This window comes from Actinocorallia longicatena, from assembly GCF_039534125.1.
In the GTDB taxonomy this organism is placed as follows: domain Bacteria; phylum Actinomycetota; class Actinomycetes; order Streptosporangiales; family Streptosporangiaceae; genus Actinocorallia; species Actinocorallia longicatena.
Genome location: NZ_BAAAUV010000028.1, coordinates 1 through 57,061, shown reverse-complemented (window position 1 = coordinate 57,061; position 57,061 = coordinate 1). Strand labels below are relative to the sequence as shown.

Annotated in this window: 50 protein-coding genes (1 of these 50 cut by a window edge); 28 read left to right on the top strand and 22 right to left on the bottom strand. The window is 71.4% G+C overall.

Annotation, left to right across the window (positions count from 1 at the left end; all coding sequences use genetic code 11):
* On the bottom strand, nt 1-2,744 hold the 5' portion of the coding sequence (locus ABD785_RS34565) for an FtsK/SpoIIIE domain-containing protein (RefSeq protein WP_344836982.1). It extends 1,525 nt beyond the left edge of the window; only the first 2,744 of its 4,269 coding nucleotides appear in the window; its start codon is at nt 2,742-2,744; its stop codon lies off the left edge, out of view.
* Nucleotides 2,745-3,204: 460 nt separating this feature from the next.
* On the opposite strand from ABD785_RS34565, the gene ABD785_RS34560 reads away from it, so the two are divergent.
* The 10 genes from ABD785_RS34560 (at nt 3,205) to ABD785_RS34515 (ending at nt 12,991) form a co-directional block, all read left to right on the top strand.
* Nucleotides 3,205-3,954, top strand: a complete 750-nt coding sequence (locus ABD785_RS34560; protein WP_344836980.1) for a hypothetical protein — start codon at nt 3,205-3,207, stop codon at nt 3,952-3,954.
* Nucleotides 3,955-3,958: 4 nt separating this feature from the next.
* Nucleotides 3,959-4,933 (top strand): MinD/ParA family ATP-binding protein, encoded by a 975-nt coding sequence (locus ABD785_RS34555; protein ID WP_344836978.1) that lies wholly within the window; start codon nt 3,959-3,961, stop codon nt 4,931-4,933.
* On the top strand, nt 4,934-6,235 hold the full coding sequence (locus ABD785_RS34550; RefSeq protein ID WP_344836975.1) for a TadA family conjugal transfer-associated ATPase: 1,302 nt from the start codon (nt 4,934-4,936) through the stop codon (nt 6,233-6,235).
* Nucleotides 6,232-7,152, top strand: a complete 921-nt coding sequence (locus ABD785_RS34545; protein ID WP_344836973.1) for a type II secretion system F family protein — start codon at nt 6,232-6,234, stop codon at nt 7,150-7,152. Before ABD785_RS34550 ends, ABD785_RS34545 begins: the two co-directional genes overlap by 4 nt.
* Nucleotides 7,153-7,213: 61 nt before the next feature.
* Nucleotides 7,214-8,134 (top strand): type II secretion system F family protein, encoded by a 921-nt coding sequence (locus ABD785_RS34540; RefSeq protein ID WP_344836971.1) that lies wholly within the window; start codon nt 7,214-7,216, stop codon nt 8,132-8,134.
* Nucleotides 8,135-8,144: 10 nt separating this feature from the next.
* The gene (locus tag ABD785_RS34535) at nt 8,145-8,387 is read left to right on the top strand and encodes a hypothetical protein (RefSeq protein ID WP_344836969.1); all 243 of its coding nucleotides are present in this window, start codon (nt 8,145-8,147) and stop codon (nt 8,385-8,387) included.
* 3 nt (nt 8,388-8,390) lie between these two features.
* Complete coding sequence (locus ABD785_RS34530; RefSeq protein WP_344836967.1) at nt 8,391-8,858, top strand: TadE family protein; 468 nt, start codon at nt 8,391-8,393, stop codon at nt 8,856-8,858.
* Nucleotides 8,855-9,301, top strand: coding sequence for a TadE/TadG family type IV pilus assembly protein (locus ABD785_RS34525; RefSeq protein WP_344836966.1), 447 nt, complete (start codon nt 8,855-8,857; stop codon nt 9,299-9,301). The genes ABD785_RS34530 and ABD785_RS34525 overlap by 4 nt, the downstream gene beginning before the upstream one ends.
* Nucleotides 9,298-9,762, top strand: a complete 465-nt coding sequence (locus ABD785_RS34520; protein ID WP_344836964.1) for a Tad domain-containing protein — start codon at nt 9,298-9,300, stop codon at nt 9,760-9,762. Before ABD785_RS34525 ends, ABD785_RS34520 begins: the two co-directional genes overlap by 4 nt.
* A gap of 4 nt (nt 9,763-9,766) precedes the next feature.
* Nucleotides 9,767-12,991, top strand: coding sequence for a hypothetical protein (locus ABD785_RS34515; protein ID WP_344836962.1), 3,225 nt, complete (start codon nt 9,767-9,769; stop codon nt 12,989-12,991).
* An 8-nt stretch (nt 12,992-12,999) separates the two neighbouring features.
* On the opposite strand, the gene ABD785_RS34510 is transcribed toward ABD785_RS34515, so the two are convergent.
* The 4 genes from ABD785_RS34510 to ABD785_RS34495 all read right to left on the bottom strand — a co-directional run bounded on the left by ABD785_RS34510 (nt 13,000) and on the right by ABD785_RS34495 (nt 17,140).
* Nucleotides 13,000-14,151 (bottom strand): WD40 repeat domain-containing protein, encoded by a 1,152-nt coding sequence (locus ABD785_RS34510; RefSeq protein WP_344836959.1) that lies wholly within the window; start codon nt 14,149-14,151, stop codon nt 13,000-13,002.
* 55 nt (nt 14,152-14,206) lie between these two features.
* On the bottom strand, nt 14,207-15,208 hold the full coding sequence (locus tag ABD785_RS34505; protein ID WP_344836957.1) for an NYN domain-containing protein: 1,002 nt from the start codon (nt 15,206-15,208) through the stop codon (nt 14,207-14,209).
* Nucleotides 15,209-15,313: 105 nt separating this feature from the next.
* A complete protein-coding gene (locus ABD785_RS34500; RefSeq protein WP_344836955.1) occupies nt 15,314-15,523 on the bottom strand; it encodes an acyl-CoA carboxylase subunit epsilon in 210 nt (69 codons plus the stop codon).
* A 12-nt stretch (nt 15,524-15,535) separates the two neighbouring features.
* Nucleotides 15,536-17,140: an acyl-CoA carboxylase subunit beta gene (locus ABD785_RS34495; RefSeq protein ID WP_425547861.1), complete on the bottom strand. Its 1,605-nt coding sequence runs from the start codon at nt 17,138-17,140 to the stop codon at nt 15,536-15,538.
* A gap of 87 nt (nt 17,141-17,227) precedes the next feature.
* Between ABD785_RS34495 and ABD785_RS34490 the strand changes: the two genes are divergently transcribed.
* Nucleotides 17,228-19,849: a phosphoenolpyruvate carboxylase gene (locus ABD785_RS34490; protein WP_425547860.1), complete on the top strand. Its 2,622-nt coding sequence runs from the start codon at nt 17,228-17,230 to the stop codon at nt 19,847-19,849.
* Nucleotides 19,849-20,292, top strand: a complete 444-nt coding sequence (locus ABD785_RS34485) for a GNAT family N-acetyltransferase (RefSeq protein ID WP_344836947.1) — start codon at nt 19,849-19,851, stop codon at nt 20,290-20,292. Before ABD785_RS34490 ends, ABD785_RS34485 begins: the two co-directional genes overlap by 1 nt.
* A 21-nt stretch (nt 20,293-20,313) precedes the next feature.
* On the opposite strand, the gene ABD785_RS34480 is transcribed toward ABD785_RS34485, so the two are convergent.
* The 8 genes from ABD785_RS34480 to ABD785_RS34445 form a co-directional block, all read right to left on the bottom strand.
* Entirely contained in the window at nt 20,314-21,525 is a 1,212-nt protein-coding gene (locus tag ABD785_RS34480) for an acetyl-CoA C-acyltransferase (RefSeq protein ID WP_344836944.1), read from the bottom strand.
* 48 nt (nt 21,526-21,573) lie between these two features.
* A complete protein-coding gene (locus tag ABD785_RS34475) occupies nt 21,574-22,485 on the bottom strand; it encodes an NUDIX hydrolase (RefSeq protein ID WP_344836941.1) in 912 nt (303 codons plus the stop codon).
* A complete protein-coding gene (locus ABD785_RS34470) occupies nt 22,475-24,553 on the bottom strand; it encodes an RNA degradosome polyphosphate kinase (RefSeq protein WP_344836938.1) in 2,079 nt (692 codons plus the stop codon). Before ABD785_RS34470 ends, ABD785_RS34475 begins: the two co-directional genes overlap by 11 nt.
* 83 nt (nt 24,554-24,636) lie before the next feature.
* A complete protein-coding gene (locus tag ABD785_RS34465; RefSeq protein ID WP_344836935.1) occupies nt 24,637-25,647 on the bottom strand; it encodes an adenylate/guanylate cyclase domain-containing protein in 1,011 nt (336 codons plus the stop codon).
* A 50-nt stretch (nt 25,648-25,697) separates the two neighbouring features.
* Entirely contained in the window at nt 25,698-26,597 is a 900-nt protein-coding gene (locus ABD785_RS34460) for a biotin--[acetyl-CoA-carboxylase] ligase (protein ID WP_344836932.1), read from the bottom strand.
* Between the two features lie 57 nt (nt 26,598-26,654).
* On the bottom strand, nt 26,655-28,112 hold the full coding sequence (locus tag ABD785_RS34455) for a CYTH and CHAD domain-containing protein (RefSeq protein ID WP_344836929.1): 1,458 nt from the start codon (nt 28,110-28,112) through the stop codon (nt 26,655-26,657).
* A gap of 58 nt (nt 28,113-28,170) precedes the next feature.
* Nucleotides 28,171-28,653: a bacterioferritin gene (bfr, locus tag ABD785_RS34450; protein ID WP_344836926.1), complete on the bottom strand. Its 483-nt coding sequence runs from the start codon at nt 28,651-28,653 to the stop codon at nt 28,171-28,173.
* A gap of 72 nt (nt 28,654-28,725) precedes the next feature.
* A complete protein-coding gene (locus ABD785_RS34445) occupies nt 28,726-29,022 on the bottom strand; it encodes a (2Fe-2S)-binding protein (protein WP_344836924.1) in 297 nt (98 codons plus the stop codon).
* A 166-nt stretch (nt 29,023-29,188) separates the two neighbouring features.
* Here ABD785_RS34445 and glgX point away from each other — a divergent pair, with 166 nt between their 5' ends.
* From glgX to ABD785_RS34420, 5 genes are all read left to right on the top strand, one after another.
* Nucleotides 29,189-31,276, top strand: a complete 2,088-nt coding sequence (gene glgX / locus ABD785_RS34440; protein ID WP_344836922.1) for a glycogen debranching protein GlgX — start codon at nt 29,189-29,191, stop codon at nt 31,274-31,276.
* Nucleotides 31,269-33,260, top strand: coding sequence for an alpha-amylase family glycosyl hydrolase (locus tag ABD785_RS34435; protein WP_344836920.1), 1,992 nt, complete (start codon nt 31,269-31,271; stop codon nt 33,258-33,260). Before glgX ends, ABD785_RS34435 begins: the two co-directional genes overlap by 8 nt.
* A complete protein-coding gene (gene treZ / locus ABD785_RS34430; protein WP_344836917.1) occupies nt 33,257-34,891 on the top strand; it encodes a malto-oligosyltrehalose trehalohydrolase in 1,635 nt (544 codons plus the stop codon). The genes ABD785_RS34435 and treZ overlap by 4 nt, the downstream gene beginning before the upstream one ends.
* 273 nt (nt 34,892-35,164) lie before the next feature.
* On the top strand, nt 35,165-35,836 hold the full coding sequence (locus tag ABD785_RS34425; RefSeq protein ID WP_344836914.1) for a response regulator transcription factor: 672 nt from the start codon (nt 35,165-35,167) through the stop codon (nt 35,834-35,836).
* 73 nt (nt 35,837-35,909) lie between these two features.
* Nucleotides 35,910-37,181 (top strand): sensor histidine kinase, encoded by a 1,272-nt coding sequence (locus tag ABD785_RS34420; RefSeq protein WP_344836911.1) that lies wholly within the window; start codon nt 35,910-35,912, stop codon nt 37,179-37,181.
* A 19-nt stretch (nt 37,182-37,200) separates the two neighbouring features.
* Here the strand turns inward: ABD785_RS34420 and ABD785_RS34415 are convergent, their stop codons facing one another.
* The 3 genes from ABD785_RS34415 to ABD785_RS34405 form a co-directional block, all read right to left on the bottom strand.
* Nucleotides 37,201-37,716, bottom strand: coding sequence for a GtrA family protein (locus tag ABD785_RS34415; protein WP_344836909.1), 516 nt, complete (start codon nt 37,714-37,716; stop codon nt 37,201-37,203).
* Between the two features lie 152 nt (nt 37,717-37,868).
* Entirely contained in the window at nt 37,869-38,372 is a 504-nt protein-coding gene (gene purE / locus ABD785_RS34410; RefSeq protein WP_344836906.1) for a 5-(carboxyamino)imidazole ribonucleotide mutase, read from the bottom strand.
* A gap of 3 nt (nt 38,373-38,375) precedes the next feature.
* On the bottom strand, nt 38,376-39,521 hold the full coding sequence (locus ABD785_RS34405; RefSeq protein WP_344836903.1) for a 5-(carboxyamino)imidazole ribonucleotide synthase: 1,146 nt from the start codon (nt 39,519-39,521) through the stop codon (nt 38,376-38,378).
* Nucleotides 39,522-39,566: 45 nt separating this feature from the next.
* Here ABD785_RS34405 and ABD785_RS34400 point away from each other — a divergent pair, with 45 nt between their 5' ends.
* Nucleotides 39,567-40,277, top strand: a complete 711-nt coding sequence (locus tag ABD785_RS34400) for a glycerophosphodiester phosphodiesterase (protein ID WP_344836900.1) — start codon at nt 39,567-39,569, stop codon at nt 40,275-40,277.
* On the opposite strand, the gene ABD785_RS34395 is transcribed toward ABD785_RS34400, so the two are convergent.
* Both ABD785_RS34395 and ABD785_RS34390 read right to left on the bottom strand, forming a co-directional pair.
* Nucleotides 40,244-40,903: a response regulator transcription factor gene (locus ABD785_RS34395; RefSeq protein WP_344836898.1), complete on the bottom strand. Its 660-nt coding sequence runs from the start codon at nt 40,901-40,903 to the stop codon at nt 40,244-40,246. The genes ABD785_RS34400 and ABD785_RS34395 overlap by 34 nt on opposite strands.
* Nucleotides 40,900-42,012, bottom strand: coding sequence for a sensor histidine kinase (locus tag ABD785_RS34390; protein WP_344836895.1), 1,113 nt, complete (start codon nt 42,010-42,012; stop codon nt 40,900-40,902). The genes ABD785_RS34395 and ABD785_RS34390 overlap by 4 nt, the downstream gene beginning before the upstream one ends.
* A gap of 151 nt (nt 42,013-42,163) precedes the next feature.
* On the opposite strand from ABD785_RS34390, the gene ABD785_RS34385 reads away from it, so the two are divergent.
* On the top strand, nt 42,164-43,084 hold the full coding sequence (locus ABD785_RS34385) for an ABC transporter ATP-binding protein (RefSeq protein WP_344836892.1): 921 nt from the start codon (nt 42,164-42,166) through the stop codon (nt 43,082-43,084).
* Nucleotides 43,081-43,836, top strand: a complete 756-nt coding sequence (locus tag ABD785_RS34380) for a hypothetical protein (protein ID WP_344836888.1) — start codon at nt 43,081-43,083, stop codon at nt 43,834-43,836. The genes ABD785_RS34385 and ABD785_RS34380 overlap by 4 nt, the downstream gene beginning before the upstream one ends.
* Nucleotides 43,837-43,861: 25 nt before the next feature.
* Here the strand turns inward: ABD785_RS34380 and ABD785_RS34375 are convergent, their stop codons facing one another.
* Nucleotides 43,862-44,950, bottom strand: coding sequence for a serine hydrolase domain-containing protein (locus ABD785_RS34375; RefSeq protein ID WP_344836885.1), 1,089 nt, complete (start codon nt 44,948-44,950; stop codon nt 43,862-43,864).
* 175 nt (nt 44,951-45,125) lie between these two features.
* On the bottom strand, nt 45,126-46,295 hold the full coding sequence (locus ABD785_RS34370) for an acyl-CoA dehydrogenase (protein WP_344836882.1): 1,170 nt from the start codon (nt 46,293-46,295) through the stop codon (nt 45,126-45,128).
* A gap of 42 nt (nt 46,296-46,337) precedes the next feature.
* On the opposite strand from ABD785_RS34370, the gene ABD785_RS34365 reads away from it, so the two are divergent.
* Nucleotides 46,338-47,651, top strand: a complete 1,314-nt coding sequence (locus ABD785_RS34365) for a UDP-glucose dehydrogenase family protein (protein ID WP_344837060.1) — start codon at nt 46,338-46,340, stop codon at nt 47,649-47,651.
* A 10-nt stretch (nt 47,652-47,661) separates the two neighbouring features.
* On the opposite strand, the gene ABD785_RS34360 is transcribed toward ABD785_RS34365, so the two are convergent.
* On the bottom strand, nt 47,662-48,693 hold the full coding sequence (locus ABD785_RS34360) for a glycosyltransferase family 2 protein (RefSeq protein WP_344836879.1): 1,032 nt from the start codon (nt 48,691-48,693) through the stop codon (nt 47,662-47,664).
* Between the two features lie 88 nt (nt 48,694-48,781).
* On the opposite strand from ABD785_RS34360, the gene ABD785_RS34355 reads away from it, so the two are divergent.
* Nucleotides 48,782-50,332 carry an LCP family protein gene (locus ABD785_RS34355; RefSeq protein WP_344836876.1) on the top strand — a complete coding sequence of 517 codons (1,551 nt, stop codon included), beginning with the start codon at nt 48,782-48,784 and terminating at the stop codon, nt 50,330-50,332.
* Nucleotides 50,333-50,336: 4 nt separating this feature from the next.
* On the opposite strand, the gene ispD is transcribed toward ABD785_RS34355, so the two are convergent.
* A complete protein-coding gene (ispD, locus tag ABD785_RS34350) occupies nt 50,337-51,023 on the bottom strand; it encodes a 2-C-methyl-D-erythritol 4-phosphate cytidylyltransferase (RefSeq protein ID WP_344836873.1) in 687 nt (228 codons plus the stop codon).
* A gap of 60 nt (nt 51,024-51,083) precedes the next feature.
* On the opposite strand from ispD, the gene ABD785_RS34345 reads away from it, so the two are divergent.
* From ABD785_RS34345 to ABD785_RS34320, 6 genes are read left to right on the top strand one after another with little or no spacing between them, the layout of a single operon-like run.
* A complete protein-coding gene (locus ABD785_RS34345; RefSeq protein ID WP_344836870.1) occupies nt 51,084-52,664 on the top strand; it encodes a CDP-alcohol phosphatidyltransferase family protein in 1,581 nt (526 codons plus the stop codon).
* Nucleotides 52,661-53,293 (top strand): DUF5941 domain-containing protein, encoded by a 633-nt coding sequence (locus ABD785_RS34340; protein ID WP_344836869.1) that lies wholly within the window; start codon nt 52,661-52,663, stop codon nt 53,291-53,293. The genes ABD785_RS34345 and ABD785_RS34340 overlap by 4 nt, the downstream gene beginning before the upstream one ends.
* Nucleotides 53,293-54,027 carry a phosphocholine cytidylyltransferase family protein gene (locus tag ABD785_RS34335; protein WP_344836866.1) on the top strand — a complete coding sequence of 245 codons (735 nt, stop codon included), beginning with the start codon at nt 53,293-53,295 and terminating at the stop codon, nt 54,025-54,027. The genes ABD785_RS34340 and ABD785_RS34335 overlap by 1 nt, the downstream gene beginning before the upstream one ends.
* A 5-nt stretch (nt 54,028-54,032) precedes the next feature.
* Nucleotides 54,033-55,088 carry an iron-containing alcohol dehydrogenase family protein gene (locus tag ABD785_RS34330; protein ID WP_344837057.1) on the top strand — a complete coding sequence of 352 codons (1,056 nt, stop codon included), beginning with the start codon at nt 54,033-54,035 and terminating at the stop codon, nt 55,086-55,088.
* Nucleotide 55,089: 1 nt separating this feature from the next.
* On the top strand, nt 55,090-55,983 hold the full coding sequence (locus tag ABD785_RS34325) for a CDP-alcohol phosphatidyltransferase family protein (RefSeq protein ID WP_344836864.1): 894 nt from the start codon (nt 55,090-55,092) through the stop codon (nt 55,981-55,983).
* A gap of 36 nt (nt 55,984-56,019) precedes the next feature.
* Nucleotides 56,020-56,862: a glycosyltransferase family 2 protein gene (locus tag ABD785_RS34320; RefSeq protein WP_344837054.1), complete on the top strand. Its 843-nt coding sequence runs from the start codon at nt 56,020-56,022 to the stop codon at nt 56,860-56,862.
* The last annotated feature ends 199 nt before the right edge of the window (nt 56,863-57,061 follow it).

The following is a 57,061-nucleotide window of genomic DNA, read 5'->3' as shown; positions in this document are numbered from 1 at the left end:
ACGGCCACCACGGAACCGCCCGCGGCCGTCCGGGGGGAGAGCACGACGGCGTCGGGCAGCGGCGACAGCCACGGGCTGGGCTGCGCCGCGATCCCGGCCTTGCGGGCCGCCTCGGCGACGGCCCGCACCAGCACGCTCAGATCGGTGACCCGCTCGTCGTCGCTCTCGGCCGGGACGGGCAGCGGCCGCGCCAGGTCGGCCCAGCCCAGCGTCCGGGCGACGGTCGGCCGGGCGGTCGCGCCCCGCCGCCCCCCGATCCGCGCGGTCTGCACGGCCGTCAGCGACGACGATCCCGACCGCACGAAGCACCGGCCGGGAGCCGACCTGGGGATCTTCGCCGCCTCCGGTGAGTCGAGGACGTCCGAGGAGTCCTCGGTGTCGGTCACCCGCAACGCGATCCGCAGGTTGGTGTTGGCCCGGATCTCGGCCGTCACCACCCCGGCGGGGCGCTGCGTGGCCAGGATCAGGTGGACGCCCAGCGACCGTCCGCGCCGCCCGATGTCGACCAGCCCGTCCACGAAGCCCGGCAGCTCGGCCGCCATCGTCGCGAACTCGTCGATGACCAGGACCAGCCGGGGCAGCGGCCGGGAGGCGACCCGCCGGTAGTCGTCGAGGTCCTTGGCCCCGACCCCCGCCAGCACCTGCTCACGGCGGCGCAGCTCGGCGGCCAGGGACTCCAGCGCCCGCTCGGTGAGATGGCCGTCGAGGTCGGTGACCATGCCGACGGTGTGGGGGAGGGCGGCGCAGTCCTTGAACGCCGCGCCCCCCTTGTAGTCGATGAGGACGAAGGTCATCTCGTCCGGGCGGTTCCGGACGGCCAGCGAGGCGATCAGGGTCTGGAGGAGCTCGGACTTGCCCGCGCCGGTCGTCCCGGCGACGAGCCCGTGCGGCCCGTCGGCGGCCAGGTCGAGGGTGAAGATGCCGCTGGTGCCGATCCCGACGGGTACCGAGGTGCTCCCGCCGCGCTTCCAGGAGTCCAGGACGTGCGCCGCCGACGGATCGGGCATCCCGAGCACGTCCAGGAGCCGGACGGCCGCCGGAAGCTCCTGCCCGCCCTCCTCCCGCGAGACGTCCCTGACCGGGGCGAGGGCCCGTGCCACCCGCTCCGACCAGGCGGGAGCGGTCTGGTCGGCGAGGACGGGGCCGAGCTTCTCCAGGCCGTGGCCGCGCAGCGTGATCCGCTCGTCCTGCCAGGAGGCGACGACCGTGCACTCCTCGGGCAGCAGCCGCTCCTCGTCGTCCAGGCAGAGGGCGTGGATTCCGACGCCGGGGCCGTGCTTGAGCACCTGGGGCATGCCGGGGACGCGGCGGAGCGTCCGGGCGCCGTCCAGGACGAGCAGCACGTTGTAGGGGATCGTGGGCGCCTTCGCCTGCCCGAACCCGGCCTGGGCCGCCCGCTTCCGTTCGGTGATCTTGATGGCGAGCTCGGTGACCCGCGCGACCGCGGTGGACTGGTCGCCGCCGACGAGCGTCACGCACTCCTCGCCGTCGCGGGGGGCGCAGTGCGGCAGCCACCGGACCCAGTTCCACTGCTCGGCCGCGTCGTCCGCCGCCGACAGCACGATGATCATCAGATCGCGGGGGCTGTGCAGCGTCGCGGCCTGGCCGACCAGCCAGCGCGCCAGCGCCCGCGACCTCGCCCGGGGCCCGGTCAGGCCGACCACGCCCAGCTCGCGCAGCGGCAGCGTCACCGGGACGGTCCGCGCCACCGGACGCCGCTTCAGCGACGCCCGTTCCAGTGCCTCGAGGATGTCGTCTGCGGCGCCGTCCAGCTCGATCGCCGCGGGCAGGTCGGCGAGCCCGACCCGCAGGTCGAGGGCGTCGGCGTCGTCCAGGCGCCGCTCCCACAGCCGCCGCCGGGGGCCGGTCGCGGTGAGCAGCACCTCGGCCGGGTCGGGCGAGGCGGCCCGCCGGTCCAGCTCGTCCAGGCGGCGCAGCTCCTCCAGGTCGCGCGCGAAGAACGCGGACTTCACCTGGTAGTCCTTGTAGGCCTTCTTGTAGGACTTGCGGCCGTACATCCGGTCGCCGATCCACTCGCCGATCATCATCAGCGGCCAGGCCAGCGCGAACAGCGCCCAGTACCACTGCTGGAGCACGAACGCCATGACCAGGCCGAACGCCGAGAACAGCAGCGCCCCGATCAGCCGCAGCCGCTCCTTGTGCTGCTTCTCCGGCAGCGCGGGGACCGTCAGCTTCCTGGCCCGCCGCTCCGGCGCGATCCGCGGCGGCCGGTTGAAGGCCCGGGTCCCGGCCTCGAGATGGGTGTCGGGCGCGGTGACGGGCGCCAGGACGAGCACGTCGTCGCCCGAGCCGAGGATCTCGCCCTCGGCCCAGGACCGCTCGCCCTCGAACCGCTCGCCGTCCATCCTGCCCCGCTCGGCCGCGACCGAGACGCCGTCCCGCGCGACGGTGACCGTCACGCCCGGCACCGGCCGCGCCTTCCCCGGCCCGAGCCGGTGCACGGCACCGGCCGAGGGGCCGCCGGCCACCCGCACCTCGAACAGCCCGTCCGGCTCCGCCTGGACGGTCGCGGGCGCGAACTCGGCGTCCAGCGCGACCAGCGCGCCGTCCCTGAGGGCCCGGCCCGCCCGCCCCGACGGATCGAGCATCCGCCCGTCGCTGTAGAGCGCGACCCGCACCACGTTCCCCCCGGGCCCGAGCCCCGAAAGGCTCCGTGCCACCGAGGACACCGTCATGTCGTCGTCACCCTCGACGACCACATCCCGCGGTCCACCACTCGTCATTGCCGTCAGGGAGATCCGCACGCACCGCTCCGACTTCCGGGGGAGAAGACGCCACCCACCCTAGGGCCCGCACGTCGCGGGCGGAGGAGAAGCCGGAGCCGGAGCCCGGACGGGCGGCACACCCTCGGCCGATCATCCTGGCTGGAGCCGATCCTGCGGTCAGAGGCCTGTCAGCACAGTGAGAAGAAAAGCAGAAATCCGTCGTTCCCTACAGGTTTATTGAAAGGGAACAGTGGATAGTGCCGCAACGGCTGAATGGTTGTCGCGCAGGTCGGACCGTATGTGGCCAGAGTAGCCAGTGGGGCGTGCTAAATGTGATCAATGGGGTTAATTTTCTACAGCTGGTCACGGGAAAGTGTCAGGTACTGGAATCCATTGACGTGGTCTTGTCAAGGACGCCAGCATGGTCGTTCCGGCCGTCTGCGGAGTGCTCGGATACCCCCCGGAGTTGACAGCGAACATGAGGACCAGTCAGCCCACCGCCAGTTCCAACAGTGCCGGCGCCCATGGGCTGGGCACCGGCCTGGCGGCCCAGCGCCTGCCCGTGGCGCCGCGCGAGCGCAAGCCGGCCCTGGCGGCGCTCGCCGTCCTGCTCATTCTCGGCGGGGCCCTGGTCAGCGGATATCTCGTCATAGCGAGCGGTGAACGCGTCGCGGCCATCGAGGTGGTCGAATCGATCGGCGCGGGAGAGCTCATTCCCGAGAGCGCCCTCCGCGAAGTGACGATCGGAAAGACCGGCATCTCCTATGTGCCGTGGGCGCAGAAGAACCAGGTCGCGGGCCGTTACGCCGCGGTCGGCCTGGTGCCCGACACGCTCCTCACCCCGGCCATGGTGACCGAGGCCAAGGACACCCTGAAGGGCCGGGTGCTCGTCGGCCTCGCCCTCAAGACCTCGCAGTACCCGCCGCAGACGATCAGGCTCGGCTCGACGGTCGCGCTGTACGCGGTCGGCGCCAGGACCGACGCGGCCGTCGCCAAACCGGGCGTCCTGCTGACCACGACCGCCCTCGTCCAGCAGATCGGCGTCCAGACCGGCCGCACCGGAGGCAACGGCGACACCCGGTTCTCGGTGGCCGTCGTGCCCCAGGAGGCCGCCGCGATCACCCAGGCCGCCTCCTCCGGCAACATCGTGATGGTGCTGGTGCCGCCGGGGGTGACGGTGCCGATCCCGCCGCCGGTCAAGGGCACCGTTCCCAAGACGGGCGGGTGACCGGGTGGCACTGATCGCACTGGCGGCCGACAAGGGCGCCCCCGGCGTCACCACCGCCGCCGTCGCCCTCGGCGCGGTCTGGCCCCGTCCCGTTTTGGTCGCCGAATGCGACCTCGCGGGCGGCGACCTCGTCCACCGGCTCCCCGGCGAGCAGGGCCTGCTCGACCCGGGCAAGGGGCTGCTGTCGCTGGCCACCTCGGCCCGGCGCGGGCTGCGCCCCGAGCAGATCGCCCCGCACACCCAGCGGCTCAACGGCGGCCTCGACGTCCTGGTCGGGCTGACCAACGCCGAGCAGGCCGCCGGGATGACCTGGCTGTGGAACCCGCTGGGCCGGTCGTTCGCGATCCTGCCCGGCGTCGACGTCATCGCCGACTGCGGGCGCCTCGGACCGCACACCGCCCTCGTCGACCTGCTCCGCGAGGCCGACATGGTCGTCCTGGTCACCCACGCCTCCGTCGACCACGTCGCCCATCTGCGCGAACGCATCGCCGCGCTGTCGGCCGACCTGCCCAAGCAGCGCGCCCATCTCGGAGTGATCGTGATCGCCGATCCCCGCGGATTCCGTGACGCGATCTCCGAGGTCGAGCGCATCATCGTCGCGGCGAAGCTGCCCGCGACCGTCCTCGGCGGTCTGGCCTTCGACCCCAAGGGCGCCCACATGCTGCGCGGGCCCTGGGGCGGGCGGCTCGACAAGTCGCTGCTGATCCGCTCGGCCAGGGAACTCGCCGTGAACCTGCTGCGGCGGCCCGTCCTGGAGTCGCGGAACGTCCCGGCGGGGCCGCCCCGGCACCCGACCGTCACCTCCGCTCCGCCGCCCCGCGCCCAGACCGGGCCGCAGCCCGTCCAGCGGCCCGCCCAGGGCGCGCCGCCCATCGGCTCGCGCGGCCAGGCCCCGCAGGGGAGCGGGCACGCCGTCCCGCCGTCAGGACCGCACACCGGGCCCCAGCAGGTGCTCGGCGAGCCGCCGAGGGGGCGATAGATGGACCACGGGATCGTCAAGCGGCTCCGCCAGGAGGTCGGCGACCGCCTCGCCACCCAGCGCCGCCTGGACGCCGCGTCCGGCCTGACGCCGATGTCGTCGGAGGACGAGCGGCAGTTCGCGCGCGCCCTCATCTCCCAGGTGCTCGAGGAGCACGCCCGCTCCGAGATCGGCTACGGGCGCCGCCCGCCGACCCCGGACGAGGAGGAGGCCTACGCCGCGGGCATCCACGCCGCCCTGTTCGGCGTCGGACGCCTCCAGCCCCTGCTGGAGGACCTCGAGATCGAGAACATCGACATCAACGGCTGCGACCGGGTGTTCCTGTCCTACGCCGACGGCCGCGAGGTCCTCGGCGAGCCCGTCGCCGAGTCCGACGAGGAGCTCGTCGAGCTCATCCAGATCCTCGCCGCCTACTCGGGCCTGTCGTCGCGCCCGTTCGACACCGCCAACCCCCAGCTCGACCTGCGCCTGCCCGACGGCTCCCGGCTCTCGGCCGTCATGGACGTGACGATGCGGCCCGCGCTGTCGATCCGCCGCTCGCGCCTCGGCAAGGTCTTCCTGGCCGACCTCGTGGGCAACGGCACCGTCTCGCCCGAGCTCGGCACCTTCTTCCGCGCGGCCGTACTGGCCCGCAAGAACATCATGATCTCCGGCGCGACCAACGCGGGCAAGACGACCCTGCTGCGGGCCGTCGCCAACGAGATCCCGGCGGCCGAGCGTCTCATCACGGTCGAGCGGGCCCTGGAACTCGGGTTGGAGCACTTCCCCGACCTGCACCCCAACGTCGTGGCGTTCGAGCAGCGGCTGCCGAACTCCGAGGGCAACGGCGCGATCTCGATGGCCGAGCTGGTGCGCAGGTCGCTGCGCATGAACCCCAGCCGCGTCATCGTCGGTGAGGTGCTGGGCGACGAGATCGTCACCATGCTCAACGCGATGACCCAGGGCAACGACGGCTCCCTGTCGACCATCCACGCCAACTCCTCGATGGAGGTGTTCAACAGGATCGCCACCTACGCGATCCAGTCCCAGGAGCGCCTCCCCATCGACGCCACCCACATGCTGATCTCCGGCGCGATCGACTTCGTCGTGTTCATCACCAAGCGCAACGACTACGGCCGGGGCGGGCGGCTGCGCCGGTTCGTGTCGAGCGTCCGGGAGGTGACGGGCGTCGACGGGCGGGTCCTGTCGTCGGAGGTGTTCGCGCCGGGCCCCGACGGGGTCGCCAGGGCGCACGCCCCGATCTCCTGCCTCGACGACCTCGCGCCCTACGGCTACGACCCGAGCCGGGGTGGCTGGTCATGATCTTCGGTGCCGATGTCCTGGTGGCCCTGCTCTTCGGCGGGGTGACGGCCATCGGGCTGATCCTGCTGTTCATGGCCGTGCGCGGCCTGCCCGCCAAGCCCGGCCGGCCGACCCGCAAGCAGAGCCGTGAGGAGATGATCAGGAAGCTCACCACCAAGACCGGGACGGCGATCATCGCCGGGGTCCTGGTGCTGATCCTCACCCGCTGGGTCGTCGCGGCCGTCGGCATGACGCTGCTCGTCCTCGGCTGGGACAGCGTGTCCGGCGGCGCCGCCGACGAGCGCAAGGGCATGGCCAGGCTCGAGGGCCTCGCCTCCTGGGCCGAGTCGCTGCGCGACACGATCGCCGGGGCGGTCGGCCTGGAGCAGGCCATCCCGTCCTCGGTGCGGGCGGCCTCGCCCGCCCTCCAGGGACCACTGAACGCCCTGGTCGACCGGCTGCACACCCGCGTCCCCATGCCCGACGCGCTGCGGAGGTTCGCCGACGACCTCGACGACCCCGCCGCCGACCTGATCATCGCCGCGCTCATCCTGAACGCCCGGCTGCGCGGCCCCGGCCTGCGCGAGATGCTCGGAGCCCTGGCCGCCTCGGCCCGCCAGGAACTCGACATGCGCCGCCGGGTCAACGCCTACCGGGCGCAGACCCGGCGGAGCGTCCAGATCGTCGTCGGCTTCTCGGTGTCGGTCGCGCTCGGCCTCGCCATCTTCAACCGCGACTACGTCGAGCCCTACGACTCCCTCATCGGCCAGGGCATCCTCGCCTGCGTCGTCGGGCTGTACGCGGGCGGGTTCTTCTGGCTGCGCAAGCTCGCCAGGTACCAGCTCCCGCAGCGGCTGCTCGGCTCCGAGGAGGCCAAGCCGGAGTCCGCCGCCCCGCTGCGCGGCCGCGCGGCCATGGACGCCGGAGTCGGGTCATGAACCGCCCGATCGCTGGAAAAAGCGGGCTCGCCGGGGTCATGATGGCAGGGGAGGGGACGCCATGACCCAGGCGATGCTGGCGGGAGCGGTCTGCGGGCTCGGCATCCTGGTCCTGCTGCGGGCGCTGTTCCCGCCCAGGCCGGGACTGCGCTCCAGGATCGCCCGCTACGACGACCTCGTGAAGCAGACCGCCTCGCAGCGCGGGGCGGCGCCCAAGGCCGTCGACGCCTCCGCGGGCCGGGCCTCCCGCTACCGGACGTCCCTCGGCGAGTCGGTGGCGGTCTTCTGCGACCGGCGCGGCTGGCAGATGCGGTCCACCCGGGCCGACCTCGCCCTCGTCGGCCGGGAGTACGAGACCTATCTGGCGACCAAGGTGCTGGCGCCCGTCATCGCCCTGATCTTCATCCCGCTGCTGGTGGCCGTCGCGGCGTTCGCCGGGATCTCGGTGAACGTCCCGCTGTGGGCGGGGCTCGCGTTCGCCGTCCTGTTCTTCTTCTACCCCGACCTCCAGCTCAAGCAGGAGGCGGCCAAGGCCCGCGAGGACTTCCGGCACGTCGTCGGGGCGTTCCTCGACCTCGTCGCGATGAACCTCGCCGGAGGCCGCGGCGTGCCCGAGGCGCTGATGTCGGCGTCCCAGATCGGCGACAGCTGGCCGATGCGCAGGATCAGGGACACCCTGGCCAGCGCACGGATCTCCGGCATGACGCCCTGGCAGGCGCTCGGCGCGCTCGGCGACGAGATCAACATCGTCGAGCTCGGCGACCTGGCCGCCGCGCTGACCCTCGTCGCCGACGACGGGGCCAAGGTCCGGCAGTCGCTCGCCGCCCGCGCGGGCTCCATGCGCAGCCGCGAGATCTCCGAGATCGAGGGCCGGGCCGGTCAGAACTCCCAGACGATGCTGATCGCGCAGCTCTCGTTCTGCCTGGGGTTCCTCATCTTCCTCATCTACCCCTCGTTGATGCAGGTCCTGAACACGGCATAGGAGAACCCCCATGTACTACCACCTGTACGTCTACAGCCGGGCGATGCTCGGCGTCAGGCTCGACAGGGCCAGGGACGCCGACCGCGGCCTCGGCGCCTCCGCCATCGAGTGGGCGATCATCACCGGCCTTCTGGCCGTCATCGCGGGCGCGGTGTACGCGGTCATCTCGGTGGCGATCGACACGGCGGCCGACAACGCGGCGGACCAGACCGGCGACGCGGGCAACGTCGGCGGCGGCCCGGTGGCCCCCTGACCCGTGGTTCTCCAGGGCGCGGGCCGCGGAACCAGAGCACGGCGGGGAGGGGACGGCGGAGCATCGGCCATCGAATGGGCCCTGCTGACGCCCGTCCTCATCCTCGTCATCCTGTGCTGCATCCAGTTCGCGATGGTCTGGCACGCCCAGCACGTCGCGCTGTCGGCCGCGCAGGAGGGAGCGCGGGTGGCCCGCCAGGCCGCGCCGGACAGCGACGCGTGGCGGGCCGAGGGCCCCGACGCGGCCCAGCGGGCCATCGACGTCCTCGGGCCGAACCTGCTGGACGGCGTCCAGACGGCCGCCGCCGGCGACGGAGTGTACGAACGCGGTGTGACGGTGACGGGCGACGCGCCCAGCCTGATCGGCATCACCTTCCACATCCGCAAGACCTCGGTCGGCCCGATCGAGTGCTTCCGCCCCGACGACGTCGTGGGCGGAACCGGCAGGGACTGCCTGGAGGGGGAGGGATGAGACGGGCCGGAGCGGAGAACGGCGACGACGGGAACATGGCGCTGGAACTGGCGCTGCTGAGCCCCGTCCTCGTCTTCTTCTTCCTGCTCCTGGTGATCGTGGGAAAGGTCGTGGACGTGAAGAGCCAGCTCGAGGGGGCGGCCCGCGACGGCGCCAGGGCGGCGTCGACCGCGCGCAGCTACGGCGACGCCGAGGCCTTCACCGAGCAGTCCGTCGCGAACTCGATCGACGACTCCAGCAAGTGCGTCGGCGGGCCCGAGGCCGTGGTCACCTCCGGCGAGGGCGCCTTCGTCCCCGGCGGCGTCGTCACCGTCGAGGTCACCTGCGAGGTCGACCTCCTCTGGCTGGGGACCATCGAACGCAAGGGCACCGCCTCGGCCCCGCTCGACACCTACCGCCGCATCGACTGCGGCGGCGAACCCTGCGAGGGGGTCGCCGAATGACCGTCCGGACGAGACGCGAGACCCGACGAGATGCACTGCGCGAGGCCCGCCGCGACGGCGACCGCGGGACCTTCAGCTCGTTCACCGTCATCTTCGCGCTGGCCGTCCTGCTGTTCGCCGGGCTCCTCATCGACGGCGGCCTGGCCATCCACGCCCGTCAGCGGGCCTTCGACATCGCCGAGCAGGCCGCGCGGGCGGGCGCCAACGAGATCGACCTCGACCACCTCCGGGAGACGGGGGAGCCGCTCATCACCGACTACGGCGCCGCCTGCGGCGCGGCGGACGAGCTCCTCGGCAACTATCCGGAGATCAGCGGCAGCCAGTGCGGGGCGGGCGAGGGCGAGAACGAGGTGTCGGTGACCGTCACGAAGACGGTCAACCCCACATTGCTCTCGCTGGTCCACCCCGCCCCGTTTACGATGACCGTGACGGCGACGGCCCATCCACAAGAAGGGCTCTGAGCAGATGCAGCGACGGCAGCCGGTAAGGACGCGCAGGCGGAGCGCGGCGGACGTGCTCGCGGGGCTCCTCTCGCTCCTCGCGCTGCTGGCCCTCGTGGGCGGGGTGCCGGCGGCGCTGCTGGCCTTCACCGGATCGCCGATCCCGTCCGAGGCCCCGAAGCTCGACACCTTCACCGAGCAGATGAGCTCGACCAGCGTCCTCTACGTCATCACGGTGCTGGTGTGGCTGGCCTGGCTCCAGCTCCTCGTCTGCCTGGTCGTCGAGCTCCAGGCCGGGGTGCGCGGCATCGGGGTGCCCGCCAGGGTGCCGCTGGCCGGGGCGACCCAGGCGGTCGTGCACAAGCTGGTCGTCGCGGTGCTGCTGCTGTTCACCGCCACCACCGCGATCATGCCCGCGTTCGCGGCGCACGTGGTCCACCAGCCGCCGGTCACGAACGTCGCCGTCTACGAGCCGCTGAACGCGATGGCCGGCGGCCACCTCAACGGGCAGACGATGGCCTCGCCGGAACGGCTCGACGCCGACGCCGCGGCGGACAACGCCACCACCAAGATCTACCGGGTGAACCCTCCGCACGGCCGCCACCACGAGTCGCTGTGGGAGATCGCCGAGAAGTGCCTCGGCGACGGCCGCCGCTACAAGGAGATCTACGAGCTCAACAAGAACCACGTCCAGCCCGACGGCTCGCACCTGCACAAGGCCAGCCTGATCCGGCCCGGCTGGATCATGGAGATGCCGGCCGACGCCGAGCACACCCAGGTCATCCCCAAGTCCGACCTCCAGGACTTCTTCCACCACGGCCACGCCGTCCCCGACAAGCCGGCCCCGCCGCGGTCCGAGCAGCACACCCCGCCGCCGCCGTCGCAGACCCCGGCCCCGTCCCAGACCCCGGCGCCCGCACCCTCGCAGACCCCGGCACCCTCGCAGACACCGGCGCCCCAGCAGACGCCCGCGCCGGACTACGACTCCTCGATCCCGCCGATGAGCGACCCGGTGCCCTCGCAGACCCCGGCCCCGACCAAGCCGGCTCCGGAGAGGCCGACTCCGGACAAGCCCGCCCCGTCGCAGACGCCCGCGCCCCAGCAGACGCCCGCGCCGCACGACTCGGGCGACGCGATCCCGCCGATGGGCCCGGCCACCCCCGGCCCGTCGCAGACGCCGAAGCAGCAGGACACCCCCAAGCCGTCGCAGACGCCCGCTCCGTCCCAGACGCCGTCGGCGTCGCCGTCGCCCTCGGACGCGGTCGTGCCGCCGCCGGGCAACGGCGCCACCCCCAAGCCGACGCTGCCGGACACCCCGCGCCCGTCGCAGCAGCCCTCGACGCTCGGCGAGCACTACCCCTCTCCCCGGCAGGACCCGGCGAAGCAGGCTCCGGCCAAGGAGAACCCGCAGCAGGAGTCCTTCCCCTGGCCGGAGGCGCTCGCCGCGACCTCGCTGCTGGCCGCCGGGGTCGTGGCCGCGCTCGCCAGGCGCCGCCGGATCCAGATGGTCAACCGCGGCTACGGCCGCATGATCGCCCGTCCCGAGGGCGAGCCCGCCGCCGCCGAACAGGCGCTGCGGATCGGCGCCGACCCCGCGGCCGTCCGGACCCTCGATCTCGGCCTGCGGCTGCTGTCCAAGGGCCTGGCCGCCCAGCAGCGGACCCTGCCGACCATCTACGGCGTCCACCTCGGCGCCCACAGCCTCGACCTGTGGATCGCTCCCGCCGACCCGAACCCGCCGGCCCCGTGGGAGGCGCACGACGGCGGCCAGGTCTGGCGGCTGAACCCGTCGGCCCTCGAACCTCTCCGTTCCCGCGACTTCGCCGACGTCCTGGCCCCCTACCCGGGCCTGATCTCGCTCGGCACCGACGAGGGCGGCCGGGTCCTGGCCGACCTGGAGGCCGCGCACGGCCTCATCTCCCTGGACGGCCATCCCGAGCAGCGCAAGGCGGCCCTCGCCGCGATCGCCGTGGAGCTGGCCACCAACACCTGGTCGGACCACATGCGGCTGACCCTCGTGGGCTTCGGCGACGAGCTCGCCGCGATCGCCCCCGCCCGCATCCACTGCCACGACTCGCTCGCCGACGCGCTCCCCGAGCTGGAGGCCCGCACCGCCCAGGTGAAGGAGGCCCTCGACGCCGCCGGCACCGACTCGGTCCTCACCGGCCGCTGCCGCGGAGTCTCCGGCGAGGCCTGGATGCCGCACTACCTGATCATGGCCGACCAGCCCACCAAGGCCGACGCCCAGCGGCTGGTCGCCCTCGCCCGCACCGGCCGCAGGCTGTCGGCGGGCTTCCTGGTCGCCGGGCACGTCGAGGACGCCACCTGGCACTGGCGCATCGAGGAGTCGGGGCTGCTGTCCGCGGGGGTCCTCGGCTTCGAGGTCGACGCCCAGCGCATCAGCGAGCCCCAGTACCGGGCCGTCGCCCGCCTGTTCACGACCACGGCCCAGCAGGACGGCGTCCCGCTGCCGAGGCCCGAGCAGCCCGAGTCGTCCGGTGAGGCCCCCGTGGTCGACGTCCGGCTGCTCGGCCCGATCAGCGTGACGGCCCCCGGCCCCATCGACGACGCCCGCCGTGACATCTGCACCGAGGTCCTGGCCTATCTGGCGACCCACCCCGGCGGCGTCCACCCGACGGTCCTGTCCGGCGCCATCTGGCCGCGTGGCATCACCGCGGGAGCCCGTGACGCGACCCTCGCCATGGCCGCCGACTGGCTGGGCCGCGACTCCCGCGGCCGTCCCAACCTCTACAGCGACGAGCGCGGCAGAATCCGGCTGGGCTCCCAGGTCAGCGTCGACTGGCAGGAGTTCCGCTTCCTGGTGTGGCGTTCGGCGGCCGAGCCGCAGAACGAGCAGGCCTTCCTCTCGACGGCCCTGGAGCTCGTCCGGGGCCCGCTGCTCTCGCCCCGCCCCAAGGGCCGCTACGCCTGGCTGGCCACCGACTCCGTCGAGTACGAGACGGTCGCCCGCGTGGTCGACGCCGCCCACCGCCTCACCGTCATCCGGCTCGACGACCGCGACCACCAGGCCGCCGTGGACGCCGCCCGCTCCGGCCTCCGCCTGGCCCCCGACGACGAGGGCCTCTGGCGCGACCTGCTCCGCGCCACCGACGCCTCCGGCGACAGCCGCGCCGTCCAGTCCGTCATCGACGAACTCCGCGGCCGCGCCGACCTCGACCTCCTCCAGCCCGAGACCGAGGCCCTCATCGACGAGCTCACCCCCGAACGCCTCTACATCCGCGGCGCCTGACGGGGCGCCTAACGGTAGGTGCGGCCGAGGCTGTAGCGGCCCGGCTGGGGGAAGACGGTGAGCGTCGTGGCGGCGATCTTCAGCGGCTTCAGGGGGCGGCCGGTGGGGCCGTAGGGCGTGAGGGCCTTGGCGGAGTGGAGCCAGAGGGTGCGGGTCGCCGGGGACAGGGCGTCGAGGGTGGCGGGGGCGGGGAGCCGCCAGGTCCTGGCCGGGGAGCCGGCGGGCAGGGCCAGGGCGGTCACGCGGGCCCTGCCGCTGGCGAACAGGGTGGCGCCGTCCCGGGTGACGGCCAGCGACTCGACCGGATGGGACGTCCTCAGCGGCGTGGTCTCGGCGAGCGAGGCGGCGTCGAAGCGCCGCACCCCCCGGGGCCCGGTCAGGAAGAAGGCGGAGCCGTCGGGCGACAGCAGGACCTGGGCGGCCCTCCCGTGCAGCGGCACCCGGTGGGTGACCTCGCCGGTCAGCCAGTCGAGGCGGAGCAGCGATCCGGCGCAGGCGACCGCGAGGAACGAGCCGTCGGCGGAGAAGTCGGCGGGGCCCGTCGCCGGGCACGGCAGCCTCATCGACGAGCGGACCTTGAGCCGGTGCGGGTCGCGGAACTCCAGCCGGCGGCCGGTGAACAGCAGCGCGGTCAGCCCGTCGGGGGTGAAGTAGAGCGCGGACGCTCCCCGGGGCCTGAGGTTCCTCCCCGGCTTGAGGCTGCGCGGGTTCAGCGGGGCGAGGAGCCCGGGCCCGGTGAGCCACAGCGTCTTCAGGTCCCAGGACGGCACCACCCGCAGGACCGGCTTCGGCGTCCTGACCTTGGCGATCTGCCGGGACGTGACCGGGTCGAGGACCGCGACGACCCTGCCGTGCGGGGCGAACAGCCGCACCGGCAGGCCGCGGACGGCCGGGCTGAGCCGGGCGGCCGCATAGACGTTCACCCGGTTCACCGTCGGCTTCACCGGCACCGGCACCGGAACGGGTTCGGGTGCGGGCGCCGCGACCGGGGCGGGCGCGGAGACCCCCGGACGCGCCGTGACGTAGGGGGCGACGGCCCCGAACCCGATCACGCCGGTGTTCCGGTGGTCCGCCGTCCGGAACGGCACCGTCTCACAGCCCGCCGTCAGGACGACGGCGAGCGCCGACACTGCGATCAGTAGCCGCCGAGGGTGCCTCACGCCGCAGAATGTACCCGTTCGAACACGCTCCGTGTCGCAGCCGGGAAGATTACTGCTAGTCGGACTTCCCGATGCCGATGCCGAACTCGCGGTAGACGCGCTCCCAGAAGCCGTCCCGGAGCCAGGTCCGGGCCTCCTGGTAGGGGCGCAGCGAGCGGCCGAGGACCTTCTCGGCGTCGATGAGGAGCTCCTTGTCGATGACGGGCGGCAGGATCGGTCCCGGCAGCAGGTCGCGGATGTTGTCGCGGCCGCGCTCGAAGACCCACTTCTGCGCCACGTGCTCGCCGACCTCGAGCATCTGGTTGCGGTCGGGCCCGAGCTTGGACTCGGTGGCCGCGACCGGGACCGGCGCCTTCATGACCGGGGCGACCGGCTTCGGTACGGGAACCGGAGCCACTTTCCCGGCGAACACCTGGGCGGGGGAGGGCACCGGCGGCTTCGGCCCGTTGACCGTGACGACCGGCGGCGGCGAGCTGGCCGGCACCGACAGCATCCCGGCCTTGGCGAAATAGGGCCGCAGGAAGTCGGCGGGGAGCACCTCGACGGTGTCGGACTCCCAGACCAGCCACTCGGCCTGGTTCGATCCGTGCGTCGGCTCGACGCCCCACAGATGGACCCGGACGCCGTACCGCTGGGCCGCCTCGACGGCCGGAAGCATGTCCTCGTCGCCCGCGAGCAGCACCGCGTCGGTGATGGCCCGGTGCCGTGCGAGAGCCTCCAGATCGGCCCTGAGCTGGGCGTCGACGCCCTTCTGCTGTCCCTGGGCGTTCAGGTTCCCCAGCCTGAGCTTCACCAGCGGCAGGTTGGCGATCACGCGCTGCTCGACGGTCGGCTGCCTGCGCGGCGCCGCGTCGAACCAGTACAACCGGAGCAGCTCGCCGGAGATCTGCGCGTCGGCGTGCGCCGTCAGCGACTTGATCAACTTTTCCGCGAAGACCCTGTATTCGCGACGTGAACCGGCGTCCAGGAGCAATGCCCCGGATGCCGCGTAAAGATAACCCGCGTCGACGAAAACGGCATAGCGGGCAGGTTGCGGTATGAACTCCGAGGTAGCCATGGGAACCCCACCTTATGTGTACCGAGCCTTTCCCAGGGCCTACTTGTCCACGGCGATTGGAAGATTTGGGGGGTGGGGTTCCGGGCGGTCCGAGACCGCCGCCGATCAGCCCGGAAGGGCGCTGGAGCGCCAGGCTCCGGGACCGTGCCGGAGGGGCCGCCGCGCCAGCCGGGAACGGTCGGTCCAGGCAGATCCCCGCTTTTCGGGCGCGGGAGCGGCGGCCGCCGCCCGGGCGGAGATCACGGCGATCAATGCCGCGATCTCCTCCGGGGTGGCATCGCCTTTGACGACCTGCAGAAAGGGGCGTTCGCTCATGATTGCTCCTCCTTAGAGGGGAATGTTCCCGTGCTTCTTGGGAGGCAGCGTCTTGCGCTTTTCCTTGAGGGCCCGCAGCGCCTTGATGACCTGAATACGAGTTTCGGACGGCCGGATGACGGCGTCCACGTAGCCGCGCTCGGCCGCGATGTAGGGGTTGGCGAGCGTGTCCTCGTACTCGGTGATGAGTTCGGCCCTGCGGGTGTCGGGATCGTCGGAGGCCGCCAGCTCGCGCCGGTAGAGGATGTTGACCGCGCCCTGGGCGCCCATGACGGCGATCTGGGCGGTCGGCCAGGCCAGGTTGACGTCCGCGCCGAGGTGCTTGGACCCCATGACGTCGTAGGCGCCGCCGTAGGCCTTGCGGGTGATCACCGTGACGAGCGGGACGGTCGCCTCGGCGTAGGCGTAGAGCAGCTTCGCGCCGCGCCGGATGATGCCGTCCCACTCCTGGTCGGTGCCCGGGAGGAAGCCGGGGACGTCCACGAAGGTCAGCACGGGCACGTTGAAGGCGTCGCAGGTGCGGATGAACCGCGCGGCCTTCTCCGACGCGCCGATGTCGAGGCAGCCCGCGAACTGCATCGGCTGGTTGGCCACGACGCCGACGCTGCGGCCGTCGACCCGGCCGTAACCGACGATGATGTTCGGCGCGAACAGCGGCTGGACCTCGAGGAACTCTCCGTCGTCCAGGACCGCCTCGATCACGGTGTGCATGTCGTAGGGCTGGTTGGCCGAGTCGGGGATGAGGGTGTCCAGCTCCTCGACGAGGTCGAGGTCGGCGGCCGGCTCGAACTCCGGCGCCTCGGACATGTTGTTGGAGGGCAGGTAGGACAGCAGCGCCTTCACGTACTCCAGCGCGTCGCCCTCGTCACTGGCCATGTAGTGGGCGACGCCCGACTTGGCGTTGTGGGTGTGCGCGCCGCCGAGCTCCTCGAACGTCACCTCCTCGCCCGTGACGGTCTTGATCACGTCGGGGCCGGTGATGAACATGTGCGAGGTCTGGTCGACCATGACGATGAAGTCGGTCAGCGCGGGGGAGTAGACGTGCCCGCCGGCCGCAGCGCCCATGATCAGCGAGATCTGGGGGATGACGCCGGAGGCGTGCACGTTCCGCTTGAAGATCTCCGCGTAGAGCCCGAGCGCGACCACGCCCTCCTGGATCCGCGCGCCGCCGCCCTCGTTGATCCCGATGATCGGGCAGCCGGTCTTCAGGGCCAGGTCGAGCATCTTGACGATCTTCTCGCCGTAGACCTCGCCCAGCGATCCGCCGAAGGCCATGACGTCCTGGGAGAACACGCACACCTGACGGCCGTCGACCGTGCCGTAGCCGATGACGACGCCGTCGCTGTAGGGGCGCTTCTTCTCCAGCCCGAACATCGTCGACCGGTGCCGCGCGAACTCGTCGAACTCGACGAACGAGCCCTCGTCGAGAAGGGCGTCGATCCGCTCCCGGGCGGTCATCTTGCCCTTGGCGTGCTGCTTCTCCACGGCCGCCGCCGAACCCGCGTGAACGGCCTCGTGCCGGCGCCGCTCCAGATCCGCGATCTTTCCCGCGGTGGTGTGGATGTCGATCTCTTCCACCGTGTTCTCACCCTGAGGGGCAACAGCTTCCATCGCCATGCGCGAAAGAGTAACCGGACACTTGTCAGGCGGGCCGCACCGGGGTGTCCCAGCCCACGTGGTATAGACCAATACCGCCGGAATAGGATGGGGCGTGTGACCGAGAGCCTTGCATCCCAGATCCGTCTTGACCTGCCTGAAGAGCTGCGGGCCGACGTCCGGCTGCTGGGCGCGCTGCTCGGCCAGGTGCTGGTCGAGTACCGCGGCCAGGACCTCCTGGACGACGTGGAGAACCTCCGCCGTTCGGTGATCGCCGCCCGCAAGGGCGAGATCCCCGGGGAGAAGGTGGCCGAGCTCGTCTCCGGGTGGTCCCTCGACCGCTCCGAGCTGGTCTCCCGCGCCTTCTCCGTGTACTTCCACCTCACCAACCTGGCCGAGGAGCACCACCGGATCCGCACGCTGCGCGAGCGGGACGTCCCCGGCGCCTCGGGCTCCGGCACCTTCAAGGCCGCCGTCGACGCCCTGGCCGACCCTGCCGCCGCGCTGGAGGGCCTGGAGTTCCGCCCGGTCTTCACCGCCCACCCGACCGAGGCCCGCCGCCGCGCCGTCGTCACCGCGATCACCCGGATCTCCGATCTGCTGCACCGCTACAACGACAACGGCGCCCACACCGAGAAGCTCGACCTGCGCCGCAAGATGCGCGAGGAGATCGACCTCCTGTGGCGCACCGCCCAGCGCCGCCACCAGCAGATGGACCCCCTCGACGAGGTCCGCACCGCCCTCGCCGCCTTCGATGAGACGATCTTCCGGGTCGTCCCGCAGATCTACCGCTCGCTCGACTCGGTGCTGAAGGACGACGACGAGACCGACCTGGGCGGGGCCCAGCCCCCGAAGGCCCCTGCCTACCTGCGGTTCGGCTCCTGGATCGGCGGCGACCGCGACGGCAACCCGTTCGTCACCGCCCAGGTCACCCGCAAGGCGCTCAAGATCCAGTCGCAGCACGTCCTGATCGCGCTGGAGAACGCCGCGACCCGCATCGGCCGCAGGCTGACCGTCCACGAGGCCACCACGCCCGCCTCGCGGGCGCTGCGCAACGCCCTCGGCGCGGCCCGCACCTCCCAGCCCGAGGTCCTCGGCGAGATCGCCGCCAAGTCGCCCGGCGAGCCGCACCGCCAGTACCTCCTGTACGCCGCCGAGCGGATCAGGGCGACCCGCGAGCGCAACGCCGACCTCGGCTACACCGGCCCCGAGGCCCTCCTGGACGACCTGGTGCTGATCCAGGACTCCCTGGCCGAGGCCGGTGCCGTCCGCCAGGCCTACGGCGACCTCCAGCACCTCATCTGGCAGGTCGAGACCTTCGGCTTCCACCTGGCCGAGCTCGAGATCCGCCAGCACTCGGCCGTCCACGAGCGGGCCCTGGCCGAGGTCAGGGCCGGCGGCGCCCTCTCGGAGGAGACCGAGGAGGTCCTCGACACGCTGCGGGTCGTGGCCTGGGCGCAGAAGCGCTTCGGCGTCGAGGCGTGCTGCCGCTACATCGTGTCGTTCAGCCGCACGGCCGCCGACATCGACGCCGTCTACGAGCTGGCGGCCTCCCTCGGCGACGGCGCCCCGACCCTCGACGTCGTCCCGCTGTTCGAGACGGGCGACGACCTGGAGCGGGCCGTCTCGGTCCTGGAGGAGGCGATCAAGCTCGTCCCGGTCCAGCGCCGCCTCGGCCAGACCGGCCGCCGGCTGGAGATCATGCTCGGCTACTCCGACTCGGCCAAGATCCTCGGCCCGACCAGCGCGACGCTCCTGCTCTATGACACCCAGGAGGCCCTCGCCGAGTGGGCCGCGGCCAACGACATCACCCTGACCCTCTTCCACGGCCGCGGCGGCTCGCTCGGCCGCGGCGGAGGCCCCGCCAACCGCGCCATCCTCGGCCAGGCCCCCGGCTCGGTCGACGGCCGCTTCAAGGTCACCGAGCAGGGTGAGGTGATCTTCGCCCGCTACGGCCACCCCGAGATCGCCCGCCGTCATGTCGAGCAGGTCACCAACGCCGTCCTGCTGGCCTCGACCCCCGCGGTCGAGGAGAAGGCCCGCATCGCCGCCGAGCGCTTCCGCCCGATGGCCGACAAGCTGTCCGAGGCCGCCCACAAGGCGTTCCGCTCCCTGGTCGAGGCCGAGGGCTTCGCCGAGTGGTTCTCCGAGGTCTCCCCGCTGGCCGAGATCGGCGACCTGCGGATCGGCTCCCGTCCGGCGCGCAGGACCGGCGCCAGCACCCTCGACGACCTGCGCGCCATCCCATGGGTCTTCGCCTGGACCCAGACCCGCCTCAACCTCCCGGCCTGGTACGGCCTGGGCAGCGGCCTGGCCTCGGTGGCGGGCGACCCGGCGCTGCGCGAGGCCTACGAGTCGTGGCCGCTGTTCAACGCCCTCATCGACAACGCCGAGATGGCCCTGGCCAAGACCGACCGGTACATCGCCCAGCGCTACCTGGCCCTCGGGCGGCGTCCCGACCTGACCGGGACGGTCCTGGACGAGTACGACCGCACCCTGGAACTGGTCCTCAGCGTCACCGGCCACACCCGCCTGCTGGAGAACCGCAAGGTGCTGTCCCGCGCCGTCGAGCTCCGCAACCCCTACGTAGACGCCCTGTCCCACCTCCAGCTGCGCGCCCTCACCGCGCTCCGCCACGACTCCACGCCCGACTCCGCCCGGCCCCAGCTGGAGAACCTCCTGCTGCTGTCGGTCAACGGCGTCGCCGCCGGCCTGCAGAACACCGGCTGATGCCCAGGGCCGCGACGGGGGCCGACGAGCCCCGGGTCAGGGAGATCGTCCGGGCCGCCTACGAGCCCTGGATCCCGGTCGTCGGCATGCGCCCGGTCCCGATGGGGGCGGACTACACCGCCCTCATCGCGGACGGGCGCGTCTCGGTGCTGGGAGACCCGGTCAGCGCGCTGATCGTCCTGGTCCCCGAGCCGGGCGTCCTGCTGGTCGAGAACGTCGCCGTCGATCCCGCGGCCCAGGGCAGGGGCTTGGGCCGCGCGCTGCTGGCCTTCGCCGAGGACGAGGCGCGGCGCCTCGGGCTGCCCGCGGTGCGGCTCTACACGCACCGGCTGATGGCCTCGAACATCGCCCTCTACGAGCGGCTGGGCTACGTCAGGTCGCAGGAGACGGCGCCCGGCCTCGGGCACGCCGTGCACCTGGCGAAGGACCTCTCCTCAGGGTGAGGCGCGTCAAGGTGATGCCCGTCAAGGTGCTTCGAGGACCATCGCCATGCCCTGCCCGCCGCGGGCGGAGAGGGTGACGAGCGCGGTGCCGGTGCCGCTGTGCCTGAGGGTCTCCAGGGTGGTGGCGGCCAGCCGGGCGCCGGTGGCCCCCTGGGGCTCGCCCAGCGCGATCGAGCCGCCGGGGGCGTTCACCCGCGCCGGGTCGAGGCCCAGGTCGGAGCAGTAGGCCAGGACCTGCGCGGCGAACGGCTCGTTGGTGGTGACGACGTCGATGTCGGCGAGGGACATGCCCGCCCTGGCCAGGGCCGCACGGGTGGCGGCCACGGGGGAGGGGCCCTCCAGCTCGGGGGAGAGCGCCGAGACCGCCGTGGCCCGGATCCTGGCCAGCGGCTCGATGCCGCGGATCGCGGCCAGCTCGGCGGACATGACGATCACGGCGGCCGCTCCGTCCGAGGCGGGCGCGCTGTTGCCGGCCGTCACCCGGCCGTCGGGGCGGAACAGCGGCGGCAGCGCCGACAGCGATCCCGCGGTCACCCCGGCCCGCGGGCAGTCGTCGGCCTGGACCTTCCGGCCGCCGGGGGCCTTGACCGGCATCATCTCGTGCAGGCCCCGGGCGGCGGCCTCGAGGGCGCGGCGCTGGGACTGGGCGGCGTAGGCGTCCATGTCGGCCCGGGTGATGCCGTAGCGGTCCGCGACGTTCTCGGCGGCCAGCCCGGCCGCGATGTAGGGGTCGGGGAGCTCGCCGCGCAGCCGCGGATCGGTCCAGGCCCGGCCGCCGCCCTGCGCGGCGGCGGCACTGCGCTCCCCGGCCTCCGCGAACACCGGATTCTCCGCTCCCCCCGGCTCCGAAGACCGCAGGGACGACGACTCGACGCCCCCCGCGATCACGACCGAGGCGTCCCCGCACCGGACGGCCTGAGCCGCCTGCCGGATCGCCTGGAGCGAGGAGGCGCAGAACCGGTTGACGGTCACCCCGGGCAGATGGTCCCAGCCGAGGAGCAGCGCCGCGATCCTGGCGATGTTCGCCCCCGGCCCGCCCTCCTGCGACGCCCATCCGGCGATCAGCTCGTCGACGCCCGTCGGATCGAGCTCGGGCACCCGGGCCAGCGCGGCCTCGACCACGGCCGCCAGCAGATCGTCGGCCCTGACCCCGGCCAGCGACCCGTCACCGGCCCGGCCGATCGGGCTGCGGACGGCGGAGACGATGACGGCTTCCGGTGGAACGGTGCTCACGCGGTCATCATCAGGCGCCGTGCTGGACCGATCCACCGTGACACGCGGTCACAGGGCGGGCGCGTGGTGTTCCAGGGAGACGAGGGCGTCGGAAGTGACGTGGAAGACCCAGAAGGCGCCTTTGCGGAGGGCCGGATCCTCCGGCGTCTTGGCGTCGAACACCGCGCACAGGGTGTGGATCAGATCGGGGACCAGCTCGCCGTGGGTGCACACCAGGAGGCCGTCGTGCGGCTCGCGCAGCAGCGTGCGGAAGTGCGGGACGGCCTCGGCCAGCCAGGGGGAGCCGACCGTGAAGTGCGGGTCGGTGGTGATCGAGCCGGTGGGGGATCCCGTCGCGGCGAAGGGCAGCATCGTCTCGATGCAGCGCTGGGTCGTCGAGCTGATCAGCTTGAGCGGAGCGTAGGCCTGGAGGAGCGCGGCGAGCTCGGCGGCCTCCCAGCGGCCGCGCGGGTCGAGCGGCCGCAGGAAGTCCGCGCCCTGCCAGAAGCGCTTCTCACCGGCCGAGGCGTGCCGGAGCACCACCACGGGACGGGTCGTGCGCGGCAGCCCCGACCAGGTCCGCAGCAGGCTCTCGTCGTGCTCGTAGCTGAGCACGGCCAGGGCCTCGGGCACGCTCGCCCAGCGGACCTCGTCGATCTCGTCGTTCGGCCGGAAGGCCCCGGCCGCGAGGACCTCCGCCGACCAGTAGTCGACGCGCTTGGGCCGCCCGTCCTTCAGGTAGGAGACGGAGGGCAGCCGCGAGCCCAGCCGGACCGTCGCCCCGGTCTCCTCACGCAGCTCGCGCCGGACGGTCCGCAGGATGTGCTCGGCGCTCTTCGCCTTGCCCTTGGGAAAGCTCCAGTCGTCGTACTTGGGCCGGTGGACCAGCGCCACCTGCACCCCGGCCGGGCCCGGCCGCCAGAGGATCGCTCCGGCGGCCCGTACGGTTCCGGCCTCCAACGTGGTCGGCTCAGCTGCCATCCACCGTTCTCCAACGTCGCGTGCGCATCAGATGGGTCTGGATGTCCTGGGTCGGGACGTCCTCGGCCGGGCGGGTCCAGACGCCGTCGCCGTCGAGCCGCCAGGAGGCGGTGTCCTCGGCCATGCCCTTGTCCAGGAGCTTGATCAGATCGTCGCGGTGGGCGATGTCGTTGACCCTGACCAGGGCCTCGACCCGCCGGTCCAGGTTGCGATGCATGAGGTCGGCGCTGCCGAACCACACCTCCGGATTCCCGCCGCACTCGAAGGCGAAGACCCGCGAGTGCTCCAGGAACCGGCCGAGGATCGACCGGACCCGGATCGTGTCGGAGAGCCCGGGGACGCCCGGACGGAGGGCGCATATCCCGCGCACCCAGATGTCCACCGGCACCCCGGCCTGCGACGCCCGGTAGCAGGCGTCGATGAGCACCTCGTCGACCAGGCTGTTGCACTTGAGCCGGATCCGCGCCGGGCGGCCGGCCCTGTGGTGCCCGATCTCCCGCTCGATCCGCAGGACCAGCCCGCTGCGCAGGGTGTTCGGGGCGACCAGGAGCTGCCGGTAGGAGACCTGGCGGGAGTACCCGGTCAGGTGGTTGAACAGCTCGGTGACGTCCTCGGCGATCTCGGTGTCGGCCGTGAGCAGGCCGAGGTCCTCATACAGCCGGGCGGTCTTCGGGTGGTAGTTGCCGGTGCCGATGTGGCAGTAGCGCCGCAGCGTGCCGTCGGCCTCCTGCCTGACGACCATCGACAGCTTGCAGTGCGTCTTCAGCCCGACGAAGCCGTAGACGACGTGGCAGCCCGCGTCCTCCAGCTTGCGGGCCCACTTGATGTTGGCGCTCTCGTCGAACCGCGCCTTGATCTCGACGATCACGACGACCTGCTTGCCGTTCTCGGCCGCCTCGATCAATGCCTCGACGATCGGCGAGTCGCCGCTCGTCCGGTACAGGGTCTGCTTGATCGCCAGAACCTTCGGATCCTGCGACGCCTCGGTGATCAGCCGCTGGACGCTCGTGGTGAACGAGTCGTAGGGGTGGTGCACCATGACGTCGCGCTCGCGCAGGGCGGAGAAGATCGACCCGTCGGCGGGCAGCGCCGTCTTGGACGGCACGAACGGCGTGTACTTCAGTTCGGAGCGGTCCAGGTCGGCGATCGCGCTCATCCCGCCGAGGTCCAGCGGGCCCGGAACCCGGTAGATCTCGCGTTCGTGCACGGTCATCTCGGACGCCAGCAGCTCCAGCACCTCGTCGGAGATCGTGTCCTCGACCTCCAGCCGGACCAGCGGCCCGAACCGGCGCTTCAGCAGCTCCTTCTCCAGCGCCTGGAGCAGGTCCTCGGTGATGTCCTCGTCGACCTCGAGGTCCTGGTTGCGGGTCACCCGGAACGCGTGGTGCTCCAGGATCTCCATCCCGTTGAAGAGCTGGGTGAGGTGCGCGGCGATGACGTCCTCGAGCGGGGTGAACCGGTTCGGGGAGGCCTCGATGAAGCGCGGCAGCACCTCGGGGACCTTCACACGGGCGAACAGCCTGGCCTCGGTGTCGGGGTCCCGGACGACCACGGCGAGGTTCAGCGAGAGACCCGAGATGTAGGGGAAGGGATGGGCGGAGTCGACGACCAGCGGGGTGAGCACCGGGTAGATCCGCTCGCGGAAGAGCCGCCGCAGGTGCTCCTGCTCGGTCTCGGCCAGCTCGTCCCAGCGCAGTATCTCGATGTCGTGCTTGCCGAGCGCGGGCAGCAGGTCGTCGTGGAAGCACTTGGCGTGCCGGAGCATCAGCTCGTGCGCGACGACGGCGGTGCGCTCCAGCACCTCGCGGGGCTGCCGGCCGGACGCCGACCGCACCGCGAGCCCGGTCGCCATCCGGCGGGCCAGGCCGGCGACCCGGACCATGAAGAACTCGTCCAGGTTGGTCGCGAAGATCGACAGAAAGCGGACCCGTTCGAGCAGGGGCAGCCGAGGATCCTCGGCGAGTTCCAGGACACGCTGGTTGAACCGCAGCCAGCTCTCCTCACGATCGAGGAAACGGTCGTCAGGTAGATAGTCTCCGTGAGGGATTTGTCCGGGATTGACACTCATGATGTTTGATGATCCCCCTCGAAAATGAACACAAGGCTAACGGGGGGTGACGGACAACCCCACCGAGACGTACATCACCCGAATCAAGGATATTTACTCGTGCGCCGGATGACATACGGCTGAATGATTCCCAGCCCGCGAACCGGGCGCCGGACGATCCGGACCAGTTCGTAGGCGCCGTCGCCCTCCAGGGCCGCCGCCAGCGCGGGATCGGCGACCAGGGTGCCGGGCCTGGCGATGGAGGTCAGCCGGGACGCCATGTTGACCGTCGTGCCGAAGATGTCGCCCATCAGGGGCAGCACGGGCCCGTAGGCCACCCCCACCCGGACGTCGGGGACCTCGGTCTCGTCCTTGACCGCCTCGGCGATCGCCAGGCCGATGTCCACCCCCACCCGGGGGTCGTCGGCGGAGTAGAGGACCTCGTCGCCGAGGGTCTTGACCAGCCGCCCGCCGTGGACGGCCACGATGTCGGCCGCGGTCTCCTCGAAGCGCTCGACCACCCGGCCGAGCTCCAGCTCGTCCAGCTCGCGGGACATCGCGGTGAAGGAGACCATGTCGGCGAAGCCCACGGCGATCGGGGGGCGTCCGGGGAGGGCGTCGCCGTCGTGCTGGGCGGAGGCCAGGGCCCGCGCGCCCGCCGCGGCGAGCTGCCGCCGCCAGGCGTGGACGAGCAGCGGCTCCATCTCCTTGAGGAACTCCTCGGCCAGCTCGCCGATGAAGCGCATGGAGTCCTCGTTGAGGGCGGCGTCGTTGAGCGCGCCGGTGAGGATGCCGGACTGCCACTCGGCCAGCTTGGCCATGGTCTGGCCCACGGCGCGGACCTGGCGGAGCATGACCTCCTCGGACTCGGCGCCCATGACCCGGCGGTCGAGGAGCTCCTTGATCCGCTTCAGGGCGTCCAGGTCGCCCTCGGTGAAGGCCGGGACGTCGTCCGGCGGGCGCGGGAAGCCGAAGGAGCGCCACAGCCGCTCGGTGAAGGCCAGCGGGACGCCGGTCAGGCGCGCGGCGTCCAGGCGGGTGTACCGCATCTGTCCGCCGAGCAGGAGCTCTTCCAGCTCCTTGGGCTCAGGTGCCTGCCCTGGCAATGCGCTCAACTCCCCGATCCGGCGGTGGGAGCCGACCTCCCTCATCCGCGCGTCACAGATTATGTGACAGTAGTCACTGCTGTCCCGTTGGGTCCTGGTTTGCCGACATGGATCACGTCTCCCGCGGAGAAGGCCCTGCGCCCGCCATCAGTGGAAACGACCAGACGGCCGTCCAGATCGACGTCCACGGCGGTCCCCGGCACGCTCTCGCCGCCGGGCAGCTCGATCCTGATCTCCTGACCGAGAGTGACGCAGAGATCCCGGTAGGCCGCGCGGAGCCCGCTGCCGTCGGGGTCGCCGTCGGCCGCGCGCCACTCCCCGTACCGCAGGGCCGTCTCGCGCAGGATCGCCTTCAGCACGGTCTCGCGGTCGCTGACGGCGGCGTCCTCGAGGACCAGCGAGGTGGCCGCGGGAACCGGCAGCTCGTCCTCCCTGAGGGAGACGTTCAGGCCGACACCGACCACGACCGCCTCCCCGGCCCGCTCGGCCAGGATCCCCGCCAGCTTCCGCTCCCCGGCCAGCAGGTCGTTCGGCCACTTCAGCCCCGCCGACACGATCGCCTTGCCGGTGGCCTCGCCGAACTCGCCCGCCCCCGCCCGCGAGGTCACCGACCGGACCGCGGTGGCCACGGCCACCCCGGTCAGCAGCGGGATCCAGCCGAGACGGCCCGGCGGGACCGCCGGTCCCGGGCGCAGCAGCACGCTGAACATCAGGCCCGAGCGGGCGGGCGCGCTCCACTGCCGCCCCAGCCGCCCCCGGCCCGCCGTCTGCGCCTCGGCGACGAGCACGGTCCCCTCGGGGGCCCCCGCCTTCGCCAGCTCCGCGAGATCGGCGTTGGTGGACCCGGTCTCGGCGACGACGGAGACCCGCCGCCAGAACCCGCCGTCCCTGACCAGCGCGCGCTCCAGGCCGCGCTCGCTCAGCGGCGGCCGTTCAAGATTCGAGTAGCGTCCCGTCACCCCTCCATCCAACCCCACGCGCCCCGGCTCCGTTCGCCCGCGTCCGGGTGGAGCGGTTCAGGCGAGTGCGGGCAGGGCCTGGGCGCGGGCCGCGGTCCAGGCGGCCTCGACCTCGGCGAGGGCGGTGGTGACCTCGGCCCGTTCCAGGCCGTACAGGGTGCCCAGGAGGAATCCGTCGGCGGGCGTGGCGGGCGTGGCGGCCAGGAGGGCCTCCTGGGCGATCACGCCGTCCTGGAAGCGGCCCAGGACCTCCTGGAGGCACTTGGCGGCCCTGGAGACGGCCTTGGCCTGGTCGCCGAGGACCTCGCGGGTGGCGTCCGCGGTGTAGCGGGCGCGCTTGGCGGCCTTCCTGGTGTCGTGGTGGGCCTCGTCGCCCGCGGCCGCGTCGGGGGCGTCGGCGATGGCGGCGTGGGCGCGCTCGACCCGGCGCCAGGAACGGCGCAGCAGGCGGGGCAGCTCCTTGACGGCCGGCTTCTTGGCCCTCGGGGTCAGCGGAGGAGACTCCAGGAGGGCCTCCAGGGCGTCCAGGAGGGCGAAGTAGCGCCCGCCCGACAGCTCGGCCCTGATCCGGTCGTATCCGGCGCTCTCCCTCGCCTTGATCTCGTCGAGCCAGGCGGGCGCGACCGACGGGGCCTGGGGGAGGGAGTCCAGCCGCGCGGCGAAGCGCTCGTGCAGCACCTCGGCGTCGCGGACCTCGCCGAGGACGTCGGCGAGCCAGGACAGCTCGGGCTGGAGCCGATCGGTGACGCCGCGGTCGACGACGGGCCCCGCGCTCTTGAGGACGCTCCGCAGCCGCCGGACCGCCACCCGCATCTTGTGGACGGCGTCGTACTCCTCGCGGCGGACCCGCGGATCCCAGTACAGGAGGTCGGCGACCTGGCCCGCGAGATACCGGACCACGGCCTCCCCCGCGGCGGTGCCGTCCCAGGCGGGCAGCGCGGTGATGCGGGGCGCCAGCAGCCGGCCGAGCTTGGAGGAGGTGGCCGCGCGGGAGGCCCCCGCCTCCAGCAGCCGGGCGGAGATCGGCGCGAGCTGGTCCTTCTCGCCGGTGACGACCTCGATCTCGATCTCGCGCCAGGACTCGGTGCCGGGAGTCCCCTCGATGGAGCCGGTGACGAGATCGTCGGCGAGCTCGGCGGTGCCGTCCGCGGAGACCACCTCCCGGACGGTCCGCACCGTCGACAGGGTCGCGACCGGCACGAGCTCGGCGCCGCGCGTGTAAGCGGTGACGAGCTCGGCGAGCTCCGCCGGAAGGGAGCCGCTCAGCGGGGCCCGGTGTTCGCGTTTCGCGTCGGGCCCCGCCGGGAGCTTCAGATGCCAGCCCTCGTCAGGGCCGCCCGTCCGGCGGCGCAGCGTGACCTTGCGGGCCGCCAGGGCGAGAGAGGCGGTGTCGTAGTAGACCGCCTCCAGCCGGTGGACCTGCGGGTCGGACACCTCGGCGAGATCGGACAGATCCGGCGGGACGAAGGCGGCGTCCGCGTCGAATTTCAGCTCGATCTCCAGGTGTTCGCCCATTCCGTACCTCCACGTGGTGAACCACCTAGCCTGTCACGCGGAGATAACGGAATCCAGATCAGGAACCCTCTTTGGCCTCGGTGTAACGCTGCAGATACAGCGGCTCGCCGAGGCGCTCCAGCAGCTCCAGCTCGGTTTCGAGGTAGTCGACATGACCTTCCTCGTCCTCGAGGATCTCCTCGAAGATCCGGGCGGAGGTGACATCGCCCTTGGCGCGCATGAGCTCGATCCCGCCGCGCAGCCGCTTCACGGCCTCCAGCTCGATCTGCATGTCGGCCTCGAACTGCTCCTTGATCGTCTGACCGATGCGGAGCGGGTTCAGCTTCTGGTAGTTCGGCAGCGCCTCGAGGAAGAGCAACCGGTCGGTGATCTTCTCGGCGTGCTTCATCTCGTCGATGGACTCGTGACGGGTGTACCTGGCCAGCTTCACCAGGCCCCAGTTCTCCTGCATCTTGGCGTGCAGGAAGTACTGGTTGATCGCCGTCAGTTCAGCGGTGAGCTGCTCGTTGAGCAACGCGATGACTTCGCTATCTCCTTGCATGCCGTCAGATTGGCATGCCGAAGCGGACCTGTCAGGCAGCCTCGCCGACCCGACGGTCCGTAAAGGGACCCGTCAGGCGGCCTCTTCGACCCGACGGTCCTGGTCCGCGCCCACCTCGACGGTCAGCGGCGGTACGTCCGTTGTTTCCGATGTCACAGCCTGAAGCGCGGCGGGGCCTCCGGTCATGGCGTCCATCAGCTCGGACGCCGTCCGCCATTCGCTCACCATCGCGCACAGGCGCTTGGTGCAGGACCCGCAGCCGGGCTTCATGCCCGTCCGTTCCTTGACCTCCTTCGAGTTCCGAGCTCCATGGGCCAGGCACTGGTGAACGGCGTCTTCCGTGACGGCGTTGCAGATGCAGACGTACATGGGGGCCCTTCAACTCTCTGAGGACCTGCGAGATCAACATACCCGCAGGTGGGGAGGGATTAGGTTAGGCACTCCTAAGTTACCGGAAGGTCGCCCGATCTGACTAGCCCCTCCCTTTTGGTGTGATCTATTGACGCTTGGGAATGGCCCCCCGCGACGAGGGGAGATGCACATGTGGCCTGGCGACGCCCAGCCTCTGGGAGCCCACTTCGACGGGGCCGGCACCAATTTCGCGATCTTCTCCGAGGCGGCCGAGAGAGTCGAGCTCTGCCTGTTCGACCAGGACGGACGTGAGACACGTCACGACCTGCCGGAGGCCGACGGCTTCGTCTGGCACGGCTACCTGCCCGGGATCATGCCGGGCCAGCACTACGGCTACCGCGTCCACGGGCCCTACGAGCCCGAGCGCGGGATCCGCTGCAATCCGAGCAAGCTCCTCCTCGACCCCTACGCCCGGGCCCTGCACGGCGAGATGGACTGGGACGAGGCCTGCTTCGGCTACACCTTCGGCGACGAGGACTCGCGGAACGACCTCGACTCCGCCCCGCACACCATGCGATCCGTGGTGGTCAGCCCCTACTTCGACTGGGGCGACGACCGCCCCCCGCGCACCCCGTACCACGAGACGGTGATCTACGAGGCGCACGTCAAGGGCCTGACCATGCTGCATCCCGACATCCCGGAGGAGCAGCGCGGCACCTATGCCGGGCTCGCCCACCCGGTGATGATCGACTACCTGACGTCCCTGGGCGTCACGGCGGTCGAGCTGATGCCGATCCACCAGTTCGTCCACGACGACCACCTGGTGAAGAAGGGCCTGCGGAACTACTGGGGCTACAACACGATCGGCTTCTTCGCCCCGCACAACGGCTACGCCGCGGGCCCCGACCCGGTCCTGGAGTTCAAGGCCATGGTGAAGGCCCTGCACGAGGCGGGCATCGAGGTGATCCTCGACGTGGTCTACAACCACACCGCCGAGGGCAACCACATGGGCCCGACCCTGTCCTTCCGCGGCCTGGACAACGCCTCGTACTACCGCCTCACCGACGAGGACCCCCGCTACTACATGGACACGACGGGCACCGGCAACAGCCTGCTGATGCGCAACCCGCACGTCCTCCAGCTGATCATGGACTCGCTGCGGTACTGGACCACCGAGATGCGCGTGGACGGGTTCCGCTTCGACCTGGCGGCCACCCTGGCCCGCCAGTTCCACGAGGTCGACCGTCTCGCGGCCTTCTTCGACCTCGTCCAGCAGGACCCGGTCGTCTCCCGGGTGAAGCTGATCGCCGAACCCTGGGACGTCGGCGAGGGCGGCTACCAGGTCGGCAACTTCCCGCCGCTGTGGTCGGAGTGGAACGGCAAGTTCCGCGACAGCATCCGCGACTTCTGGCGCGGCAGCCCCGGGATCATGCCCGACTTCGCCTCCCGGCTGACCGGCTCGTCCGACCTGTACGCCGACGACGGCCGCAGCCCCATGGCGTCGATCAACTTCGTGACCTGCCACGACGGCTTCACGCTCAACGACCTCGTGTCCTACAACCACAAGCACAACGACGCGAACGGCGAGGCCAACCGCGACGGCACCGACGACAACCGCTCGTGGAACTGCGGCTTCGAGGGCGTCACGGAGGATCCTCAGGTCAACGGGCTGCGCGAGCGGCAGAAACGCAACCTGCTGACCACGCTGTTCCTGTCGCAGGGCGTCCCGATGCTGGCCCACGGCGACGAGCTGGGCCGCACCCAGCGCGGCAACAACAACGTCTACTGCCAGGACAACGAGCTGGCCTGGGTCCACTGGGACGCCGCCCACGAGACGACCACCGACTGGGTCCGCAAGCTCGCCGCCCTCCACTCCGGCCACGCGGTCTTCCGGCGCCGCCGCTTCCTGCACGGCCGCAAGGTCCGCGGGATGAAGGACATCGCCTGGTTCACCCCCGGCGGCCGGGAGATGTCCGACGACGACTGGTCGGTCGGCTTCGCCAACGCGATCTCGGTCTTCCTCAACGGGGACGCCATCCAGGAGCCCGACCGGCGCGGCGAGCGGATCGTCGGCGACTCCTTCCTGATGGTCTTCAACGCCGACGACGATCCGCAGCCGTTCACGCTGCCGCCCGACGCGTTCGGCGAGAACTGGCTGAAGGTCCTCGACACCGCCGATCCGCTCCTCGACGCGGACACGGGCATGTCGATCAAGTCGTCGGAGACCTTCACCGTCGAGTCCCGTTCGGTCCAGGTGCTGCGCCGTGTCTGAGGCCCCCAGCGCGACCTACCGGCTCCAGCTCACCCCCTCCTTCGGCTTCGCGGCCGCCGCCGCGATCGCCCCCTACCTGGCCGACCTGGGCGTCTCGCACGTCTACCTGTCGCCGATCCTCCAGGCCGTCCCGGGCTCCGAGCACGGCTACGACGTCGCCGACCACGCGGCGGTCGACGCGGACCGCGGCGGCGAGGACGGCTACCGGGCGATGGTCGCGGAGTTCCGCGCCCACGGCCTCGGCGTCGTGGTCGACATCGTCCCCAACCACATGGCGTTCCAGTCGGCGATGGCGGCCGACGTCGCCGAGCACGGCTGGGAGTCGCCCTACGCCCACTGGTTCGACTGGGAGGGCGACCGGCTGGTCGTCCCCGGGCAGGGCGTGCCGAACTACCGCAGGTTCTTCGACATCTCCGGCCTGATCGGCCTGCGCCAGGAGGACGAGCGGGTCTTCGAGGCCACCCACGCCCTGCTGTTCCGCCTGGCCGCCGAGGGCCTCATCGACGGCCTGCGGATCGACCACGTCGACGGGCTCGCCGACCCGGGTGCCTATCTGGAGCAGCTCAGGTCCCGTTTCGACGGCTGGATCGTCGTGGAGAAGATCCTCACCGGCGACGAGGCGCTCCCCGAGGGCTGGCCCGGCACCACGGGTTACGAGACGGCCGTCGCCGTGGACGGCCTGTTCACCGACCCGCTCGCCGAGGCCACCTTCACCACCCTGTACACCGAGCTGACCGGCGGCCCCGCGGATTTCGCCGAGGTCGCCGCCGAGGGCAAGCGGCACGTGATCGAGCGCGGCCTGGCGCCCGAGGTCGACCGGCTGCACCGGATGATCCGCGAGCTGCTCCCGCAGGGCGACCCCGACGAGCTGCGGACGCTCCTGGTCGGCTCGCTGGTGGAGTTCCCGGCCTACCGCTCCTACGACCAGGCGCAGGAGGTCGGCTGGCGCGAGTTCGGCACCCGCTTCCAGCAGACCACCTCCGCGCTCACCGCCCGCGGCCTGGAGGACACCGCCTTCTACCGCTGGTCGCGGCTGACGTCCAGGAACGAGGTCGGCGGCGAGCCCGCCCGCTTCTCCGTCGACCCCGAGGCCTTCCACCGCGACTGCAACACCCGCTTCGGCGCCGGGATGACGACCCTGTCGACCCACGACACCAAGCGGCAGGAGGACGTCAGGGCGCGCCTGGCCGTGCTGACCGAGCTGCCGGGCGAGTGGGAGGAGTTCGTGCGGGCCCGCTGCGACGGGATCTCCCCGGCCGACCGCGACCTCGACTACCTCATGTGGCAGACCCTGGTCGGCGCCTGGCCGCTGGACGCCCCCCGGCTGACCGGCTACCTCACCAAGGCGATGCGCGAGGCCAAGGCCCACACCGACTGGATCGACACCGACGAGGCCTACGAGAAGGCCGTCCTGGAACGGGCCCGCAAGGCCCTCGCCGACGAGGGCGTCCCGCGGTTCGCGGCCTCCCTCGCCCCCTACGAGCGCTCCAACGTGCTGTCCCAGAAGCTGATCCAGCTGACCATGCCCGGCGTCCCCGACCTCTACCAGGGCTGCGAGCTGACCGGGTACTCCCTCGTCGACCCCGACAACCGCCGCGCCGTCGACTACGACCGGCGCCGCGCCCTGCTGGCCGGGCTCGACGGCGGCGCGCCCCCGCGCGACCTGGACACCGAGAAACTCCTGGTGACCTCCCGGGCGCTGCGGCTGCGGCGGGAGAACCCCGGCTGGTCCACCTCCTTCCACGTCCCGCTGACCGCCGAGGGCCCCGCCGCCGACCACGTGGTCGCCTTCCGGCGCGGCGACGCGGTCACGGTCGCGACCCGCCTCCCGGCCGGCCTGGCCAGGACGGGCGGCTGGCACGACACGGTCCTGCCGCTGTCGGGACGCTGGCGCGACGTCCTCACCGGACGCCCGCACGGCCCCCTGAAAGACCTGCTCGCGACGTACCCGGTCGCCCTGCTGATCCCGGAGGAACACCAGTGAGGTTCGAGGTCTGGGCCCCCCGGGCGCGGCTCGTCGAGATCGAGATCGACGGCAAGCGCCACGCCCTCGAAGAGGCGGACGGCCACTGGTCGGCCGAGGTCGACGCCCCCCACGGCACCCCCTACGGCTACGTCCTCGACGGCGAGGGCCCCTTTCCCGACCCCCGATCGTCCTGGCAGCCCGACGGCGTCCACGGCCTGAGCCGGGTCTACGACCACGAGCTGTTCCCGTGGACCGACGAGCCGCGCCGCCCGTACTCCCTCGACGGGGTGGTCTACGAGCTGCACATCGGCACGTTCACCGAGGAGGGCACCTTCGACGGTGCCATCGAACGGCTCGGTCATCTGGTCGATCTGGGCGTCACCTTCGTCGAGCTGATGCCCGTCGCGGCCTTCCCGGGCCGGAACGGGTGGGGCTACGACGGAGTCCACCCGGGCGCCGTCCACGAGCCCTACGGCGGCCCCGACGGGCTGAAGCGGTTCGTCAACGCCTGCCATGCCCTCGGCCTCGGCGTCCTGCTGGACGTCGTCTACAACCATCTCGGCCCCGACGGCAACCACCTCGGCCGCTACGGCCCCTACTTCACCGACGCCCACGGCAGGACCCCGTGGGGCAGCGCGGTCAATCTCGACCAGGCGGGCTCGGACGAGGTCCGCGGGCTGTTCCTCGCCAACGCCGCCTCCTGGCTGCGCGACTTCCACTTCGACGGCCTGCGCCTGGACGCCGTCCACGCCTACCACGACACCCGGGCCCAGCCGTTCCTGGAGGAGCTCGGCGCCCTCGACGGTGTGATCATCGCCGAGTCGGACCTCAACGACCCGCGCCTGGTCGCCTCGCGGGAGGCGGGCGGCCTCGGCCTGGACGGGGTCTGGAGCGACGACCTCCACCACGCCCTGCACGCCCTGCTCACCGGGGAGCGGCACGGCTACTACGCCGACTTCGGCACGGTCGGCGCCGTGGCCAAGGCCCTGGAGTCGGTCTACGTGCACGACGGCGCCTACTCGGCGTTCCGGGGCCGCTCCCACGGCCGTCCGGTCGATCCGCGGATCCCGCCGGAGCGCTTCGTCGTCTCCCTCCAGAACCACGACCAGATCGGCAACCGGCCCCTCGGCGACCGGCTCCCGCGCGACCTCCTGCTGCTCGGCTCGCCGCTGACGCTCCTGGCCCCTTACACGCCGTTGATCTTCCAGGGGGAGGAGTGGGGCGCCTCGACCCCCTTCGCCTACTTCACCGAGCACACCGATCCCGAGCTCGGCAGGGCCGTCACCGAGGGCCGCAGGCGCGAGCACGGCCATGTGGCGGACGTCCCCGATCCGCAGGACCCGGCGACCCACGCCGCGTCGATCCTCGACTGGGACGAGGCGGGCGTCGGCGTGCTGACCTGGCACCGGACCCTGATCGCGCTGCGCGGCACCGCGGGGCTCGAACCGCCCCGCGTCACCTACGACGAGCGGGCGCGCTGGCTCGTCATGGACCGGGGTCCGCTCCGGGTCGCGGTCAACTTCGACGCCGAGGAGGCGGTGCTCCCGGGCGGCGGCGTCCTGCGGCTGGCCAGCTCCGGCGAGGTCGAACTGGACGGCGAGGAGCTCCGCCTGCCGGGCATGTCGTCAGCGGTGATCGTCACGGGCTGACCTGAGGCGGCACCAGGGACACGCACGCACCGCCCTCGGTATGGGAACCCCGTGGCAATGTCGCGGGCACGGCGCCGGGATTCCCAAGAACAGCACCGCACCGGCCGCTCGAACGGCGTCGGGCGAGGGGCTCACCGGCGTCCGCGACATCGGGTGCTTGCACCCGCAAGAAGGTGATTAGTCGTGTTCGACCTTGGACTACGAGTGTTAAACCGCAGGTCAAGCCTGTGTCCTTAGCCAGGAAACGTTCATGAATGGTCCTACGATCGGTCCATGACCTCAGTACTGCTCGCCGAGGACGACACGTCCATCTCCGAGCCTCTCGCCCGCGCACTGCGCCGCGAGGGCTACACAGTCGAAGTGAGCCCGGATGGGCCGCAAGCCCTGGAAAGGGCGCTCGGCGGCGGTGTGGACCTCATCGTCCTCGACCTCGGGCTGCCCGAACTCGACGGGCTTGAGGTGGCTCGCCGTGTTCGCTCCGAAGGCCACGGCGTCCCCATCCTGATCCTCACCGCCCGCGCCGACGAGGTCGACACGGTCGTCGGCCTCGACGCCGGTGCCGACGACTACGTCACCAAGCCGTTCCGTCTGGCCGAACTGCTGGCCAGGGTCCGGGCCCTGCTACGCCGAGGCTCCACCGAGACACCCATCGTCCAGGGGGTGCGGATCGACGCCGAGTCGCGTCGCGCCTGGATGGGGGAGAACGAGCTGCAGCTCACCACCAAGGAATTCGACCTCCTGCGCGTCCTGGTGCGCGACGCGGGCAAGGTCGTGACCCGCGAACAGATCATGCGCGAGGTCTGGGACACCAACTGGTGGGGTTCGACCAAGACGCTCGACATGCACATCTCCTGGCTGCGCCGCAAGCTCGGGGACGACGCCGCGAGCCCGCGCTACATCACGACGGTGCGCGGTGTGGGTTTCCGGTTCGAGCGCGGCGACTGATTCTGATCTGGACATGACGCATACGGGGGGTTGCCCGTTCGCACGGGCAACCACGGCCTAAGGAAAGAAGACGATGAGACGCCGGCTGCTCCTGTCGACCCTCGGCGTCGCGATCACGGCGATCATGCTGCTCGGGATCCCGCTGGCGTTCGTGATGAGCAGGCTGATCTACGACGACGCCTCCCAGCAGCTCAGCTTCAAGGCGGCCTCGCTGATCAAGGAGATCGAGGTCCCGCTCAGCAAGGACGAGAAGCCCGATCCCGCGAAGATCGCCAAGGCCTACCAGAACCTCTACTTCGAGATCGAGCTGCCCGACGGCTCCGACCTGACGGTCGGGAACAAGCTCGGCGGCGCGACCATGAAGGCCACCAGCAACGCCGACAACATCACCGTGACCGCCTACCGGCAGATCTCGGACGTCCGCAACGACGTGGCGCAGCAGCTCGTGCTGATCGCCAGCCTGGTCCTGCTCGGCATCCTCGTGGCGGTGATCATGGCTGTGGTCCTGGCCAGGAAGCTGACCCTGCCGCTGGTCGACCTGGCGGAGACCGCCGAGCGGCTCGGCACGGGCAACGCCAGGCCGCGCCGCCGCCGCTACGGCATCGCCGAGGTGGACCGGGTGGCCGAGGTGCTGGACTCCAGCGCGGTCCGGATCGCCGACCTGCTGGCCGCCAGCCGCGAATTCGCCTCCGACGCCAGCCACCAGCTCCGCACGCCCCTGACGGCGCTCACGATGCGACTGGAGGAGATGGTCGAGGCCGCCGACTACCCGGACGTGGTCCGCGAGGAGGGCCATGCCGCTCTCGCCCAGGCCGAGCGCCTGGTGGCCGTCGTGGAACAGCTCCTGGCCAGGGCCAAGCACGACCGCACCGGGCAGGCCGTCCCGACCCTGGTCGACCTGATGGTCGAACAGCAGATCGAGGAGTGGCGCCCGATCTTCGCCAAGGACGGCCGGGAGATCCAGGTCATGGGCGAGCCGGGCCTCGTGGCCGTGGTCACCCCGAGCTGCCTGTCCCAGATCGTCGCGACGCTGCTGGACAACTCGCTCATGCACGGCGCGGGCACCGTCACGATCACGACCCGGCTGCAGAAGCAGCACGTGGTCGTCGAGGTGGGCGACGAGGGCCCGGGAGTCCCGCCCGACCTGGTCAAGAAGATCTTCGACCGCAGTGTCAGCGGCGGCGGCGGCACGGGCCTCGGCCTCTACCTCGCCCGTTCGCTGGCCGCCGTCGACGGCGGCCGCCTGGAGCTCCTCCAGGCCAAGCCCGCGGTCTTCGCGGTCTTCATGCGCCGTCGTGAGGAGGCCCGCCTCGCCGAGGAACGCGTCGTGGTGGGGCCCGTCTGAGGGGCGGGGAGCGCCCGTTCTAGCGCTTGACGCTCTGCTGGGCCGTGAAGGCGGCCGGGGCGGGGGCGTAGGAGCCTCGGACGGGCGCGGGGGCCTCGGCGGGCTCGGGGGCCAGGAAGACCCACTTGCGGTAGGCCCAGAAGCGGAAGATCGTGGCGAAGCCGGTGCCGATCACGGTGGCGACGTTGAACCAGATCAGGGCGTCGAGGTGGAGCACGTAGTGGGTGAAGCCGACGAACAGCTCGGTGATCACCAGGCCGACGCCGTTGAGGCCGAAGAACAGGGCGTACTCGCGGCCCAGGCCGCTGCGGTCGCGGTGCCGGAAGGTCCAGTGCCGGTTCGCGAAGTAGGCGAAGGTCGTCGCGACGATCGTCGCGAGGGCGTTGGAGGTCATCGGCCCGAGATCGAAGCCGCCGCGCAGGATGTTCCCGAGGCCCAGAGTGATCACGAAGGCGATCGCGCCGACGCTGCCGAACTTGGCGAGTTCATGGGCGATGCGCCGCAGCCTCGGGCGGAAGTCGGCGACGATGCTCACAGAAAAGGCCTCTCTCGATCACACTCGGTCGGATTCTGACCAGAGCCGGAACGCCCCTCGGCGCCGCGGGCATTCCCGTCCGTCAGTCTCTAGGACGGTTGCGCACCCCGAACAGTTGCCCGATGAGCGCGAGATCACGCGAAATACTTCATTCAGGATGTAGCACCCAGGCTATTACGTAGCGTAGCGCCCTTGGCCTTGGCCTGGCCGTACAGGTCCTGCTGGAAGCCGAGCATCTTCTTCTGGAGCTCGGGGTCGGACGTGGCAAGGATACGCACGGCCAGCAGTCCCGCGTTCCGGGCGGCGCCCACGGCGACGGTGGCGACCGGCACCCCGGCGGGCATCTGGACGATCGACAGCAGCGAGTCCATGCCGTCCAGGTACTTCAGCGGGACCGGGACCCCGATCACCGGCAGCGGGGTCACGCTGGCCAGCATCCCGGGCAGATGGGCGGCCCCGCCGGCCCCGGCGATGATGACCTTGAGCCCGCGGCTCGCGGCCTCGGTGCCGTATTCGATCATGTCGAGCGGCATCCGGTGCGCCGAGACCACGTCGGCCTCGTAGGGGATCCCGAACTCGGCCAGGGCGTCGGCGGCGGCCTTCATGACCGGCCAGTCGGAGTCGGAGCCCATCACCACGCCCACGAGAGCGGACATCGGCTACTTCCCTTCTTCGGGGTAGACGAGCCCCGGATCGCGCAGGTAGAGGGAGGCGTGCTCCGCCCTGGCCCGCAGTCTCGGGAGATCGTCGCCCATGACGTTGACATGGCCGATCTTGCGTCCCGGCCGCACTTCCTTGCCGTAGAAGTGGATCTTCAAGCCGGGGTCGTGGGCCATGCAGTGCTCGTAGCGAGGATAGAGGTCGGGATCGTCTCCGCCGAGGAGATTGCCCATGACCGTCCAGGGGGAGTGGGTGCCGGTGTCGCCGAGCGGCAGGTCCAGGACGGCCCGCAGATGCTGCTCGAACTGGGAGGTCGGGCTGCCGTCGGTGGTCCAGTGGCCCGAGTTGTGCGGGCGCATGGCCAGCTCGTTGACGATCACGCCGTCCTCGGTCTCGAACAGCTCGACCGCCAGCAGGCCGACCACGCCGAGCTGATCGGCGATCTGGAGGGCGAGCCGCTGGGCCTCGGCGGCCGTGTCCTCGGAGAGCCCCTCGGCGGGCGCGACGACCTCGACGCAGATGCCGTCCTGCTGGACGGTCTCGACGACCGGATAGGCCGCCCCCTGCCCGTGCGGGGACCGGGCGACCAGCGCGGCGAGCTCCCGGCGGAAGTCCACGCACTCCTCGACCATCAGGGCGGTGCCCGAGGCGACGACCTCGGCGGCCTCCTCCGGCGCGCGCACGATCCACACGCCCTTGCCGTCGTATCCGCCGCGGACGGCCTTCACCACGACCGGCCATCCGTGCTTTTCGGCGAACCGCGTGACATCGTCGACGGTGTGGACGGCGGCGAAGTCGGGACAGGGCGCCCCGAGGGCGCTCAGGCGCTCCCGCATCACCAGCTTGTCCTGCGCGTGCAGCAGGGCGGCCGAACCGGGGAGGCAGACGACCCCTTCGGCCTCGAGCGCCCTGATGTGCTCGCCGGGGACGTGCTCGTGGTCCCAGGTGACCACGTCGCAGCCCTCGGCGAAGGCGCGCAGATCCTCCAGGGAGGTGTGGGTGCCGATCCGGACGTCGGCGCAGACCGTCGCGGCCGAGTCGGCGGGGTTCTCGGCGAGGACGCGCAGCCGCACCCCGAGGGCGATCGCCGCCTGCTGCGTCATCCGGGCGAGCTGGCCGCCCCCGACCATTCCGACGACCGGCATCTGACCTGGACTTCTCACGTTCTGAGAGCTTAGTGGAAGGCAGACATGATCTTTTCGGAAGGGCTGACACTGATCGGGCACCGGGGCGGTGGCACCGGTGAGGGGGAGAACACGCTGGAGTCGCTGCTGGGCGCCGTCGAACTGGGCCTGACCTGGGTCGAGATCGACGTCCAGCGGACCGCGGAGGACACCCTGGTGCTGCGGCACGACCCGGTGACCGCCGACGGCGCCTTCGTGATCGACGGCCCCGGCACGGGCCTGGTGCGCCTGGAGGAGGTGTTCGAGGCGCTGCCCCCGCACGTGGGCATCGACATCGACGTGAAGACCGTCCTGGAGGACGCCCTCGACCACCGGACGGCGCCGCTGCTGAAGAAGCTCGTCGCGGACGAGGCAATGCGGCGGCCCCTGATGATCACCTCGTTCGATCCGGCGCTGCTCATGCGGATGTCCGATCTCGGGGTGCCGCTGGGCCTGCTGACCTGGCTGTGGTTCCCGATCGGGCACGCGGTCGCGGCGGCGGCGGGGCTCGGCCTGGACGCGATCGCCCTGCACACGGGCTCGTGCGAGGCCGGATCGGGCAAGCAGCGGCCGTTCGAGCGGTGCGTCGAGGTGGCGCACGAGGCCGGGCTCGACGTGATCGTGTGGTGCCCGAAGCCGGAGGAGGTCGCGCTCTACTCCGCGGCCGACGCGCTGGTGGTCGACGACGTGCCCGGGACGCTGGCTCAGCTCGCCGGGCTGACCACGCCCGCCTCGTAGGCGATGATCACGAGCTGGGCGCGGTCGCGGGCGCCCAGCTTGGACAGCAGGCTCGACACATGGGTCTTGATCGTGGACACCGACAGGAACAGCTCCGCGCCCAGCTCGGCGTTGGACCGTCCCCTGGCGATCAGCTCCAGGATCTCGCGTTCGCGGTCGGTGAGCGGGGCGAGCACCACGGGCCGCCGGGTCCTGGCCGGACGGGCGGTGAACCGGCTGATGATCCGCCGGGTCACGGCCGGGGCCAGCAGGGCGTCGCCCCTGGCCACGATCCGGATCGCGGCGATCAGCTCCTCGGGCGGGCAGTCCTTGAGCAGGAACCCCGAGGCCCCGGCGCGCAGCCCCTCGAAGACGTACTCGTCGAGGTCGAAGGTGGTCAGGATGATGATCTTGATGGCCGGGTCGGCGGCGACGATGCGCTCGGTCGCGGTGATGCCGTCGGTGCCGGGCATCCGCACGTCCATCAGGACGACGTCGGGCCGCTCCCGGAGGGCCAGCTCGACGGCCTGCTCCCCGTCGGCGGCCGTGCCGGCGACCGCGAAGCCGTCGCCGTCGAGCAGGACCTGGAGGCTGGCCCGCAGGAGGGTCTGGTCGTCGGCGATCAGGACGCGCAGCGGGGGGTTCACGGCGACTCCGCATCGGGGATCCAGGCTTCGACGGTCCAGGAACCGTCAGCGGGTCCCGCGCTGAGGGTGCCGTCGAACATTCTGACGCGTTCGGCCATTCCCCGCAGCCCGTGCCCGGGCGGTCCCTCCTCCGGTGGCTCCCGGTAGGGGTTGGTGATCCGCAGGCACAGGCCGTCGGGGGAGTAGGCGAGGCAGACCCGGCATCGGGGCGTCCGGCCGTGCCTGACCACGTTGGTCAGGGCCTCCTGGAGCAGCCGGTAGGCCGTCAGGTCGGCGCCGGGCGACAGCGGCCTACGCTCGCCGTCGATCTGGAAGGAGACGGTCAGCCCCGCGGCCGCGGCGGCCTCGACCAGTTCCTCGGCCAGGTCGAGGCCCGGTTGCGGGGCGGTGCCGCCGTCCCGGCCGTCGCGCAGGACGCCCAGCAGCCGCCGCATCTCGACCAGGCCCGACCGGCCGGTGTGCTCGATCGAGCCGAGCGTGGCCAGCAGGTCGTCTTCGGGGAGCCTCTTGTGCCTGGCCACCCCCGCCTGGACGGTGATCATGCTGAGGGCGTGCGCGACGACGTCGTGAAGCTCCCGGGCGATCCGCATCCGCTCCTCGGTGAGGGCCGCCTCGGACTCGCGGCGCTCCAGCTCGACCCGTCCCTCGGTGTACTCCCTGCGCTGGCGGACGGAGTCACCGATCAGCAGCGGGATGAGGGTCAGCACGACGGGGGCGAGGACGTTCTCACCGTCGAACTCCGCCTGCTGGCCGTAGGTGACGGCGTACCCGGTGGCGCAGAAGGCCGCCGAGAGCGCCAGCGCGGCGCGCCGGCCCCTGGTCACCACGCACGTGTACAGGGCGAGCATCACCACGAACGGCGGATAGCCGCGGTAGGCGGTCCCGGCGATCGACAGGACCGCGGTCCCCGCCGCCGAGGCGACCAGGACGGCCAGCGGCCACCGGCGCCGCAGCACCAGCACCGCGCCCGTCGCCCAGCAGAGCACCGTGAGCCACGGGGCGCCGTCCCTGAGCAGCGGCACCGTGATCGCCAGCGCGGCGACCGCGTCGAGCAGCACCCACTGCCATGCCCTGACGCGCTGGAGCAGCGGCGGGCGCAGGGCGGTCATTCCGGCACGTTAACCCCGGCCGGGCGCGGCGGCCATCGGTCGGAAGTACCTTCCGATCACCCCCTGGAGGGGGAGGCGGAAAGGAGACCTGCGTCCGACGCGGGGCCGGTTCCCGCGGTGCGACCGTGAGGGCGACCCCGAAGGAGGGCTCATGATCGAAGTACGCGGCGTGACGAAACGCTACGGCAGGTCCCTGGCCGTCGACGACCTGTCGTTCCAGGTGCGGACCGGGCAGGTGACCGGGTTCCTCGGCCCCAACGGCGCGGGGAAGTCCACCACGATGCGCATGATCCTCGGCCTCGACCGCCCGTCCTCGGGCGCCGCCCTGGTCGACGGGCGGCCGTACCGGTCGTTCAGGCGTCCCCTGCACAAGGTCGGCGCGCTGCTCGACGCCTCGGCCTTCCACCCCGGCCGCACCGCCCGCGACCATCTGCGCGCCATCGCCCTGTCGAACGGGATCTCCCCGGCCCGGGTGGCGCACGTGCTCGGCCAGGTCGGCCTCGACCCGGTGGCCGGGAAGCGGGCCGGGACGTTCTCGCTCGGCATGAAGCAGCGCCTCGGCATCGCGGCGGCCCTGCTCGGCGACCCCGAGCTGCTGATGTTCGACGAGCCGGTCAACGGCCTCGACCCCGAGGGCGTCCTGTGGATCAGGACCCTGATCCGCGGCCTGGCCGCCGAGGGCCGGACGGTCTTCGTCTCCTCGCACCTGATGAGCGAGATGGAGAGCACCGCCGACCATCTCGTGGTGGTCGGGCGCGGGCGCCTGATCGCCGACCTGCCGATCAGAGAGCTGATCGCGGCCGCGTCGGGCGCGCATGTGGTCGTCCGGGTCGCCGCGGAGCACCGGCCGGCGATGATCTCCGCGCTGTCGGCCGGGGGCGCCCAGATCACCCTCGAACCCGACGGCGCGCTCAAGGTCGCCGGGATGGACGCCGCCGGCGCGGGCGCCCTCGCCCACGCCTGCGGCATCCCGCTGGCCGAACTGTCCCCCCGCAGGTCGTCGCTCGAGGACGCCTACTTCGAGCTCACCGAGGACGCGGTCGAGTACCGCGCGAAGGAGGTGGCGGCATGACGCTCACCGGCGTCTTCGCCTCCGAATGGCTGAAGCTGCGGTCGGTCCGCAGCACGTACTGGACCCTCGGCGTCGCCGCGGTCCTCATGCCGCTGATCGGCTTCCTGGTCGCCCACGGCACCGCACCGGCCGAGAAGGCCGCGGGCGACTTCGACCCCACCGACGCCATGCAGGGCGCGGCCTTCGCCCAGCTCGCCTTCGGCGTGCTCGGGGTGCTGACGATCAGCTCCGAGTACTCGACCGGGCTGATCCGCACCACGTTCGCCTCCGTTCCGGGGCGCGGGACCGTGCTGGCGGTCAAGGCGGCCGTGCTGTTCGTCCTGCTGCTGATCGTCGGCGAGATCATCTCCACCACGACGTTCCTGGTCGCGCAGGCCGCCTACCCGCCGGGCCTCGGGATCTCCCTGGCCGACGACGGCGCGCTGGGCGCCGCCCTCGGGTCGGGCTTCTACATGGCCTTCATCGGCATGTTCGGCTTCGGGGTCGGCGCGATCGTCCGGCACACGCCCGGCGCGATCACGGTGATGATGGCCGTCGTCTTCGTGATCATGAGCATCCTGCCGCAGCTCTTCCCGGCGAGCGTCCGGGACGAGATCGGCCGGTACAGCTTCCTGGGCCTCGCCCACGGGCTGTCGACGATCACCCCGATCCCCGAGGTGCCCGCCGACGGCACCTCGGTGGCGCTCTGCTTCTTCTACGCGGCCCTCGTGCTCGTCCCGGCCTTCCTGCTCACCCTGCGGCGCGACGCCTGAACGGCGTGACGGCCGGGACGGCGGGTCAGCGGGTGCGGGCCACCTCGGCGGCGACGGCGCGGAACATCGGCATCGTCTCGTCGTCGTCGAGGTTGTAGAGCGTGGTCCGGACGATCACCACGTGGTTCTTCCGGTCCACGTAGATGAGCTGACCGCCGAGCCCGCTGGCGTAGAAGGCGTCGGGCCCGTCGAGCCACCAGTGCAGGCCGTAACGGGCGTTGACGGGGGAGGGCGTGGTGGCCTCGGTCACCCAGGAGGCGGGGACGACCTGGCGGCCGGCGACGCTGCCGCCGTCGAGCATCATCTTCCCGAACCGGGCGAAGTCGCGGGCCCTGGCGTAGATGCAGCAGTAGCCGAGGCCGTTGCCGTGGGAGTCGTTGCCGACGTAGGCCGTCGAGGCCATTCCGGCGGGCGTCCAGATCCTGTCCTGGACGTACCTGTGGAACGGCACCCCGGTGGCCCTGGCGACGACGAGGGCCAGGACGGCGCTGTTCATGCTGCTGTAGTTGTAGCGGGTCCCGGGCTCCTCGGCGCGCTTGCGGACGGAGGCGAACTGCAGGGTCGAGAACCAGCCCATGCTGACCGACACGTGCAGCGGGACGTCGTCGGACGACTCGTTCCAGGCGATCCCCGAGGTCATCCGCAGCAGGTTCCGCAGGGACACCCCGGCGTAGCCGGACTTCGACAGCTCCGGCAGATACGCCTCCACGGTGTCGTCGAGCGACCTGATCTTCCCTTCGGCCAGGGCGATCCCGACGGCGTCCGAGGTGAATGACTTCGCCATCGACCACGACTGGAACTCGGTGCTCTGGGAGTACCCCGGCGCGTACCACTCCTTGACGATCCGGTCCCCGTCGAGGACCACGAACCCCTGGGCGGTCTTGTTCAGGAACTCCTGGAGCGACTCGTCCCTGCCGTCCACCGGCACCGTCACGGCCAGATCCCGCGGCGCCGGGTTCAGCGCCACGGGCGTCGTCGACGCCTTCAGCCGGTCGAATCCGGGCAGCACCGACAGCACGGAACCGGGCTCGGGAGCGGGCGTGGCCGCCACCGCCCCACCGCTTCCGGCGACCAGCGCGACGGCCGTGACAAGGGACAGAATCCTGCGACGCATGAGGGCTCCCGGCGGCAGGCGGAACGGGAACGCGCCTGCCTTACCGGAAGGTAACTTGATGTGACGCACCTCACTATGCCCTCGCCGCCGTATTTCCCTCCCCGATTCGAGCGTTTCCGCGCCAACCCGAGGGGGCCCGGGGCGCGAACGCCCCGGGCCCCTTGACGCGGAACCGCTACTTGAGGAGCTGGCGGGCCATGACGACGCGCTGGATCTGGTTGGTGCCCTCGTAGATCTGGGTGATCTTGGCGTCGCGCATCATGCGCTCGACCGGGAAGTCGCTGGTGTAGCCGTAGCCGCCGAGGAGCTGGACGGCGTCGGTGGTCACGTCCATGGCGACGTCGGAGGCCAGGCACTTGCAGGCCGAGGAGACGAACGTCAGGTCGGGGACGGTCTCACCGTGGAAGGCCCGCTCGGACTTGATGGCGGCGTGGTAGGTGAGCTGGCGGGCGCCCTCGAGCTTCATGGCCATATCGGCGATCATGAACTGGACGCCCTGGAAGTCGGAGATCGGCTTGCCGAACTGCCTGCGCTCCTTGACGTAGCCGATGGCGTAGTCGAGGGCGCCCTGGGCGATGCCCAGCGCCTGGGCGGCGATGGTGATGCGGGTGTGGTCGAGGGTGGCCAGGGCGGTCTTGAAGCCCGTGCCCTCCTCGCCGATGATCCGGTCGGCGGGGATCCGCACGTCGTCCAGGATGACCTGGCGGGTGGGGGAGCCCTTGATCCCGAGCTTCTTCTCCTTGGGCCCGAACGACACGCCCGGGTCGGACTTCTCCACGACGAAGGCGGAGATGCCCTTGGCCCCCTTGGACGGGTCCGTGACGGCCATGACGGTGTAGTACTCCGACACACCCGCGTTGGTGATCCACATCTTGGCGCCGTTCAGCACCCAGTGGTCGCCGTCGCGCACGGCACGGGTCTTCATGCCCGCGGCGTCGGAGCCCGCCTCGGCCTCGGACAGGGCGTAGGAGAACATCGCCTCGCCCCGGGCCATGGGAGCCAGGTACCTTTTCTTCAGTTCTTCGGAGCCGCTGAGCAGGACCGGGACGCTGCCGAGCTTGTTCACGGCCGGAATGAGGGAGGAGGAGGCGCACGCACGCGCGACTTCCTCGATCACGATGACCGTGGCCAGGGCGTCGGCGCCGTTGCCGCCGTAGGTCTCGGGGACGTGCACGGCGTGCAGGTCGTTCTGGACCAGGGCGTCGAGCGCTTCCTGCGGGAAGCGCGCGTTCTCGTCGACGTCCGCCGCGGCCGGAGCGATTTTGGCTTCGGCGAGTTCGCGGACCGTCTGCCTGAGGAGGTCGTGCTCCTCGCTCGGGGCGTACGCGGGAAAGTCAGGGCTCATGGCATTCATGCTACCGGGCAGTAAGTTAGGAGTTGTGACGTGGTGGCACACCGGCTGACCGTCATCGGGACGGGATACCTCGGAACGACCCATGCGGCGGCGATGGCCGAGCTGGGCTTCGAGGTGCTGGGCCTCGACATCGACGAGGACCGGATCGCCCGGCTCGCCGCCGGCGACCTGCCCTTCTACGAGCCGGGGCTGCCGGAGCTGCTGCGGCGCAACCTGGCCGCGGGCAGGCTGCGTTTCACCACCTCCTATGCCGAGCTGGCCGAGTTCGGCGACGTGCACTTCCTCTGCGTCGGCACCCCGCAGCGGCAGGGGGAGAACGCGGCGGACGTCTCCTTCGTGGACTCCGCCATCCGCTCCCTGGTCCCGCTGCTGCGCAGGGAGGCCCTGATCGTCGGGAAGTCGACCGTCCCGGTCGGCACCGCCGCGCGGGTCGCGGGCCTGATCGGGGAGCTGACGTCCGAGAACGTGGAGCTGGCCTGGAACCCCGAGTTCCTGCGCGAGGGCTTCGCGGTCCAGGACACCCTGCACCCCGACCGGATCGTCGCGGGCGTGCCGTCCGCCGCGGCCGAGAAGATCCTCCGCGAGGTCTACGCCGCCCAGATCGGGGAGGGCGTCCCGTTCCTGACCACCGACTACCCGACGGCCGAGCTGGTCAAGGTCTCGGCGAACGCGTTCCTGGCCACCAAGATCTCCTTCATCAACGCGATGGCCGAGGTCTGCGAGGCCACCGGCGCCGACGTCACCAAGCTCTCCCAGGCCCTGTCCTACGACGACCGGATCGGCGGCAAGTTCCTCGGCCCCGGCCTCGGCTTCGGCGGTGGCTGCCTGCCCAAGGACATCCGCGCCTTCATGGCCCGCGCCGGTGAGCTGGGCGTCGACCAGGCCCTGTCGTTCCTGCGCGAGGTCGACGCGATCAACATCCGCCGCCGCCACCGCATGGTCGACCTGGCCCGCGACCTGCTCGGCGGCTCCTTCGACGGCCGCGGGGTCGCCGTGCTCGGCGCGGCGTTCAAGCCGGACTCCGACGACGTCCGCGACTCACCGGCCCTGGACGTGGCCGCCGCGATCCAGCAGCAGGGCGGCGTCGTCACCGTCTACGACCCGCAGGCCAACGCCAACGCCGCCCGCGCCCAGCCGTCCCTGTCCTTCGCCGCCTCGACCGCCGAGGCGGCCCGCGGCGCGGACGTCACGCTCCTGCTCACCGAGTGGCGGGAGTTCCGCGACCTGGACCCGGAGGCCCTGGGCACGCTCGTGGCCGTCCGCAACATCGTCGACGGCCGCAACGCCCTCGACCCCGAACGCTGGCGCGCCGCCGGCTGGACCTACAAGGCCCTGGGACGCCCCTGAGCGACGGGGTTCAGGCGTCGCGGTTGAGGCCGAGCCCGGGCGGGCTCGTCAGGAACCCGAGCCCCCACGACAGGTGCATCGTCGCGTAGACGAACGGGAGGCAGAGCCGCGTCTTGAGCGGCAGCCCGCCCATCGTCAGCAGCGTGCCCCCGACCGGGATGGCCAGGAAGTAGCCGACGGGCAGGATCCATCCGGGCCAGAACCCGAGCAGCCCCGCCACCGTGCCGACGACGATCCCGACGACGGCCAGCGGCGGCGCCAGGTAGCGCAGGTTCAGGGTGCCCTGGTGCTCGCGGCCCACGACCCGGCGCCAGCGGCCGGTGAAGAAGAACTGCCTGGCCAGCGCCTTGATGTTGGGCCGCGGCCGGTAGGTCACCCGCATCGAGGGGGTGAACCAGATGCGCCCGCCCGACTGGCGGATGCGGTGGTTCATCTCCCAGTCCTGCGCGCGCACGAAGGTCTCGTCGTACCCGCCGACCCGCTCCAGCGCGCTGCGCCGGAACGTGCCCAGGTAGACGGTCTCGACCTCGCCGGGCTCGCCACCGGTGTGGAAGCGGGCGTTGCCGACGCCGAACTTGGACGTCATCGCCCGCGCGACGGCCTTCTCGAAGGCGGTGACGCCCTCGGCGGCCATGACGCCGCCGACGTTGTCGGCCCCGTGGGCGTCCATCGCCTCGACGGCGATCCGGATGTAGTCGGCCGGCAGCAGCGAATGCCCGTCCACCCGGACGAGAATCGAGTACTGCGCGGCCTTGATCGCGATGTTCAGCCCGTGCGGGGTGCGCCCCGTCGGGTTGGTGACGGTCACGATGCGGGGATCGCCGGCGGCGAGCCGCTGGGCGATCTGGTTGGTCTTGTCGCGGGACGGGCCGAGCGCGAGCACCAGCTCCAGCTCACCGGTGTAGTCCTGGGCCATGATGCGGCCTACCGCATCGGCCAGATGCCGCTCCTCGTTGAGGACAGGCATGATCACCGAGACGGCGGGCCAAGTGGACCGCGGCTCATCCTGGGGCGACCCGTGGGCGTGGAGAGACTGATTCATGACGGCGCCACGGTAACGTATCCAGCCAGGTCCGTAGGCCGTGATCGGGCGGTTTCCGCCCCACAGGTCGAGCTGAGGGGGCTATCGGATGGCTGGGGAAGACGACCCGTTCGAGCAGTACTTCAAGCCTCGACCGGCCGGAGCGGAGGGGCCGGGGGGCCCTGTCGCGGACGACAGCGGCATCGGCTGGGAGGCCGTCGTGGTCGAGGGCGAGGGGGCTCAGCGCGTCCAGGTGACGCCGCCCCGGCACCGCCGCTCGTCCGGGATGACCGCCTACCAGGCCGCGCGCAAACGCAGGCTGCTGGTGGTCACCGCGGCGGCGTCGTCGCTGGTCCTGCTCGGTTCGGGCACGGCGTGGGCGTTCCAGGAGTTCCTCAAGGGCTCGCTCAGGACCAACGACATCGACATGGGTAAGGGCGGCGAGACCGGGCCCAAGGGCGCGATGAACATCCTGCTCGCCGGGGTCGACCGCCGCGACGGCATGAAGCCCGAGGACATCAAGCGGCTCCATCTCGGACGTGAGCAGGGCGCCCGCTCCGACACGATGATGGTCGTCCACATCTCCGAGAAACACGACAAGGTGACGATCGTCTCGCTGCCGCGTGACAGTCTCGTCACCATCCCGGGACGCGGCCAGGGCAAGCTCACCTGGGCCTACTCCTACGGCGGCGCCCAGCTGATGAAGGACACGATCCAGAACTTCACCGGCGTCCGTCTCGACCACTACGTCGAGGTCAACTTCAACGGCTTCCTGAAGGTCGTCAACGAGGTCGGCGGCGTCGACATCTGCACCGAGACCGCGATCAACGACAAGGCCAGCGGCCTGGTCCTGACGCCCGGCACCCACCACGTCCAGGGGCCCGAGGCGCTGGCGTTCGCCCGCGCCCGCCACGGCCTCGGCGAGGACATCGGCCGGATGCAGCGCCAGCAGCAGTTCCTGTCCGCGCTGATGAACGCCGCCATCGCCAAGGCCAAGAGCAACCCGCTGGCCGCGGGCACCGTCCTGCGGTCGGTGCTCGGCGCGGTGACCGTCGACAAGGGCCTCAAGCAGAACATCGACGGCCTGGCCGCCCAGTTCAAGGACCTGTCGCTCGGGAGCGTCGAGTTCGCCAAGGTCCCGATCGACAACCCGGCCGGGACGGCCTTCATGGGCGGCATCAACCAGTCGGTCGTCCTCGTCGACGGCTCGGCGATGCGCAAGATGTTCCGCAAGATCATCAACGACGAGCCGCTGAAGGAGCCGAAGCCCGCGCCGGCTTCCGGCCAGTCCGGCCTGACCGTCCCGCCGAGCCAGATCTCCTTCCGGGTCCGCAACGGCGTCGGCACCAAGGGCATCGCCAAGCTCGCGGCGAACGGCCTGAACAAGGTCGGCTTCCACGCCACCTGGGTGATCGGCGTCGTCCAGCGCGCCGACACCAAGACCACGCTCATCCGCTACGGACCCGGCCGCGCCGACTCCGCCAGGACCCTGGCCGCCTCGATCCCCTTCGCGAAGCTGAAGAAGGTCGACGCCCTGGGCGGCACCATGGAGCTCATCGTCGGCTCGGCCTGGGCCAAGCCCAAGCCCGTCACCATCGCGGGCCAGCCCACCGTCGGCGAGATCGAGACCCGCTCCGCCACCGACAACCTCTGCAAGTGACGCGCTACCGGGTGGCGGCCAGGTGCTCCGCGACGACCAGGTCGAGCGGGGTGGTGATCTTCACCAGCCGGTCGTCGCCCTCGACCACCCGCACGGGGACGCCGGGCAGGTACCGGTGGACCACACCGCAGTCGTCGGTCGCGACGAACCCCGGGTCGGCCAGCGCCTTCTCGTAGGCGCGCCGCAGGGTCCCCAGCCGGAAGCCCTGCGGGGTCTGCACCCGGGCCAGCGCGTCCCGCGGCGGGGCGTCCGCGACATGCCCGGCGGACACCGCGATGATCGTGTCCGTGACGGGCAGCGCCACCGACACGCACGCGTCGCGGTCGAGGGCGTCGAGGCAGCGGTCGATCACCCCGTGGTCGACGAAGGCACGTGCCGCGTCGTGGAAGAGGATCCTGGTGTCGTCCGGCTCGTCCGCGAAGCGTTCGAGCGCTCTCAGCGTGGAGGCCGTCCGGGTCGACCCGCCGGTGATCACTTCGCCCGAGAAGATCGTCTTCGCCGCGTCCTCGAAGCCCTCGGCCATCACGACGACCACCGTGTCGATCCGATCGTGAGAGGCGAACGTCTCCAGGGGATACGCCAGCAGAGGCCGTCCTCCGACCACGATGAGCTGCTTGGGAATGCCCGCGCCGATCCGCGCTCCGACCCCCCCGGCCAGGACGACGGCGATCGTTTTCCGTCGGTACTCCACAGTTTCCCCTTCGTTCACCCACTAGGCTCGTCCAGTGCTTGAACTTCCCGGAGGCCGCTGGTGACTTTCGTGGTGGTCGCCACCGAGCCCGCAGAGCCCGGTGAGCCGACGGCCGAACTGCCCTATGACGGCCCGGTCACGGTGCTCGATCGGCTGCTCGGCCAGCTCGGCGCACTCAAAGTACCGGACGTGCGGATCGTGACCCGGCCGGAGGCGGCGCAGGTCCTGCGCAAGAACGGCCACGAGGTCATCGAGTCGCCCGACCTGGCCGCGGACCTGCGCGAGATCGCCGCCCTGGCCGCCGGCTCGGCCGAGTTCTTCCTCGCCCACGCCGACGTGGTGATCAGCGACGAGCTGCTGACCCGGCTGGTCCGCGACAAGACGACGACCGCGATCACAGCGAAACAGGCCGCGTCCGGCACCCGTCCCGCGGTCCGGGTCGCCAAGCGCCGCGTCGTGTCGGCCGGCTCCCGCTTCCACCAGGTCACCGACCCCGGCGCCGTCTTCCGCGGCGTCCTCAAGGTCACCGACCCGGCCGCGCTGGCCGCGGCCTGCGAGGAACTCGCCGGGCTCGCCCTCGCCGACGTCCCCCCGGTCCGCGTCCTCGGCCTCCGGGACGAGACCCTCGACGTCTTCGTCGACAGCGACGCCCGCGACGAGTTCGACCGCCGGGTCCCCGAGCACGACGTCCTCGGCCGCACCGCCCCCGGCGGCGACGACGCCGTGGCCCTCGCGCTGGTCGGCCTGGTCAGGTCGGGGGTGCGGGTCACGGCCCGCAACGTCGACGTCCTGGTGTGCGAGCGCGTCCTCACCCCCGCCGAGGCCGCCGCGGCCCGCGAGGCCGTGGACGCCGTCGACGAGGACCGGGTACGCCTCGACGCGGCCGTCAAGTCCAACGACGGCTTCTTCACCACCTACTTCGTCAGCAGCTACTCCAAGTACATCGCCCGCTGGTGCGCCCGCCTGCGCCTCACCCCGAACATGGTCACCTGCATCTCGATGGCCATCGCGGTCATCGCCGCGGTGTGGTTCGCCGAGGGCACGAGGACCGGGCTCGTCCTCGGCGCGATCCTGCTCTACGTCTCGTTCGTCTTCGACTGCGTCGACGGCCAGGTCGCCCGCTACACCCGGAGCTTCTCCACCCTCGGCGCCTGGCTCGACGCCACCTTCGACCGGGCCAAGGAGTACGTCGCCTACGCGGGCCTCGCGGTCGGCTACGGCGTCACCCACTCCGGCGACGTCTGGGGGCTCGCCTGCGCGGTGATCATCCTCCAGACCTGCCGTCACATGGTCGACTTCTCCTTCGCCGTCCACAAGGGAACCGTGCCGCCCGCGCCGATCAGGCGCGTCCCCCTCGACGCCCCCGACGACGCGGCGCTCGACCCGCTCCCGAAGGCCGCCGCCGTCCGGCGGGGAGGCCTCGGCATGGTCGCGGTCCGCGTGTCCGCCGCACTGGAGAAGGTCCCCGGCGCCCGCTGGGGCAAGAAGATCATCATTCTGCCCATCGGGGAGCGGTTCGCGCTGATCGGCCTGACGGCCGCGTTCTTCGACGCGAAGGTGACGTTCCTGGCCCTGCTGCTGTGGGGCGGAGTGGCCGCCGGGTACACCCTGTCGGGCCGGATTCTGAGGTCGATCGTATGAGCACCGCGACCGCGCCCGCCGCCGAGGACAAGACCGCCCAGCTGCGGGCCTACCGCGACGACGGCGCCGTCTCCCGCGGCCTCGGCACCCTCGCCGCCGGCCATCTGCCGCCCCTGCTGCCCGTCCTGGTCGCCGCCGTCGTGACGGTCGCCGTCCTGGCGATCGGCGTCACCGACGACGGCCTGCCCGCGCTGCTCGCACCGGTGGCGCTCCTGCTGCTCACGGGCCCCGCCTCCACCCACCCGCACGACGGGAGGCTGGACTGGCTCGTTCCACCCGTCATCAGGGCGATCGAGTATGGTTACCTGGCTGTACTCGGGTTTTCCCAAGGTGTTCCGCACTGGTTGGTCTACACACTGCTCGCGGTGCTGGTCTACCACCACTACGACACCGTCTACCGGACCCGTCAGGGCCTCTGGCCGCCCGACTGGGTGTTCCAGGCCGGCCTCGGCTGGGACGGCCGGATGCTGGTGGCCGCCCTCGCGGCGATCCTGAACATCCCCACCTTCGCCTACGCGGCGATGGCCCTGTACCTGGGCGTCCTGTTCGGCTGGGAATCCGTGCGTACCTGGCTGGAGACCGAACGGTCCTCCGGCGTGATCGTTGATTTGGAAGAGGAGGCCGGCTAATGATCGGCATGATTCTGGCTGCGGGCGCGGGACGTCGGCTCCGTCCCTACACCGACACCCTGCCGAAGGCATTGGTACCGGTCGACGGCGAGACCACCATCATGGACATCTCGCTCCGCAACCTCGCCGCCGTCGGCCTGACCGACATCGTCATCGTCGTCGGCTACTGCGCCGGCGCCGTCGAGGAGCGCAAGGCGGGCTTCGAGGAGAAGTACGGCGTGAAGATCACGCTCGTGCACAACGACAAGGCCGAGGAGTGGAACAACGCCTACTCCATGTGGCTGGCCCGCGAGCACTTCTCCAAGGGCATCCTCATGGTGAACGGCGACACCGTCCACCCGGTCTCGGTCGAGAAGACCCTGCTCGCCAACGAGGGCAAGGCCGACATCCTGCTGGCCGTCGACGACGTGAAGAAGCTGGCCGACGAGGAGATGAAGGTCATCCTCGACGGCACCGGCCACCTGTCGAAGATCACCAAGCTGATGGACCCGGCCGACGCGGCCGGCGAGTACATCGGCGCCACGCTGCTGGCCCCCGCCGCCGCCGAGGCCCTCGCGGACGCACTCAAGGCGACCTTCGAGGCCGACCCCGACCAGTACTACGAGGACGGCTACCAGGAGTTCGTCAACCGGGGCGGCAAGATCGCCGTCGCCCCGATCGGCGAGGTCTCCTGGGTCGAGGTCGACAACCACGACGACCTCTCCAAGGCGCGGGACATCGCGTGCCACTACTGACGCGGATGCTGACCGCGCCGCTGTCGATCGACGTGCGGCGCGGCGCGATCGCGTCCCTCGGTGAGCTGCTCGCCGACCGGCGGATCGCCACCGAGGGCCGGGTCGCGGTCGCGGTCGGCCCCGGCCAGGGCGACACCATCGCCGAGGACATCCGGCCGACCCTCGCCGACTGCGAGGTCTTCCGGGTCCCGGGCGGGACGGTCGACGCGGCCGTCCATCTCGGTTCCCAGCTCCGCGGCGGCTCCTACGAGGCGATCGTGGCGATCGGCGGCGGCAAGACCATCGACGCCACCAAGTACGCGGCGACCCTCGCGGGCATCCCGATGGTGTCGGTCGCGACCAACCTGTCGCACGACGGCATCTGCTCGCCGGTCGCCTCCCTGGAGCACGAGAAGGGCAAGGGCTCCTTCGGGGTCGTCATGCCCCTCGCGATGATCGTCGACCTCGACTACGTGCGGTCCGCCCCCGAACGGCTGGTCCGCTCCGGCGTCGGCGACGTCATCAGCAACTTCTCGGCCGTCGCCGACTGGGAGCTCGCGCACGCCCAGACGGGAGAGCCGATCGACCGGCTCGCCCTGACCGTCGCCAGGACGGCCGCCGAGGCGCTGATCCACCAGCCGAACTCCGTCGAGTCCGACGAGTTCCTGACGGTCCTCGCCGAGGGCCTCGTCCTGTCCGGCATGGCCATGTCGTTCGCCGGTTCCTCGCAGCCCGCCTCGGGCGGCGACCACGAGATCCTGCACGCGATCGACCAGCTCTTCCCCGGCTCGGGCAACCACGGGGAGCTCGCCGGCATCGGCGCCCTGTTCTGCCACTTCCTGCGCACGGAGTTCCTCGGCGAGGACCCGGCCAAGGTCCGTCTCGTCGCGGAGTGCCTGGCCCGGCACCGCCTGCCGATGATGCCCGGCGACGTCGGGCTGACCGCGGAGCAGTTCGCGCAGGCCGTCGCGTTCGCGCCGTCGACCCGGCCCGGCCGGTACACGGTGCTGGAGTACCTGAACCTCGACGAGGCGGCGATCCTGCCCGTCGTCCGCAAGCACATCCAGGAGTTCGGTAGCTGAGATGCCCGCACGGAGCCCCTACACGCTCGCCGAGATCCGCGAGAAAGGCCAGCCCCCCGGCCTGAAGGAACGTCGCAACGAGGAGCATTGGGCCGGACGTCTCTACGCCCGCTCGATCTCCCCGTACCTCGACTGGGTGGCTCTGCGCATCGGCCTGTCCCCGAACCAGCTGACCTATCTGATGATCCTTTCCGGGATCGGCGCGGGCGTCGCGTTCTCGGTCGGCGACGGACTGGTCAGCGCGATCGTCGGCGCCCTGCTGGTGCAGCTGTACCTGGTCCTGGACTGCGTCGACGGCGAGGTCGCCCGGATCACCGGCAAGACCTCGATCATCGGCGTCTATCTGGACCGGATCGGCCACTACATGTCCGAGGTCGCGATCCTCGTCGGCCTCGGCTTCCGCGCCCAGCACACCGCCTACGACTCCGGCGGGTTCGGCCCCTGGCAGCACGGAGGCTGGGTCGAACTCGGCCTGCTCGCCGCGCTGGGCGCCGCGCTGATCAAGGCCGAGACCGACAACGTCGTGGTCGCTCGCGCCAAGTCCGGCCTGCCCGCCGATCCCGAGGGCGGCGACCGCGCCCTGCGGCCCACCTCGACCTGGCTCGCGCTCGCGCGGCAGGCCGCCTCGATGCTGAAGTTCCACCGCATCATCGGCGCGGTCGAGCTCTCGCTGCTGATCCTCGGAGCCGCGGTCCTCGACAAGGTCCTCGGCCTGCCGGACCTTCCCGCCTGCCCCGCGGACGGCCAGTCCGGCGCGAGCACGATGATCTCCTGCGGTTACAGCGGCACCTACTGGACGGTGACCAGGGGGCTGCTGGTCGCCGTCGCCGCGGTCGCCGTCGTGCAGACGCTTCTGCATCTCGTGAGCATCGTCGCGTCGCGGCGTCTGAAGTAAGTGGTGGCAGTCTTGTTGTCTGTTGTGGTCCTGACGATGGGGAACCGGCCGGTCGAGCTCGACCGGTCGATCCGCAGCGCGCTCAACCAGAAGGACGTCGACGTCGAGGTGATCCTCGTCGGGAACGGGGTGCGCGGCGACTGGGAGTCCCCGGTGGACGACGCCCGGGTGAAGACCTACCTGCTGCCGGAGAACCTCGGGATCCCCGGGGGACGCAACAAGGGCGTCGAGTTCTCGGCCGGAGAGCTCATCCTCTTCCTCGACGACGACGGCTACTACCCGTCGCTCGAACTCGGAAAGCGGCTCGAGGGGATGTTCGCGGCCGATCCCGCCCTCGGGATCGTCTCGTTCCAGGTGAAGGACCCCGAGGGCGGACCCGGCCAGCGGCGGCACGTCCCGCGGCTGCGCTCCGGCGACCCCGACCGCAGCTCCCCGGTGACGACCTTCCTCGGCGGCGCCTGCGCGATGCGCAGGACCGCGTTCGACGCCGCGGGCGGCCTGCCCGCCGACTTCTTCTACGCGCACGAGGAGACCGACCTCGCCTGGCGGGCCCTCGACGCCGGATTCACGATCGTCTACGACGCCGGCTCCGTGATGTGCCACCCCGCCGTCCTGCCGACCCGGCACGCGATGTTCTACCGGTACAACGCCCGCAACCGCGTCTGGCTGGCCAAGCGCAACCTGCCGTGGCCGATCGCCCTGACCTACATCGCCGTCTGGATGACGCTGACCGTCCTGCGCGAACGCAGGCCCGCCGCGCTCAAGCCCTGGTTCCAGGGCTTCGCCGAAGGCTGGCGCACCCCCTCAGGAGACCGCCGCCCCATCAAGTACCGGACGGCCTGGCGCATGACCCGCACGGGACGCCCCCCGATCATCTAGATGCTTGGGCGAACGAGGGCCGGAACTTTTCCCGTTCCGGCCCTCTCGCTGTCTCCGGGGCGCTAGTGTTTGACCCATCGCAGGAGATGACGTAAGCTCGTCTCTTGTGCCCCTGACGGGTGCGGACGCCAGAACGGTCTTCGGATCGAGGCGGCCGACCGGAGGGCGAATCGCCGGAAAATCGAAGGTGTGCTACTGC

What these genes read in the sequence shown, in the direction of transcription:
- ABD785_RS34400 (WP_344836900.1), top strand. Translation starts at nt 39,567, where the DNA reads ATGATCTTTTCGGAAGGGCTGACACTGATCGGGCACCGGGGCGGTGGC.
- ABD785_RS34505 (WP_344836957.1), bottom strand. Translation starts at nt 15,208, where the DNA reads ATGGCTACCTCGGAGTTCATACCGCAACCTGCCCGCTATGCCGTTTTC.
- ABD785_RS34560 (WP_344836980.1), top strand. Translation starts at nt 3,205, where the DNA reads ATGAGGACCAGTCAGCCCACCGCCAGTTCCAACAGTGCCGGCGCCCAT.
- ABD785_RS34420 (WP_344836911.1), top strand. Translation starts at nt 35,910, where the DNA reads ATGAGACGCCGGCTGCTCCTGTCGACCCTCGGCGTCGCGATCACGGCG.
- ABD785_RS34535 (WP_344836969.1), top strand. Translation starts at nt 8,145, where the DNA reads ATGTACTACCACCTGTACGTCTACAGCCGGGCGATGCTCGGCGTCAGG.
- ABD785_RS34540 (WP_344836971.1), top strand. Translation starts at nt 7,214, where the DNA reads ATGACCCAGGCGATGCTGGCGGGAGCGGTCTGCGGGCTCGGCATCCTG.
- ABD785_RS34330 (WP_344837057.1), top strand. Translation starts at nt 54,033, where the DNA reads ATGCTGACCGCGCCGCTGTCGATCGACGTGCGGCGCGGCGCGATCGCG.
- ABD785_RS34475 (WP_344836941.1), bottom strand. Translation starts at nt 22,485, where the DNA reads ATGGCAGCTGAGCCGACCACGTTGGAGGCCGGAACCGTACGGGCCGCC.
- ABD785_RS34445 (WP_344836924.1), bottom strand. Translation starts at nt 29,022, where the DNA reads ATGTACGTCTGCATCTGCAACGCCGTCACGGAAGACGCCGTTCACCAG.
- bfr (WP_344836926.1), bottom strand. Translation starts at nt 28,653, where the DNA reads ATGCAAGGAGATAGCGAAGTCATCGCGTTGCTCAACGAGCAGCTCACC.
- ABD785_RS34340 (WP_344836869.1), top strand. Translation starts at nt 52,661, where the DNA reads ATGAGCACCGCGACCGCGCCCGCCGCCGAGGACAAGACCGCCCAGCTG.
- purE (WP_344836906.1), bottom strand. Translation starts at nt 38,372, where the DNA reads ATGTCCGCTCTCGTGGGCGTGGTGATGGGCTCCGACTCCGACTGGCCG.
- ABD785_RS34425 (WP_344836914.1), top strand. Translation starts at nt 35,165, where the DNA reads ATGACCTCAGTACTGCTCGCCGAGGACGACACGTCCATCTCCGAGCCT.
- ABD785_RS34385 (WP_344836892.1), top strand. Translation starts at nt 42,164, where the DNA reads ATGATCGAAGTACGCGGCGTGACGAAACGCTACGGCAGGTCCCTGGCC.
- ABD785_RS34320 (WP_344837054.1), top strand. Translation starts at nt 56,020, where the DNA reads ATGGGGAACCGGCCGGTCGAGCTCGACCGGTCGATCCGCAGCGCGCTC.
- ABD785_RS34545 (WP_344836973.1), top strand. Translation starts at nt 6,232, where the DNA reads ATGATCTTCGGTGCCGATGTCCTGGTGGCCCTGCTCTTCGGCGGGGTG.
- ABD785_RS34375 (WP_344836885.1), bottom strand. Translation starts at nt 44,950, where the DNA reads ATGCGTCGCAGGATTCTGTCCCTTGTCACGGCCGTCGCGCTGGTCGCC.
- ABD785_RS34550 (WP_344836975.1), top strand. Translation starts at nt 4,934, where the DNA reads ATGGACCACGGGATCGTCAAGCGGCTCCGCCAGGAGGTCGGCGACCGC.
- ABD785_RS34500 (WP_344836955.1), bottom strand. Translation starts at nt 15,523, where the DNA reads ATGAGCGAACGCCCCTTTCTGCAGGTCGTCAAAGGCGATGCCACCCCG.
- ABD785_RS34405 (WP_344836903.1), bottom strand. Translation starts at nt 39,521, where the DNA reads ATGCCGGTCGTCGGAATGGTCGGGGGCGGCCAGCTCGCCCGGATGACG.
- ABD785_RS34485 (WP_344836947.1), top strand. Translation starts at nt 19,849, where the DNA reads ATGCCCAGGGCCGCGACGGGGGCCGACGAGCCCCGGGTCAGGGAGATC.
- ABD785_RS34370 (WP_344836882.1), bottom strand. Translation starts at nt 46,295, where the DNA reads ATGAGCCCTGACTTTCCCGCGTACGCCCCGAGCGAGGAGCACGACCTC.
- ABD785_RS34525 (WP_344836966.1), top strand. Translation starts at nt 8,855, where the DNA reads ATGAGACGGGCCGGAGCGGAGAACGGCGACGACGGGAACATGGCGCTG.
- glgX (WP_344836922.1), top strand. Translation starts at nt 29,189, where the DNA reads ATGCACATGTGGCCTGGCGACGCCCAGCCTCTGGGAGCCCACTTCGAC.
- ABD785_RS34455 (WP_344836929.1), bottom strand. Translation starts at nt 28,112, where the DNA reads ATGGGCGAACACCTGGAGATCGAGCTGAAATTCGACGCGGACGCCGCC.
- ABD785_RS34470 (WP_344836938.1), bottom strand. Translation starts at nt 24,553, where the DNA reads ATGAGTGTCAATCCCGGACAAATCCCTCACGGAGACTATCTACCTGAC.
- ABD785_RS34490 (WP_425547860.1), top strand. Translation starts at nt 17,228, where the DNA reads ATGGGGCGTGTGACCGAGAGCCTTGCATCCCAGATCCGTCTTGACCTG.
- ABD785_RS34495 (WP_425547861.1), bottom strand. Translation starts at nt 17,140, where the DNA reads ATGGCGATGGAAGCTGTTGCCCCTCAGGGTGAGAACACGGTGGAAGAG.
- ABD785_RS34515 (WP_344836962.1), top strand. Translation starts at nt 9,767, where the DNA reads ATGCAGCGACGGCAGCCGGTAAGGACGCGCAGGCGGAGCGCGGCGGAC.
- ABD785_RS34335 (WP_344836866.1), top strand. Translation starts at nt 53,293, where the DNA reads ATGATCGGCATGATTCTGGCTGCGGGCGCGGGACGTCGGCTCCGTCCC.
- ABD785_RS34360 (WP_344836879.1), bottom strand. Translation starts at nt 48,693, where the DNA reads ATGAATCAGTCTCTCCACGCCCACGGGTCGCCCCAGGATGAGCCGCGG.
- ABD785_RS34380 (WP_344836888.1), top strand. Translation starts at nt 43,081, where the DNA reads ATGACGCTCACCGGCGTCTTCGCCTCCGAATGGCTGAAGCTGCGGTCG.
- ABD785_RS34325 (WP_344836864.1), top strand. Translation starts at nt 55,090, where the DNA reads ATGCCCGCACGGAGCCCCTACACGCTCGCCGAGATCCGCGAGAAAGGC.
- ABD785_RS34520 (WP_344836964.1), top strand. Translation starts at nt 9,298, where the DNA reads ATGACCGTCCGGACGAGACGCGAGACCCGACGAGATGCACTGCGCGAG.
- ABD785_RS34390 (WP_344836895.1), bottom strand. Translation starts at nt 42,012, where the DNA reads ATGACCGCCCTGCGCCCGCCGCTGCTCCAGCGCGTCAGGGCATGGCAG.
- ABD785_RS34355 (WP_344836876.1), top strand. Translation starts at nt 48,782, where the DNA reads ATGGCTGGGGAAGACGACCCGTTCGAGCAGTACTTCAAGCCTCGACCG.